46 protein-coding genes (2 of these 46 running past the window's edge) are annotated in these 57,671 nt (G+C 61.9%); 12 read left to right on the plus strand and 34 right to left on the minus strand.

What is annotated here, in order from left to right; translation table 11 throughout:
* Both ABD919_RS23470 and ABD919_RS23475 read right to left on the minus strand, forming a co-directional pair.
* On the minus strand, positions 1 to 336 hold the 5' portion of the coding sequence (locus ABD919_RS23470) for a DUF6069 family protein (RefSeq protein WP_345238535.1). Its footprint begins 96 nt before the window's first position; only the first 336 of its 432 coding nucleotides appear in the window; the start codon lies at positions 334 to 336; its stop codon lies off the left edge, out of view.
* Between the two features lie 76 nt (positions 337 to 412).
* Positions 413 to 862, minus strand: coding sequence for a MarR family winged helix-turn-helix transcriptional regulator (locus ABD919_RS23475; protein WP_345238536.1), 450 nt, complete (start codon positions 860 to 862; stop codon positions 413 to 415).
* A gap of 273 nt (positions 863 to 1,135) precedes the next feature.
* Between ABD919_RS23475 and ABD919_RS23480 the strand changes: the two genes are divergently transcribed.
* Complete coding sequence (locus tag ABD919_RS23480) at positions 1,136 to 2,815, plus strand: phytoene desaturase family protein (protein ID WP_345238537.1); 1,680 nt, start codon at positions 1,136 to 1,138, stop codon at positions 2,813 to 2,815.
* 187 nt (positions 2,816 to 3,002) lie between these two features.
* The gene (locus ABD919_RS23485; RefSeq protein WP_345238538.1) at positions 3,003 to 4,250 is read left to right on the plus strand and encodes an NAD(P)/FAD-dependent oxidoreductase; all 1,248 of its coding nucleotides are present in this window, start codon (positions 3,003 to 3,005) and stop codon (positions 4,248 to 4,250) included.
* Here the strand turns inward: ABD919_RS23485 and flxY are convergent.
* The 24 genes from flxY to ABD919_RS23605 form a co-directional block, all read right to left on the minus strand.
* Positions 4,216 to 5,544 (minus strand): flexirubin biosynthesis putative acyl-CoA ligase FlxY, encoded by a 1,329-nt coding sequence (gene flxY / locus ABD919_RS23490; RefSeq protein ID WP_345238539.1) that lies wholly within the window; start codon positions 5,542 to 5,544, stop codon positions 4,216 to 4,218. The genes ABD919_RS23485 and flxY overlap by 35 nt on opposite strands.
* Positions 5,519 to 5,893: a holo-ACP synthase gene (gene acpS, locus ABD919_RS23495; RefSeq protein ID WP_345238540.1), complete on the minus strand. Its 375-nt coding sequence runs from the start codon at positions 5,891 to 5,893 to the stop codon at positions 5,519 to 5,521. The genes flxY and acpS overlap by 26 nt, the downstream gene beginning before the upstream one ends.
* Positions 5,894 to 6,164: 271 nt before the next feature.
* Positions 6,165 to 7,820 (minus strand): C45 family autoproteolytic acyltransferase/hydrolase, encoded by a 1,656-nt coding sequence (locus tag ABD919_RS23500; RefSeq protein ID WP_345238541.1) that lies wholly within the window; start codon positions 7,818 to 7,820, stop codon positions 6,165 to 6,167.
* Positions 7,804 to 9,321 carry a phytoene desaturase family protein gene (locus tag ABD919_RS23505; RefSeq protein WP_345238542.1) on the minus strand — a complete coding sequence of 506 codons (1,518 nt, stop codon included), beginning with the start codon at positions 9,319 to 9,321 and terminating at the stop codon, positions 7,804 to 7,806. The genes ABD919_RS23500 and ABD919_RS23505 overlap by 17 nt, the downstream gene beginning before the upstream one ends.
* Before the next feature lie 3 nt (positions 9,322 to 9,324).
* The gene (locus ABD919_RS23510; RefSeq protein WP_345238543.1) at positions 9,325 to 13,167 is read right to left on the minus strand and encodes a 1-acyl-sn-glycerol-3-phosphate acyltransferase; all 3,843 of its coding nucleotides are present in this window, start codon (positions 13,165 to 13,167) and stop codon (positions 9,325 to 9,327) included.
* Positions 13,164 to 14,381, minus strand: a complete 1,218-nt coding sequence (locus tag ABD919_RS23515) for a DUF2062 domain-containing protein (RefSeq protein ID WP_345238544.1) — start codon at positions 14,379 to 14,381, stop codon at positions 13,164 to 13,166. Before ABD919_RS23515 ends, ABD919_RS23510 begins: the two co-directional genes overlap by 4 nt.
* The gene (locus ABD919_RS23520; protein WP_345238545.1) at positions 14,362 to 14,733 is read right to left on the minus strand and encodes an ApeI family dehydratase; all 372 of its coding nucleotides are present in this window, start codon (positions 14,731 to 14,733) and stop codon (positions 14,362 to 14,364) included. Before ABD919_RS23520 ends, ABD919_RS23515 begins: the two co-directional genes overlap by 20 nt.
* Positions 14,733 to 15,296, minus strand: coding sequence for a flexirubin biosynthesis protein LolB2 (gene lolB2, locus ABD919_RS23525; protein ID WP_345238546.1), 564 nt, complete (start codon positions 15,294 to 15,296; stop codon positions 14,733 to 14,735). The genes ABD919_RS23520 and lolB2 overlap by 1 nt, the downstream gene beginning before the upstream one ends.
* A gap of 31 nt (positions 15,297 to 15,327) precedes the next feature.
* The gene (lolA2, locus tag ABD919_RS23530) at positions 15,328 to 15,963 is read right to left on the minus strand and encodes a flexirubin biosynthesis/transport protein LolA2 (RefSeq protein ID WP_345238547.1); all 636 of its coding nucleotides are present in this window, start codon (positions 15,961 to 15,963) and stop codon (positions 15,328 to 15,330) included.
* Positions 15,956 to 16,726, minus strand: a complete 771-nt coding sequence (locus tag ABD919_RS23535) for a polysaccharide deacetylase family protein (RefSeq protein WP_345238548.1) — start codon at positions 16,724 to 16,726, stop codon at positions 15,956 to 15,958. The genes lolA2 and ABD919_RS23535 overlap by 8 nt, the downstream gene beginning before the upstream one ends.
* A complete protein-coding gene (locus tag ABD919_RS23540) occupies positions 16,720 to 17,748 on the minus strand; it encodes a beta-ketoacyl synthase N-terminal-like domain-containing protein (RefSeq protein ID WP_345238549.1) in 1,029 nt (342 codons plus the stop codon). The genes ABD919_RS23535 and ABD919_RS23540 overlap by 7 nt, the downstream gene beginning before the upstream one ends.
* 1 nt (position 17,749) lies before the next feature.
* Positions 17,750 to 18,943 (minus strand): beta-ketoacyl-[acyl-carrier-protein] synthase family protein, encoded by a 1,194-nt coding sequence (locus ABD919_RS23545; RefSeq protein ID WP_345238550.1) that lies wholly within the window; start codon positions 18,941 to 18,943, stop codon positions 17,750 to 17,752.
* A gap of 3 nt (positions 18,944 to 18,946) precedes the next feature.
* A complete protein-coding gene (locus ABD919_RS23550) occupies positions 18,947 to 19,201 on the minus strand; it encodes a phosphopantetheine-binding protein (protein ID WP_345238551.1) in 255 nt (84 codons plus the stop codon).
* A gap of 7 nt (positions 19,202 to 19,208) precedes the next feature.
* The gene (locus ABD919_RS23555; protein ID WP_345238552.1) at positions 19,209 to 19,829 is read right to left on the minus strand and encodes a hypothetical protein; all 621 of its coding nucleotides are present in this window, start codon (positions 19,827 to 19,829) and stop codon (positions 19,209 to 19,211) included.
* A 32-nt stretch (positions 19,830 to 19,861) separates the two neighbouring features.
* The gene (locus ABD919_RS23560; RefSeq protein ID WP_345238553.1) at positions 19,862 to 21,007 is read right to left on the minus strand and encodes a beta-ketoacyl-[acyl-carrier-protein] synthase family protein; all 1,146 of its coding nucleotides are present in this window, start codon (positions 21,005 to 21,007) and stop codon (positions 19,862 to 19,864) included.
* 1 nt (position 21,008) lies between these two features.
* Positions 21,009 to 21,416: an acyl-CoA thioesterase gene (locus tag ABD919_RS23565; protein ID WP_345238554.1), complete on the minus strand. Its 408-nt coding sequence runs from the start codon at positions 21,414 to 21,416 to the stop codon at positions 21,009 to 21,011.
* 31 nt (positions 21,417 to 21,447) lie between these two features.
* Positions 21,448 to 22,089, minus strand: coding sequence for a hypothetical protein (locus ABD919_RS23570; RefSeq protein ID WP_345238555.1), 642 nt, complete (start codon positions 22,087 to 22,089; stop codon positions 21,448 to 21,450).
* 14 nt (positions 22,090 to 22,103) lie between these two features.
* Positions 22,104 to 22,529, minus strand: coding sequence for a hotdog family protein (locus ABD919_RS23575; RefSeq protein WP_345238557.1), 426 nt, complete (start codon positions 22,527 to 22,529; stop codon positions 22,104 to 22,106).
* Positions 22,529 to 23,410, minus strand: a complete 882-nt coding sequence (locus ABD919_RS23580; RefSeq protein ID WP_345238558.1) for a lysophospholipid acyltransferase family protein — start codon at positions 23,408 to 23,410, stop codon at positions 22,529 to 22,531. Before ABD919_RS23580 ends, ABD919_RS23575 begins: the two co-directional genes overlap by 1 nt.
* Positions 23,403 to 23,672, minus strand: a complete 270-nt coding sequence (locus tag ABD919_RS23585) for a phosphopantetheine-binding protein (RefSeq protein ID WP_345238559.1) — start codon at positions 23,670 to 23,672, stop codon at positions 23,403 to 23,405. Before ABD919_RS23585 ends, ABD919_RS23580 begins: the two co-directional genes overlap by 8 nt.
* A complete protein-coding gene (locus tag ABD919_RS23590; RefSeq protein WP_345238560.1) occupies positions 23,657 to 24,883 on the minus strand; it encodes a beta-ketoacyl-[acyl-carrier-protein] synthase family protein in 1,227 nt (408 codons plus the stop codon). The genes ABD919_RS23585 and ABD919_RS23590 overlap by 16 nt, the downstream gene beginning before the upstream one ends.
* A 12-nt stretch (positions 24,884 to 24,895) precedes the next feature.
* Complete coding sequence (gene flxB / locus ABD919_RS23595) at positions 24,896 to 25,624, minus strand: flexirubin biosynthesis SDR family reductase FlxB (protein ID WP_345238561.1); 729 nt, start codon at positions 25,622 to 25,624, stop codon at positions 24,896 to 24,898.
* Between the two features lie 25 nt (positions 25,625 to 25,649).
* Positions 25,650 to 27,251 (minus strand): flexirubin biosynthesis tyrosine ammonia-lyase FlxA, encoded by a 1,602-nt coding sequence (gene flxA, locus ABD919_RS23600; RefSeq protein ID WP_345238562.1) that lies wholly within the window; start codon positions 27,249 to 27,251, stop codon positions 25,650 to 25,652.
* Between the two features lie 481 nt (positions 27,252 to 27,732).
* Positions 27,733 to 28,338: a hypothetical protein gene (locus ABD919_RS23605; RefSeq protein WP_345238563.1), complete on the minus strand. Its 606-nt coding sequence runs from the start codon at positions 28,336 to 28,338 to the stop codon at positions 27,733 to 27,735.
* A 240-nt stretch (positions 28,339 to 28,578) separates the two neighbouring features.
* Here ABD919_RS23605 and ABD919_RS23610 point away from each other — a divergent pair, with 240 nt between their 5' ends.
* Positions 28,579 to 29,484 carry a glycerophosphodiester phosphodiesterase gene (locus ABD919_RS23610; RefSeq protein WP_345238564.1) on the plus strand — a complete coding sequence of 302 codons (906 nt, stop codon included), beginning with the start codon at positions 28,579 to 28,581 and terminating at the stop codon, positions 29,482 to 29,484.
* 82 nt (positions 29,485 to 29,566) lie between these two features.
* Here ABD919_RS23610 and ABD919_RS23615 read toward each other — a convergent pair whose 3' ends face one another.
* Complete coding sequence (locus ABD919_RS23615) at positions 29,567 to 30,397, minus strand: phosphatase PAP2 family protein (protein WP_345238565.1); 831 nt, start codon at positions 30,395 to 30,397, stop codon at positions 29,567 to 29,569.
* Positions 30,398 to 30,650: 253 nt separating this feature from the next.
* Between ABD919_RS23615 and ABD919_RS23620 the strand changes: the two genes are divergently transcribed.
* Entirely contained in the window at positions 30,651 to 31,355 is a 705-nt protein-coding gene (locus tag ABD919_RS23620; protein ID WP_345238566.1) for a TIGR02117 family protein, read from the plus strand.
* Positions 31,356 to 31,426: 71 nt separating this feature from the next.
* Here the strand turns inward: ABD919_RS23620 and ABD919_RS23625 are convergent, their stop codons facing one another.
* Entirely contained in the window at positions 31,427 to 31,801 is a 375-nt protein-coding gene (locus ABD919_RS23625; RefSeq protein ID WP_345238567.1) for a four helix bundle protein, read from the minus strand.
* A 79-nt stretch (positions 31,802 to 31,880) separates the two neighbouring features.
* Positions 31,881 to 32,606, minus strand: coding sequence for an EcsC family protein (locus tag ABD919_RS23630; protein ID WP_345238568.1), 726 nt, complete (start codon positions 32,604 to 32,606; stop codon positions 31,881 to 31,883).
* A gap of 206 nt (positions 32,607 to 32,812) precedes the next feature.
* Between ABD919_RS23630 and ABD919_RS23635 the strand changes: the two genes are divergently transcribed.
* The 3 genes from ABD919_RS23635 to ABD919_RS23645 all read left to right on the plus strand — a co-directional run bounded on the left by ABD919_RS23635 (position 32,813) and on the right by ABD919_RS23645 (position 35,647).
* The gene (locus ABD919_RS23635; RefSeq protein ID WP_345238569.1) at positions 32,813 to 33,553 is read left to right on the plus strand and encodes a PD-(D/E)XK nuclease-like domain-containing protein; all 741 of its coding nucleotides are present in this window, start codon (positions 32,813 to 32,815) and stop codon (positions 33,551 to 33,553) included.
* A gap of 495 nt (positions 33,554 to 34,048) precedes the next feature.
* Positions 34,049 to 34,651, plus strand: coding sequence for a TetR/AcrR family transcriptional regulator (locus ABD919_RS23640; RefSeq protein ID WP_345238570.1), 603 nt, complete (start codon positions 34,049 to 34,051; stop codon positions 34,649 to 34,651).
* A gap of 66 nt (positions 34,652 to 34,717) precedes the next feature.
* A complete protein-coding gene (locus ABD919_RS23645) occupies positions 34,718 to 35,647 on the plus strand; it encodes an alpha/beta fold hydrolase (RefSeq protein ID WP_345238571.1) in 930 nt (309 codons plus the stop codon).
* Positions 35,648 to 36,049: 402 nt separating this feature from the next.
* Here the strand turns inward: ABD919_RS23645 and ABD919_RS23650 are convergent, their stop codons facing one another.
* Both ABD919_RS23650 and ABD919_RS23655 read right to left on the minus strand, forming a co-directional pair.
* A complete protein-coding gene (locus ABD919_RS23650) occupies positions 36,050 to 37,048 on the minus strand; it encodes a J domain-containing protein (protein ID WP_345238572.1) in 999 nt (332 codons plus the stop codon).
* Positions 37,049 to 37,069: 21 nt separating this feature from the next.
* Positions 37,070 to 37,969 carry a histone deacetylase family protein gene (locus ABD919_RS23655; RefSeq protein ID WP_345238573.1) on the minus strand — a complete coding sequence of 300 codons (900 nt, stop codon included), beginning with the start codon at positions 37,967 to 37,969 and terminating at the stop codon, positions 37,070 to 37,072.
* A 976-nt stretch (positions 37,970 to 38,945) separates the two neighbouring features.
* Between ABD919_RS23655 and ABD919_RS23660 the strand changes: the two genes are divergently transcribed.
* From ABD919_RS23660 to ABD919_RS23680, 5 genes are all read left to right on the plus strand, one after another.
* Complete coding sequence (locus ABD919_RS23660; RefSeq protein WP_345238574.1) at positions 38,946 to 40,232, plus strand: PcfJ domain-containing protein; 1,287 nt, start codon at positions 38,946 to 38,948, stop codon at positions 40,230 to 40,232.
* Positions 40,233 to 40,364: 132 nt separating this feature from the next.
* A complete protein-coding gene (locus ABD919_RS23665) occupies positions 40,365 to 41,891 on the plus strand; it encodes a TROVE domain-containing protein (RefSeq protein ID WP_345238575.1) in 1,527 nt (508 codons plus the stop codon).
* 1,060 nt (positions 41,892 to 42,951) lie between these two features.
* Entirely contained in the window at positions 42,952 to 44,352 is a 1,401-nt protein-coding gene (locus ABD919_RS23670; protein WP_345238576.1) for an RtcB family protein, read from the plus strand.
* 259 nt (positions 44,353 to 44,611) lie between these two features.
* A complete protein-coding gene (locus ABD919_RS23675; protein WP_345238577.1) occupies positions 44,612 to 46,042 on the plus strand; it encodes an RtcB family protein in 1,431 nt (476 codons plus the stop codon).
* Between the two features lie 69 nt (positions 46,043 to 46,111).
* Positions 46,112 to 47,527, plus strand: a complete 1,416-nt coding sequence (locus ABD919_RS23680) for a hypothetical protein (protein ID WP_345238578.1) — start codon at positions 46,112 to 46,114, stop codon at positions 47,525 to 47,527.
* A 70-nt stretch (positions 47,528 to 47,597) separates the two neighbouring features.
* Here the strand turns inward: ABD919_RS23680 and ABD919_RS23685 are convergent, their stop codons facing one another.
* The 3 genes from ABD919_RS23685 to ABD919_RS23695 form a co-directional block, all read right to left on the minus strand.
* Entirely contained in the window at positions 47,598 to 50,495 is a 2,898-nt protein-coding gene (locus tag ABD919_RS23685; RefSeq protein ID WP_345238579.1) for a DUF4394 domain-containing protein, read from the minus strand.
* Between the two features lie 322 nt (positions 50,496 to 50,817).
* Positions 50,818 to 55,353, minus strand: coding sequence for a DUF4394 domain-containing protein (locus tag ABD919_RS23690; RefSeq protein WP_345238580.1), 4,536 nt, complete (start codon positions 55,351 to 55,353; stop codon positions 50,818 to 50,820).
* A gap of 223 nt (positions 55,354 to 55,576) precedes the next feature.
* Positions 55,577 to 57,671, minus strand: the 3' portion of a protein-coding gene (locus ABD919_RS23695) for a T9SS type A sorting domain-containing protein (protein WP_345238581.1). It continues 17 nt past the right edge of the window; the window shows 2,095 of its 2,112 coding nt (coding positions 18–2,112); its start codon lies beyond the right edge, outside the window; its stop codon occupies positions 55,577 to 55,579.

A 57,671-nucleotide genomic window follows, 5' to 3' on the forward strand; every position in this document is an offset into this window, starting at 1 on the left:
CATGCTCAGCGGGATGTTGGGAATGGCCACAAAGGGGTTGGCAAAGCTGAGCACAAGCAGCACCAGGCAGAGCGTGGTGAAGATGGCCAGCGGGCGGCGTGTAAAGCGGTTGAGCAAGGCCAGCGCCCCGCCTGCCAGCAGCATGGGCATGATGGAGGCCATCACAACCGGCACCAGGCCAATCGGCTCGTTCTGGCCGGGTACGCGCACGCTGTCGCTCAGCAGGCCAAACTGGTAACCAATCAGGTAAAGCACACCGTTGAGGAGGGCAGCGGCGGCGGCAGCCATAGGGATGGCCCGCAGCATTTTAGCGTAGGAAAGTTGGGTTGTGTTCATGATGAGTAAAAGGAAAAAGGTTGGTGAAAGAGCTGGTTGGTGAAAGACTGGAGTAGGGAAGGGGCGGGCCGGTCGGCTAGCCCCGCATTTTGTCGAGCAGGTGGGAGAGCTGCAGCGCTTCCTCGTCGCTGAGGTGAGACCAGGCCTTGGCGGCTTCGCCGATTTTAGGCCCTACCTGGCGCAGCAGCTCCAGGCCGGCGGGCGTGAGGCGGGCCCGTACCTGCCGGCGGTTGGCCGCGTTGGTTTCCCGTTCGAGGTAGCCGCGCAGCTGCAGGCGGTCGCAAAGGCGGGTCAGGTCCGGGCTTTTGTCGAGCATCACCTCCTTCACGGCGCTCATGCTTACCCACTCCGGGTGGCGGCCCCGCAGAATGCGAAGCACGTTGAACTGCTGCATGGTCAGGTCAAAGTCGTGAAACACCTGCTTGGTGTGCTCTACATACCAGTGGTAGGTGTACAGAATGTTGAGCATCGCCTTTTGAGTGGGCGAATGAAAACGGGGCTGCTGGACGACATCTTCAAAATTCATGCGACAAATGTAGGTACATTATTCGTTTAAACAAGTGTTTGAAAAAAATTCTGCTCTCGCCTCCGTGCCACGGCGGGAAGCACAGCACAAGGGCGGGGCCGCCACTTGCAGACGGGGCTGTATGCGGCAGGTAGCTTAATTCTTGAGTTACTTAGCAGAAGTAAATCCGGCTACTCTACCTGGGTCGTATTCGCGCTATGCCCCTGAGCTACGGGCTCCTTTCCGGCCGGCCGGGGCATAGGCAGCTCCACCTCGTGACCATTATTAGGTACTATGGCCTCCATCGATACAATTATTATAGGCTCGGGCGCGGGCGGCTTGTCGGCTGCCGTGTGCCTGGCCCGCGCCGGCCAGAAAGTACTGGTGCTTGAGCAGCATTATGTGCCGGGCGGCTGGTGCCACAGCTTTTTCCTCAATGGCCACCGCTTTAGCCCGGGGGTGCATTACATCGGCATGCTCGATAAAGGCAGCGCCACCAGCAACCTCTACGAAAGCCTGGGCATTGCCAACGACCTGGTGTTTTTTCGCATGAACCCGGCCGCTTATGAGCACTGCTGGGTTGGGGGCGAGAAGTTTCATCTGCCCGCCGGCTTCGATGCGCTGTACCAGAGCCTGGCGGCCCGCTTTCCGCACGAGCAGAAAGGGCTGAAAAAGTACCTGGAGCTGGTGCGCACCGTGAACGAGCAGCTGCAGCTCATTCCCAAGATGAGCGGCTTCTGGGACAACCTCACCATTCCGTTTCGGACGGCGCAGCTGGGCAAGTACGGGCTGTTCAGCCTGAAGCGGGTGATTGACTGGCACATCCAGGACCCGCTGCTGAAAGCCGTGCTGAACGTGCAGTGCGGCGACCACGGCCTGCCGCCGGCCCAGGCCAGCTTTCCCTTTCACTGCGCCGTGATGGGCCACTACCTCGAGGGCGGGTTTTACCCCAGCGGGGGCGGAGCAGCCATTGTGAAGGCCATGACTTCGGCCATCAAGCGGCACGGGGGCGAGGTGCGCACCGGGGCCGAAGTGCGCCGCATTTTGGTGGAGGGCAGCGGCAAGGCCAAGCGCGCAGCCGGCGTGGAGCTGGCCAGCGGCGAAATCCTGCACGCCCGGCAGGTGCTTTCCAATGCCGACCCCGCCAAAACCTACCAGCTGGTCGGCACGGAGCACCTCAGCCCCAAGCTGCAAACCAAGCTGAGCAAAACCAGCTATTCGGTTACCTCGCTCATGCTGTTTCTGACCGTCGACATGGACCTGCGCGGGGCCGGCCTCGACTCGGGCAACATCTGGATGCTGCGGCACCCCGACCTGGACCAGGTTTTTGGGGAGATGAAAGCCAGCGACATCCTGAGCGAGGAGGAGTTTCCGGCGCTGTTCATCAGCTGCACTACCATTAAAGACCCCGTCAGCTTCAATGGGCGCCACCACTGCATCGAAGTGGTGACGTTTATCGACTACAAGGCCTTTGAGGAGTTTGAGGCCGGCGGCAGCTACCGCTCCCCCGCCTACGAGCGGTACAAGGCGCGCATCACCGAGAAGCTGCTCAACAGCCTGGAGAAGGTAGTGCCAGGGGTGCGGGCGCACATTGTGCAGCAGGAGCTGGGCACACCCCTCACCAACGAGTTCTACGTGCAGGCCACCCGCGGCAATGTGTACGGCACGGAAAAGAACTTCTGGCAAACGGGGCCTTTCGCCTACCGCAACAAGGCCGAAATAGCCGATTTGTACCTCTGCGGCGCCAGCATACTCTCGCACGGCGTGGCCGGCGCCAGCTACTCCGGGGTGCAAACGGCCGCCCGCATTCTCAACCGCAGCATGAAAGAGCTGCTGCAGCCGGAGCCGGGCCAGGCGGTGCGCATCTACGAAGCCGAGAACCCGGCGGAGTGGCCGGCCTGGGTTCACCAGAAAATGCAAGATAAGAAAAGGCTGTTCCGGCCCCTTCCTTTGCTTAGCTCAGCCGCGGGCTAGTGAGTACTGGCAGGAAAAAGCACGGCAGAATAGTGGCATCTGGGCGCGGGCAAGCCCTTAAAAAGGTGTGCGAGGGGGTTGTTTAATACTATTTTAAGGTAGTATCTTTGACTTTAGTACCCTGAGTAAACGGGGATTCTAAGCGCTGCTCCTACCTTTTTGCAAAAAACGATTCCATCCTTAAACTATGAATATTGAAATTGTCGATGTGCTGGTAATCGGGGCTGGCCCTTCCGGGTCGGTGGCCGCGTCCATAATTAACAAGGCCGGCTATAATGTTAAAATCGTAGAAAAAGTAAAGTTTCCGCGCTTTGTGATTGGCGAAAGCCTGCTCCCGCGCTGCATGGAAGCCCTGGACGAGGCCGGCTTTATTCCGGCCCTCGAGCGCAAAGGCTTCCAGCAGAAGTTCGGGGCCAAGTTTGTCAAGGGCGAGCAGATAACCGACTTCGACTTTTCCAACAAGTTCACCGAGGGCTGGAACTGGACCTGGCAGGTGCCGCGTGCCGATTTCGACCAGTTGCTGGCCGAGGAGGTGGCACGCATGGGCGTGCCGGTGGAGTTCGAAACCGAAGTTACCGGCATCACCTTTCACGGCACTGATTCGGTTACGACCGTGACGACCCCGGATGGCGGCAGCAAGGAAATCCACGCCCGCTTTATTGTCGACGCCAGCGGCTACGGCCGGGTTATTCCGCGCCTGTTCAACCTCGACCGGCCCTCCAACCTGCCCTCGCGCAAGACGGTGTTCGCGCACTTTGAAGACCCCAACCGCTTCCTGTTCGACGAGCCCAACCGCATTACCATCATTGCCCACCAACCCGACATCTGGGCCTGGGTGATTCCCTTCTCCAACGGCAACACTTCCGTCGGCTTCGTGGGCAACCCGGCCTTCTTCGACCAGTTCCCCGGCTCTACGGCCGACAAGCTCCGGGCTATTATCAACTCCAATGGCTACACGGCCCAGCGCTTCAGCGACAGCGCTTTCATCTTCGAGCCCCGCACGCTGGAAGGCTGGTCGGTAACCACCGACCGTTTTTATGGCGACGGCTTTGTGCTGACCGGCAACGTGACCGAGTTCCTGGACCCCATTTTCTCGTCGGGCGTGACGCTGGCGACGGCTTCGGGCCAGAAGGCGGCCCAGCTGGTGTGCCGGCAGCTGGCCGGCGAGGCCATCGACTGGCAGCAGCAGTACGTGGAGCCCACCATGCAGGGGGTGAACACCTTCCGCTCTTATGTTATGGCCTGGTACGACGGCTCGCTGCAGGATATTATTTTCTCGGCCAACCAGAGCTCGGAAATCAAGCGCCAGATTTGCTCGGTGCTGGCCGGCTACGTCTGGGATACCGCCAACCCCTTCGTGCGCCGGCACGACACGGTCCTGACTTCGCTGGCCAAGGTTATTAAGCTGGAGGCGGAATCCGTCGCTGGTCTATAAAGCTCGACGGCTTGCGCTTGTTTTCGCTGTTTTGCATGGCCAGCACCTGGGCCAGCGGCAGCACCTGCAGCGTGGGCAGCACCCGCAGACTGGCCTGTAAGGCTTGGCGGATGCTGCCCACTACTGCGTCCGACTGCTGGTGCAGGGCCAGGCTGATTTTCAGCTCGTCCGTGCCCATGTCGGAGGTGAAGGCTTCCACCACGTAGGCCGCCACGTCGGGCTGGGTATTCAGCGCATTGAAAATGGCCTGGGGGTACACCGTAGTGCCTTTGTATTTGATGAGCTGCTGCTTGCGGCCCACGATGGGGCTAAGCCGGCGCGTGGTACGCCCGCAGGCGCAGGGCTCGTCGTAGTACGCGCAGATGTCGCCGGTTTTGTAGCGCAGCAGGGGCATGCCTTCCACACCCAGGGTGGTGATGGTAAGCTCGCCAAACCGGCCGGCGGGCAGCACCTGGTCCTGCTCGTCGAGAATTTCAAACAGCAGCAGCTCGGGCTGGTGATGGCCGCCCCGGCCCTGCCCGCACTCGGTGAAAGCGGTTTGCTTTTCGGTAGAGGCGTAGGTTGAGTACAGCTGTACATTCCAGGCGCCGGTAATTTTTTCGGCCAGGGCATTAGGCTCAAAGCCTTCCCGGCGGATGCTTTCGCCAATGCAGATAATGCGCTGCACTGAGGTGCTGTTCAGGTCGATTCCCACCTCGCGGGCGTAGCCCACCAGGGTGCTGATAAAGGAGGGTACGCCCACCAGCACTGTAGGCCGGAGCTGCAGAATGGTATCGAGCTGGCTTTTGATGTTGCCGGGCCCCAGGCGGATGGCGCTGGCGCCCGACCTGAGGATGCCGCCGTAGTACGCTACCCCGGCCATAAACTGCCGGTCGAGGGTGAGCATGAGCTGGTAAACGTCGTCGGGGCGGCCGTCGGCGCAGGCAAACGAGAGAAACTCGTTGTAGTACAGCCGGTCGAGGTCGGCGCGGGTGAGGCAGATGGTGACGGGCAGGCCCAGGGTGCCGGAAGTGCTGCAGTACTCAGCCACCTGGCTGCGGGGCACGCACAGAAAGTCCCAGTTGCGGCGCTGTAGGTCGGTTTTGGTAGTAACCGGCAGCCGGGCCAGGTCGACAAGGGTGGTAATGCGGGCCACGTCGATGCCGTGCTGCTCGAACAGCGAGCGGTAGAAGGGCGAGTGAGCCGCCAGGTAGTCGAGCTGCCGCCGCAGGGCAGGCAGCTGGTAGTCGGCAATTTCTTCGGGGGAAGCAAACTCCAGCGACTTCGAATTAGGCTTCCAGGACAACGACGGCACAGGCGGCAAGCTGAATGTGAGAGATGGTAACGTGGACGCGGCCCACGCTCCGCTCCTGAATGATACGGCTCATCTCCCCGGCGAAGACGAAGTACGGCGCTCCCAGCTCGTTGTTGGCAATGGCGGCATCCTTCAGGTCGAGGTAGCCCGTGAGGCCAAAGCCCAGGGCTTTAATCAATGCCTCCTTGGCGGCAAAGCGGCCCGCAAAGTGCTGCATGGGCTCGGCCATGCGCTGGCAGTACTCGATTTCGGCGGGTGAAAATACCTTCTCCATCAGGCCGCGGCTGCGCTGCAGCTTCTCCGCGATACGGGCAGTTTCGATAATGTCTATCCCGATGCCGAGGACCATGGTTGGTTTTTGGTTTATTGTTTTTGTCGGCTTTTTATCCCGGTACGAATAGAATCGACGGTGGTCTACCCTGTGGTGCCACGACTTTTTGGTCGTGGTACCACTAAATGATAGAACAAGCTTAGATGTGTCGTTCTATCATTTAGTGGTACCACGAACCGCTGCGCGGAATTCGTGGCACCACCTCGCTCTTAACCGCTTCCTTATTCAATTCAAGTTTTAAAAAGCACAGGCGACGAAAAACAGTAGACCATAAACTAATAACCAACCCCTACCGAAGCTGCTTGTCGCAGGCCGCAATTTGTTTGCGCATGTACTGCTCTTCGCCTTTGGACGCAATTTCTTTGGTCAGGCCCTGGGCGTAGGCCTGCCGGGCTTCGGCGTAGTTTTTCTGCTTGTAGAAAGCATTGCCGGCCAGCACGTAGGCGTGGTAGTATTCGGGGTTGAGCTGAATAAACTGCTGCGGGCTTACTTCTTCGCCGGCCTGGGCCTTGGCCGCCAGCGTCCGGAAGGCAACGAAGTTGCGGTAGGCCGGCGCCTGCAGGAAGGTGTCGGCCGCAATGGTGCTATTCTCCACCAGCTCGTGGTCGGTACCCAGGCCCTTGAGCGCAAAAATCTTGTTCAGGTCGTAGGCCACGTACTTGCCCAGCTGCCAGGGCGCGGCAGCCAGCCACACCAGGCGCTTGTTGGGCTCGAAGATGATGGAGTGGTGGCAGATAAGCTGGTTCACGGCCTTCTCGTTGCCATAGCCGATAAACTTGTTGCCCAGCCCGCCCTGGTCGCGCAGAATAGCCGCGGCGCGCTGCGGGTTCAGCTTGCTGGTCTGGCCCAGCAGCTCGGCAATGCGCTGCTGCCGGTACACGGAGGCGCTTTCCTCCATGTGGTTTTTGTTGAGCTCGGTGTTGCCCAGCTTGGCGCTCTGGTAGTGGTTGGTGCAAATCAGCTGGTTGGAGTTGGGGTCGTACACCTGCACTTCGTCGGGTGTCTTCTCAATCACCACCGCCTTGTTGTCGTGGGCCGAGCCGATGAGCAGCGACTCCGACACGAAGGTGTGGCGCTTGCGGGCAATGGCCACGGCTTCCTCAATGCTGCCGGCGTACTGCAGAATCTCGCGGGCCAGCAGGGAAATGGGCGTAGCCGAGCCGCTGGGCAGGTCCGACTTGGCCGCGTTCAGCGACACGGTGAGGCCCTGCATGTTCATGCCCGACACCACGCCGGTCATGCCGCCCCAGGTTACCATCATAAAGCGGTGCCCGCTGTCGGGGGCGAAGAAGCCCACGATTTTGTTGTCGGCAAACCGGTCGCCCACGTAAAAGTCGAAGTTGCGGCCGATGAGCAGGCCGCCGTCTTCGCTGCGCTCGTTCCAGGTAGCAAAGGCCGAGCAGCCCACCAAGGCCAGGTTTTGCAGGGCGTGGCCGATGTCGTGGGCCGCGTGGTAGTTCATCAGCCGCTGGTAGGCTGGCCCAATCTCATCGAATTTGGGGTTGGCCGACAGCGAGACGCCGTATATCTCCAGCCGCTGCTCCGGGGTCAGGTTTTTCTCCAGGTCGCGGTTGTAAAACCCAATCAGGTACTTCAAAAACTGCCGGTAAAACGCCGACGGCACCAGCTTGCAGATTTGGTCGAAAAAGGCCTGCTCCTGGTAGGCAAACACCTCCTTGCTCAGCTTGCCGTTGATGACGCCGCGCTCGAAGGCGCCGCCTTCCACGTACATCTCCCACCAGCCGCTCTCGCTTTTGCGCAGCCAGTTGTTGCCCAGCACGTAGCTGTTGGCCCCCAGCTGCCGGGGCTGGGCTTTCAGGATGGCCGTGTCGGCCGGCACGGGCGGCTTGCTGATGGCCACCGAATAAATATAGATGCAGGCCGCCACCAGCAATACCAGAATAGTAGCAGCCAGATAACCCAGCCCCTTAAGTAGTTTGCGCATCATCTATTTTCTTGAGCAGATAGGGGAGGCCAATTAATTCCGAACAGGTTACCAGCGAGCTGATGGCGACGCCCAGCACCCCGTGCATGTTGATGTTCTGGCCGGTTAACAATAAGTTGCTGAGCTTGGTGCGATGCGAGATAAAGGTGCGCAGCGGGTCGTTATAATCTTTGGTAATGCCGTAGATAGCGCCGTCGGCCGTGCCCATATAATCGCGGAAAGTGAGGGGCGTAGCGGTGTAGTACGACTTAATGGCGTCCTTCAGCTCTGGGAATCTTTCGTACACCACTTCCAGCAGCTTCTCCGCTTTGCGCTGCTTGAACTCGTCGTAGCTCTCGCCGCGGTGCTGCGGCGCTTTTACGGTATTGTAAGTGTCTTTCCAGGGCTCCACATCTTCGTATTTCATGTAGGCCAGAATGGAAATTCCTTCGGCATATTCCCGGGTTTTGGAAGTGCCCGAAAAGAAGATGGAATAGGAGAGGGGCCAGCTTTCGTCGGTGTATTCCATGCTGGTCCACACGTCGTCGTTCAGGTAGCAGTAGTAGTTGCTGCGCTGGTACTTAAACGTGCCTGGCTTGAGCGTAATATTCATTACGAAGGCCGACAGCGAATTCTCCAGATTTAATATCCGGCGGCGGTAAGCGGGCCGAATTATATCGGTTTCCGTCATCTCAAAAGTTTGCGCCGGATGGATGTTGGAAATAAATAAATCCGCGTAATACTTCTCGCCGCTGGCATCCTCAACGTGGCTTACTTCCTTGCCTTCTGTCACGAAGCGCCGCACATCAATTCGGTTAAACAGCTTGCCGCCATGGGCGCGAATAATGCTGGCCAGGAACTTGGCAATCTGCCCGCCGCCATCCACAATGCGGTAGGAGCTCTGAATGTAGCTGTTGAGCACCAGCGCGTGCACGTACAGCGGCGTTTTATCCTTTATGCCAGCATAAAGCGGGTTATTGCCGCCGAGTACGTTCTGCAGCTTTGTATTAGAAGTAAGTGAAGCAATAAATGCCTGGGTATCTAGCGACAGCGACTCAGAATTCTGCAGGGGCTGCTGCTCTTTTAAATTATACAGCGGAAAGGCATCGCTGATGTTCTGAATGGTTTCGCAATACCTGCGAATGGCGGCTTCCTCTTCGGGAAATTCCTGGCTTAATACCCGAATAAAGTTCTCGTAGCCCTGGGCGTAATTATAAACTTTCTCGTCGTCGTGGAAAATAATCTTATCAAAGGAGTTCTCGTCAAGCTTTTCAATTTTCAGCTTGTCCATGATGCCAAGATATTTGAAAATCTTGTACATGTTCTGCCCCTTTTCCAGGCCGCCGATGTAGTGCACGCCGGAGTCGAACAGGTGCTTGTCGCGGGCAAAAGACTGCAGGTTGCCGCCGAACTGCTTGTTGCGCTCCAGCACCGTCACCTGGTAGCCTTCCATGCTCAGGATGGCACCGCAGATTAATCCGCCCAGGCCACTGCCCACAATAACGACTGTTTTTGAAGCCATTTACTATTTCTTTTTGCAGACGAACACCAGGTTCGACGTGTAGCGGGTAGTATCGAGCACTTCCACTTCCAGGTTGTTTTTCGCGGCGAAGCCCTCAATCAGCTCCGTCGACAGGAAGGAAAGCCCTTCGGCCGCGGTTTTGTTGAATTTGCAGAAGCGCGTAGAAAACCATTCGGTCAGGACCGTGCCCTTGTGCTTTTTGCCCAGCTCCTTAAAGCCGTCCCGGATGATAAGAATTCCCCCGGCGTTCAGGTTGTCGGCACATTTCTGCAGCAGGGCCGCCTGCTCCTCCGGCTGCAGGTAGTGCAGCACGTCGCTGAGCACGATGCCGTCCTGGGCCGGGAAGCGGGCTTCCAGGGCATTGGCGTAGGCAAAGCCCACGTTGCCGCGGCCCACAAAGCCGTTCTGAGCCACCATGATTTTCTCGTAGTCGTAGTCCAGGGCCTGCACCTGCCTTTCTTTCGAAGTCAGGGCCAGCATGTTGGCCATGAAGCCATAGCCGCAGCCGATGTCCAGGATGTGGCCGCGCCGGGGCAGCAGCTGGTCGAACAGGTGGTAGTTCTTTTCCAGCTTCAGCTTCACCTTCATGTACCACTCCAGCACCGGGCCCTTGTAGAGGTAGTTGGTCACCAGCAGGTTGCGGTAGTAGTCGGGGTTTTCAATCTGCTCGGCCAGCTTCTGGTACTCGGCCTTGAAGTAGCGGCTGATGAGCTTGGTGCGGGCCGTGTAGTTGTCGCCAAACGCCGGGTCCTGGGCGCCGATGCGGGGCAGGAACTTCAGGGTCAGCTGCCCGTCGTTGAGGTAGAAGTGGCCCTTGCGCATGGTGTCGCCGCTGCCGTGAATGAGCACGGGCTGAATGTCCAGCCCCAGGTTTTCGGCCAGGAAGAAGGCGCCCTTGTGAAAGCGCTGCATGGTGCCATCCACCGAGCGGGTGCCTTCCGGGAAAATCACGATGGAGTAGCCTTCGGCCACCTTCTTGCGCAGCGTTTCCAGGCCCTGCTCGGCGCCCTGGGCCGCCGGGAAGTAGTCGGCCATGCGCACCACGGCCCCGAATACCGGCGAGTTCCACACCCAGTCGCTGGTGAGCAGCACCACCTTGGGGTGCTGCATCACCAGCAGCAGAATGTCGAGGAAGGACTGGTGGTTGGCGATGATGACGGCGGGGCGGCTGTAGTCGGCATTTTCCCGGTTCAGGAACAGCTTGCGCACGTTGGACATGATGTTGATGAGCGAGCCCGTGAACTTGCTCAGCAGCCAGTGGTAGAAGTACTTCTTCTTCTCGCGGTTGGCCGGAATCAGCTTCAAGGCAAAGCCCACAATATTGAGCAGCAGGGCGCCGAACACGAAGTAGGCAAAGGCAAAGCAGGACTTGAGCAGGCCCCAGAGCGTGTAGGGCGACTGCCGCCGCGCCACCGGCCCACTGATGAACAGCCGGAAAAAGTAGGGCTGCAGCGTCTGCGACACCAGCCACACGCTCAGAATGCCGATGATGGACACGAAGGCCATGGAGCGCAGCGCCGGGTGCTCGGCAAAGAACAGGGTGCCCAGCCCAATGATGGTGGTGATGGCCGAGAGTAGAATGGAGATGCTGGTGGAACCCTCCTCTTTCTCGCCCGTGGCGTAGCGCCGCTGCAGGCCGTCCATGGTGAAGATGCAGTAGTCGTCGCCGAGCCCGAACACCAGCGTGGACAGGATGATGTTGATGATGTTGAACTTGATGTCGAGCAGCGCCATCAGCCCCAGAATCCATATCCAGGCAATAACCATGGGCAGGAAGGCAACCAGGGCCATTTCGATGCGGCCGTACGACAGCAGCAGGGCCACAAACACCAGGGTGGAGGTCCAGAACGCAATGAAGGTGAACTCCTGGTCGACCACCCGCACCAGGGTTTGGGTGATGTACTGGCGGTCGAAGATGTACACCCCGGCGTAGTCGCCCAGCCGGTCGTAAAGCGTTTTGGCTTCCTGGCGCGTGGTGGTAATCAGGCTCAGCACCGAGGTTTTGCCCTGGTTTTCCTCAATCAGGTTGCTGAGAAAGGTGCTGCGCAGGATGCGGGCATCGTCGGCCGGCAGCAGGCCATACTCCTTGTTGAGCAGGTTTTCGAAGGGCACGAAGGCTTGGGCCGAGAACTTGTACTGCTGGCCCGCCGTGCGCAGGCTGCTCAGCACGGCCTGCTTTTTGGCGGGCGTCCAGTAGGCATTCCAGCGGGCGATGCGGCGCCGCTGCTCGGCCTGGGAAGCCAGCAGCACCGACACGCCGGAGAAGTGCAGAATCTGCCGCTTGGCCTGCAGGTCGTTGATGACGGGCAGGGTCTTTTCGTGCCGGGCCAGGGCCTCGTCGAGGCTGGGGGCGTTGGCCACCATGAACACGGTTTTCTTCGACAGCGAAGAGATTTTGTTGAGCTGGGCTTCGGCCTGGGCCAGCTTGGGCGACATGTAGTTGACCTGGTTCATGTCTTTCTCGAAGCCCACCTGGGCCGAGAAGTACAGCAGCACCGGCGACAAGCCCAGGAACACGTAGCGCAGGGCCGGCTGCTGCTGAAAGCGGCTGAGCAGGTCTTTCAGCTTCAGCTGCGGTGCCAGTTTGGGCTGCTCGCCGGCCGGTGCCCGGTGGGGCAGGAAGTGCGGCAGAAAGATGAGCGTGGACAGGGCCGCGCCAATCAGGCTGAAGCCGGCGAAGGCGCCCAGGTCCTGCAGCACCGGTACGTTCACCAGCTGCAGGCACAGAAAGCCGGCCACCGTGGTCAGGCTGCCGATGGTGAGCGGAAAGGTCAGCTCGTCAATAACTTTCTCGGCATCGGGGTGGAAGCGGTAGTGCGTGAGGTAGTGCAGCGAGTAGTTGACGGCAATGCCCAGGATGATGGAGCCGGCCGCCACGGCAATCACCGAGACCGCGCCCTTGGTGAGGGCAATGAAGGCCAGCGCAAACAAGCCCCCGAACAGCACCGGCAGCAGCATGAGAATGGCGGGGCGCAGCTGCCGGAAAAACAGCAGAATCACCGTCACCAGCAGCGTCAGCGAAATCGACAGCGTCAGGATGGTGTCCTTGCGAATCTGCTTGGCGTTGGCCGCCGCCACGGCCGGGGCGCCGAAGTAGTGCACCTTGTACCGCGGGCTGGCCTGGGCCTGCAGCACCTGGTCGAGCTGGTCGAAAAAGACAATGTTCTTGTCCGTGTTGGCCGACGGGAAGGCCGGGTTGATGAACATGAACAGGTGCCGCCGGTCGCGCGAGAAGAAATGGTCCTCGAACAGCTCCACGTTCTCGTCGGGCTTGAAGTCCTTGAGCTTGTTCAGCACCACGTAGCTCAGGCCCAGGGGGTCGGCCACGATGAACTGCTTCACGGCCAGCCCGGCCGGGCTAATCAGGGTGTTGTAGTTGGCCTGCACCTTGGCCGCGATGCTGGCCGGCGAGGTGGTGGTGTCGAGCTGGGCGTAGTCCTTTTCCTGCAGAAACAGGGGCAGGTTGCCCTGAATGCTGCCCAGCGCCTCCAGCAGCAGGCTGTCGCTGGCCTTGTAGGTGAGGCTGCCTACGTAGGCGCGGGCATCACGGCCAATGGCGCCGGCCACCGCGTCGGCATAGGCTGCGTGCTGCTCCGGCTCGGCCGGCCGCAGCGTGTCGGTGTCGGAGATGAATACCACCACCCGGTCGGTAAACTTGCTGGTTTCCAGGAAGTGGCTGAACTCGTCCATGCGCTTCTCATGCGGCAGCATCTGCATCACGTTTTCCTCGAACCGCACGCGGGAGGCAAAGAAGCCCAGCACGGCCAGGGTAGCCAGAAAAACGGCGTAGAATACGGCCTTGTGGCCGTGGAAAAACCGATAAAGGCCCAGAAATACGTTGCTCATGAAGTCAGGGCCGGGCTTTTTTTGCGGAAGAAGAACAGCAGCACGTAGGTAGCCAGCCCGCTGGCAATGGCGGCCCCCGCTGCCAGCAGCAGGCTGCCCACTACATACTGCACGAAATTGTAGTGAATAGCGGCCAGGGTGAGCTGCTTGCCGTACTGCAGCGCCACCGGCTTTTCCACCAGCAGCCCGCCCGTGAGGTAGCTCAGGTAGAGAATCAGCGGAATCAGGGGCGGAATGCTGATGTGGGCGCTCAGCAGCACCAGAAACTTGTTGAGCTTCAGCAGCGTCGACAGAAACAGGCAGGCAATAATCTGAAAGCCCCAGATGGGAGCAATGCCAATGAATACGCCCAGCGCAATGGCCACCGACTTCTGCAGGTTAGACTCCTCGGCGTTCACAATCTGCCGCTTCAGCCGGCTGTAGGTTTCCCGCCGGCCCAGGCTTTTGATAAAGTCGCGGGGCTTGATGTAGAGGAAGGCAATGATTACCAGGATGGTATTCAGTACGCTGATGCGTGAGAAGTCGGTGAAGGGCCGGAAGTGGGTGATGCGCTCCTTGCCGGGCGCATAGTACACCGAGATGGGCACGAAGCTCACGGGCACGCCGCGCCAGGCGGCCCGCACTATTACCTCAATCTCAAACTCGTACTTGTAAGTGAAAAAGCGCATGCCCCGCAGCGGCTGCAGGGGGTAGAGGCGGTAGCCGCTCTGGGTATCGGGCACGCGCACCCCGGTTTCTACCCAGAACCAGAAGGTGGAAAACTTGTTGCCGAAGCTGCTTTTCGACGGAATGCCGGCCTGGTCCATGTTGCGGGCCCCGATAATCAGGCCGGGCCCGTCGGCTTCCAGCTTGTTGATAAAGGCGTGCAGGTCGGACGCAAAGTGCTGCCCGTCGGAGTCCAGGGTAATGGCGTAGCGGTAGCCGGCGGCGATGGCCGCCTGAAAGCCCTGGCGCAGGGCCCAGCCCTTGCCCTGGTTGGGCAGGTAGCTGATGAGCTGAATGCCCGGGGTGGCCGCCAGAATGGCCGGGGTGTCGTCGGTCGAGCCGTCGTTGACGACAATAATGTTGTTGGTGTAGGCCTGGACTTTGGTAATTACGTCGCGTACAGTTAAGCTATTGTTATAAGTAGGGATAAGAATACAGATGCCGTGCTGGTCGGTGCGATGCTGAAGTAATGGGGCAGGAGGCTCCGAACTAGTAGGAATACTTTGCATGCTGAAGCTTGATAAAGCTGGTGGCATCAAAGTGAATAACCGCTTCTGTTACCTGGATGCCAGCAGTAGATTCTTCAAAGTTAATTCGTGCCGCCACTATTGGGTGCTGCAGCGGGTCGAGCACCGACAAATATTTAATGTTGGCCGCCTGGGTCAGGGCCAGGGGCTTGCCTACCGCTTGCTGAACCAGCTCTTTGATAATCTGCAGCATGCACACGCCGGGCACCACGGGCAGGCCCGGGAAGTGGCCCCCCAGGATGGGGTGGGCGGCGTTAAGCTGAATGCGGGCCTGCAGCTGGCCGGGGGCGGGCTGCAGCAGCTGGTCGGTGGTGTAGAAGCTTCCCTCAAGCATTAGCGGATAATCTGTTTCAGGCTGATGGTAAAGTCAAATAGCTTGTGGTCGACGAAGACCGAGTCGGGCATGCCCTGCACCAGGCGCGTTACGGACACCACCACTTTCTTGCGCTTGGCGGTGGTGTTCTCGATGCGGTAAAGCTGGTTTACGCCCGTGTCGGTGATGTAGTAGGTGAACTCCTTGCCAGCCGCGAAGGCGAAGTAGCTGACCTCGCCCTTGCGCAGCTCCCGGCCCTTGCCGAAGTCCAGCTCTGTCATCAGCAGAAAGCCGATGTCTTTTCGGAGCTGGTTGATGACCGGCTTCTTGTTCAGCTGCTCGATGCAGTGAATCACCTTAAAGTCCCGCTCCGAAAACTCAAAGTCGAACAGGTTGAGGCCCATCTCGTTGGTGAACACCACCCGAAAGGTGTTATTGGGCAGGCTCTTGAAAAAGAGCAGCCCGCTCAGGTGCTTGCCCACCACTTCAATCTCGGTGCGGTAGAGCGTGGTGATGAAGGAGGGTTTCAGGCGCTGCAGCGCCGAGGCATCGGCCGTGGTCGGCGTCAGGTCTTGGTAAAGCACGCGTCCGCAGCCCAGGCAAGCCAGCAGCAGGCTACTTAACGCTAAAGACCTCATCGGCGACCGGCGTGTTAAGCTGCTTGTTGACGAACGTAATAATGGTGTTATCGCCAACGGCTTCTTTCAGCTCCAGCTGGTCAATGGAAAAGTCCCGCTTATTGATGGTAATCCGAATCGTGGTGAACAGCTGCTTCATCTCCTTCACCTGCGGTGCCAGGTCCAGGCAGTAAGTTTTCTCGTTCTCGAACACCTGCGACTGAAAGTCCTTGTTGTCGAGCGCCCGGCCCTGCACGCAGTCCACAATCACCTTGTTGACGGCCTTGAAAATCTTGTTGTCGCCCGACGAGTACACCTTCTTCTTGGTCTGGTCCTGAATCAGTATCTGGCTGTTGTTGATGATGAGCAGGTACTTGTAGGGCTGGGTGTATTCCATGCGCACGCGGTTGTTTTTCTTGAAAAAGAAAACCCCCGTGGAGTTAATCTTTTCCGACAGCATGCTCAGGTTTTTTTCCTGGCGAAACTCGCTTTTGATGGAGGTGGTCTGCTCGGCCGCTTTGGCGTAGCTCTGCCGGAACCCGGCCACGTCCTCAACGGGCTTGTAGCCCTTGGGCTGGGCGGCCAGCAGCAGCGGCGAAAGGCAGAAGGCGAGCAGCAGCAAGTGTTTAATCATATGCCGGTTGGCAGAGCAGGTGGGAAGGAGACACAATCTTGAATCCGCGGTTTTTCGCTTCCTGAATGAAGGTGTCCAGAATGCTAGCCGTAGCGGCCGATGAATCGTGCAGCAAAAATACGGCCCCTGGCTTTAAGGCTGCCAGCAAGCGGTGCAGCAGCTTTTGCTCGTCCTGGGCTACGGTATCCATCGAGCGCACATTCCAGCCGATGCAGGCCAGGCCCAGGGCCCGGATGGCAAAGGCCAGGTTGGGCGTGGTAACGCCGTAGGGCGGCCGAAACCAGCGCGGCTTTTTACCAATGGCCTGCTGCACGGCCTGGCCGGTCTCTTCCAGCTCGGCCAGCAGCTTTTTGCGCGAGAAGAAGTCCAGCAGGGCGTGGTGGCTGTAGGTGTGGTTGCCCACGATGTGGCCCTCGGCATCTATCTGCCGCAGGATGGCGGGGTTTTCCATTACCCGCCGGCCAATGCAGAAGAATGCTGCCGGGGCCTCGTGCTTGCGCAGCACCGCCAGAATGTGCCGGGTAGGCTCAATGGGCCCGTCGTCGAAGGTGAGGGCAATTTCCGGCGCCGCCGTGGCCACTCCACAGTCGGTTTCAATAAAAAACGAGGAGGAAATAACCGACGAGCCGTAGGCTACCGCGCCCAGGTACAGCGCCAGCGGCAGCAGCAGCCACCAATACGACAGCAGCCCGGCCCAGGCCAGGCTGCCGAGGGCCAGCACCGAGCCGGCCAGGGCCAGGCGGGCCGTGCGGTAGCTTAGCATGCCGAGAGCAGAAAAACCGATTGATGGTCCTGCTGGGCCCGGTTGTAAATCAGGACGGTCTGCGGGGCGTCGGAGTCGGCCGAGCTGCCTTTCAGTACAGACGCGGCTACTCCCAGCGCAAAGGCGCTGGCCGTCGGGTACTCGCCCGACTGGTGCTTAAACCGCCGCACGGGCCCGTCGTACCCGAGGGCGGCTTCAAACTTGCGGCACTGGGCATCGTTGGAGGCGTCGCCGTTGTAGCCCGCCAGCAGCAGGTCGGGCCGGGCCAGCCCGTGGGCGCGGAGCAAGGCCTGCGCAGCCGCCGCCGCTTCGGCCGCGCTGGCAAACGACACGGTGCGCACGCCCAGCAGCTGCGCGTAGCAGCCGGGGCCGGGCTGGTTGCCCACGGCAAAGAAGGTGGCGCCTTCGCCGGCCCAGGCCCCGCTGTCGTCGGCGGCGTACAAGTCGTGGGTGGGCGCCTTGAACCGGTTGATACGCGAGAGCAGAGCAAAGCTGGTGCTGGTGAGCTCGTCGATGCCGCCCACCAGCAGGGTGCTGCCTTGGGCCTGCTCGCTCAGCAGCAGCGTGGCATCGAGCAGGGCGCTTTCGAAGGAGATGTTGCGGTGGGCGTAGGTGCTGTTGTAGCCCCGGCACTTGAGGTGGTAGGCAATCTGCCCCGCAATGGTGTTGTGGGTCGAGTGAATAAAGGCCGTGGGGCTGAGCATGTCCTCCTGGTTGGTCACCAGCTTCTGCAGGAAGTCGGCCGTGTCTTCGAGGCAGCCCCAGCCGGTGCCGGCAATCACGCCGTTGATGCCGGCCGTCAGGTCGGTGCCGGCGTCCTGCAGGGCCTGCTTGCCGGCGGCAATGCCCATTTTCACGATGCGGCTCATGCGGCGGCTTTGGCGCGGGTCGATGTAGGCCCCGTAGTTGGGTTCGATGCAGCGCAGCTGCTGGCCATCGGGGGCCGGGGAGCCCGTGGCCTCATCGTCCTGCAGCGCTGCCACCGGCGCGATAAAGCCCAGGCCGTTCAGGTAGATTGCCATCTTAGGTGCGGGAAAAAATCAGCGACGAGCAGTTGCCCCCAAAGCCGAAGGAGTTGGACAGCACGTGCTGCAGGGAGGAGTCGATGTGAAATTCCGTTTCGGGGCGGAGGTCGGGGCCCGGCACCGGCTCGGAAAAGGAGAAGTTGGGGTACACGTAGCCCTGCTGCAGCGACAGCGCTGAGAGCACGGCTTCGATGGCGCCGCTGGCCGCCAGGGTGTGGCCCGTAAACGACTTGGTGGAGCTGAGCTTGGGGCAGGCCTCGCCAAACAGGCGGCGGATGGCCGTGCCTTCGGCCGCGTCGTTGTTCTGGGTGCCCGTGCCGTGCATGTTGATGTAGCCGATGTCGGTGGGCTGCAGGCCGCTGGCGGCCAGGGCCTGCGCCATGGCCAGGTAAGGCCCCTCGCCCTCGTCCGACAGCGCCGTCTGGTGGAAGGCGTCGTTGGTGTTGCTGTACCCGCTGAGCCGGCACATAGCCGGGGCCTGGCTGCTGGCGGCCAGCCGCTCGCTCATCAGCACCACGTAGGCCGCGCCTTCGCCCAGGTTGAGGCCTTCGCGGCTGGCGTTCAGGGGGCGGCACTGCTCGGGGTCCACAATCATCAGCGTGTTGAAGCCGTTGAGGGTGAAGCGGGTGAGGGGGTCGCTGCCGCCGGCCACCACCACATCCAGCAGGCCGCTCTTAATCATGCGCGCCCCCAGCATAATGGCGTTGGCCGACGACGAGCAGGCCGTGCTGATGGTAGTCACGAAGTCTTTGATGCCCAGCTGCCGCGCCACGTAGTCGGTCGACTTGCCGCAGTCGTGGTTCACCACCTGCCGCAGGTCGCCCGAGGCCGAGTCGGTGAGGTAGCTTTCGAAGAAGGACTCGGTTTTGTCCATGCCGCCCACGCTGGTGGCCGAGATAAAGCCCACCCGGCTCTGGGCCAGCGCGGCGGCGGGTATAGCCGAGTAAGCTTGCCGCGCGGCGTGGTAGCTCAGCAGGATGGTGCGGCTCAGGTGGGCGGGCAGGCCCAGCTGGGCGGCGAGCTCCTCGTTGCTGCAGTTTACTTCGCCAAACGTGTAGCTGGCCTGGTGCCGGGTGCGCAGGTGCCGGGCCCGGCCCATGCCGGAGCAGTGCTGCCGGAAGGCCGCAACCACTTCGTCCGGGCTGTTGCCCAGGGCGCAGATTATCCCCACTCCGGTTACCAGCACGTTCATGGCTTACTTGCGGTTGGCGGTGATGTAGTCGGCCATGGTGTTCACCGAGTGCAGCACCTGGGGGCCGTTCTCGGCTTTGGTGAGGCGCACGCCGTAGTGCTGCTGCAGCATCACAATAATCTCCAGCGCATCAATGGAGTCCAGGCCCAGGCCTTCGCCGAAGATGGGCTGGTCGTCGGCAATGTCGGCCGGGTTGATGTGCTGCAGGTTCAGGTGCTCCACGAGCAGCCTTTTCAAATCGGTTTTTAACTGGTCCATTGGAAGTTTATTGATTGAAAAGGCTACTGACCTTTTCGGTACTGTATAGAGGGAGGTGAGGCTCGGCGCTGTGGCCAATCAGGCACAGAAAGCCATGGTATTGCTGCTGTAAAAACTCCAGCCAGCCCACCAGGCAGTAGTCGAGCAGCTGGGCCTGAAAAAGGCCTGCTGTGTAGGCCGTTTGCACGTCAATGTTGTAGGAAGCGCTTACAAAGAAGTTGTTTTCGCCCTTAAAGCCGTGGCGAATGCACATTTCCCCGATAACAATGTTGGGCAGGGTGTACACAAACAAGGCCGGGCTGGCCAGCTGCTGCTGGGCCAGGGCAGCGTAGCGCAGGTCGGTGTCGGTGCTGGAGCTGGCATTGCTGACCACGGCGCCCACCCGGTAGGGGTCGGCGGCGCTCACCGGGGCGATGCCCGCCAGCAGGTACTCGGCCGCCAGCAGGCCCAGCTTCGCCAGGCCGTCCATCTTGTAAAACTTCGGGTACGCCGGGTTGATGGCGGCAAACGCCTTGGTAGCGAAAGCGTTGAAGTCGGCCTCCGCCAGGGCAAATACTTCCTGCCCGTCGACCCGGATGGCGTGGTCGCGGACAAGGCAGGAGCGCAGAATGCGGGGCTCAGACTTCATGCAGGGTGTTCGGGAAACGCTGTCGGTACCGTTTAAATTCGCTCAAAAAGCAGGGCGCCGTTGCAGCCGCCAAAGCCGCTGGCCGTTTTCAGGGCCCAGCGGGAACTGGCGGCCTCCGGCTGCGCCGACACATTCAGCGCGGCCGCGGTCATGGGCTGGGAGTAGCCCGCCGTGGGGATGCGCCGTCCTTGCGTCAGGGCCATAATGCTCAAGGCTGACTCGACCAGGCCGGCGGCGCCCAGGGTGTGGCCCAGGGCACCTTTCACGCTGTGCAGGGGCTTGCCCCGCAGGCCGGCCAGGGCAAAAGCCTTGGCTTCCATCTCGTCGTTGTAGATGGTGGCCGTGCCGTGCCCGGAAATAAAGTCGACCTGCGCGGGGCTTACCTGCGCGCTGCTCAGGGCGCTGCTGATGGCGTGGGCCAGCTCCGCGCCCGTGCGGGAAGGGCCGGAAATGTGGTTGGCGTCGTTGGTAACGGCGCCCCCGGCCACGCGCACCAGCCCCGTGCCCGCAGTCGATTCCGGGGCCGTGGCCATGAGAATAAGCGTGGCCGCCGCTTCGCCCAGGTTGATGCCCGTCCGGTCTTCCGAGTAGGGCTTGCAGGGCGCCGCGCACAGCGCCTGAAAGGCCTGAAAGCCCGATACCACGAAGCGGCTCACGGTGTCGGCCCCGGCCACGATGGCGGCGTCGTAGGCTCCGGAGCGCAGCAGGCGCTGGGCGTAAAGCAGGGCCGTAACCCCGGAGATGCAGGCGTTGGACAGCACCACCGGCGTTGCCGGGTTCTTAAAGTAGGCGCTCACCAGCTGGGCCGAGTAGGGCAGGCTGGCCCGCTGCACGCGGGCCGCACCGGGCTGCCCGCCCTCCAGCAGGCCGATGTTGCCCTTGGTGCTGGAGAAAACGAAGAGCGTGCGGGGCGAGGCGGCATCGACCGAGGTGTGGCGCAGGGCGTCGGTGATGGAAGCCAGCAGCATCTTCTCAAACTTGGTGTAGCGGCCGGGCTGCTCCAGGTGTTGGTCGTCGTGCCATTCCGGCGACAGGCGCGAGGCCCAGACCGGGGCCTGGTCGGGCAGCAGGTCCTGGCAGGCGGCCACACCCGAGCGCCCCGCCAGCACGGCCTCAAACGTGGCCGCCGACGTAGTGCCCAGGGGTGAAATAATGTTGTGCGCCGCAACGAAGGCCATGTCAGGAGGGAGAGTTAGCTGGCAGCACCCGCTTTTTCCAGTTTTCGAAAAACTCGGGCGAGTTCAGCAGCAGGGTGCGCGTTTCGGCATCGAGAAAAACCTGGGTGGTCGTTCCTTCGGCTACCAGCGTATGCTCGCGCTGCTCGTACACTTTGTAATCGAATTGAATCTTGGCCGCGGGGCTGTCGACGTAGGTGGTTTCGATGAGGATGGAGTCGCCGTATTGCAGGGGCTTGCGGTAGTTGCAGCTCAGGCTGACGATGGGAATAACCAGGCCGTTGCGGTACACGTCGAGGTAGCCCAGGCCGTGCTCCTGGCCGAAAGCCTCGCGGCCGTCTTCGAAGTACTTTACATAGTGGCCATGCCAGGCAATGCCCAGCGAGTCTACCTCATTGAAGCGGACCTTCACCAGGGTGCGCGTTACCAGCGTGGCTCCTTGCTCAGCCTTTCGCGAACCTCTTCTTCCACTCACCATATTTCTTTGCTCTAATGTGATTTAGTCCGTCGTAAATGCCGCCGGCCCAGTGGTTGCGGAAGCCGAACCCCATGGCCTGCCCGGCTATTTTCTCCGTGTACAACACCTTGCGGCTGCGCATGTCTACGAACGTTACCCAAAACACTGCCTTTTCCATCTGTTTGTTCAGGTCTTCCATCACAAAGGTCAGGCCCACACCGCTGGCATCGGCGGGGTAGTCGTACTGGCTTACCAGCTCCTGCACCTTGACCTCGCTCAGCCGGCCTTCCTGGCTGATGTCGGAGGTGATGAGCTTGGTGGCGTCAACTTTGCGGTTGACGCCTTCGGTGATGCTGGGGGTGTACAGGACTTTGTCGCGCTTGAAGGCTTTGGCCAGGTCGTACTTTTTGGCCTCATTCACCATCAGCTGGTTTATCTTTTCAAACAGCCCTTTCATCTCCTCCGGCGCCACCGTGCCGGGGTCGCCCAGGTACTTGGTGGCCGAGAAGTCCAGCCCCATCCAGGTGAGGGGAATCTCGGGTTTGGCCAGCAGCTCCGGCATGGTCTGGGCCGAAGCCAGCAGAGCGTTCAGGGAAAGGCAGGTTGCGAGCAGAGTAGTTTTCAGCATAGGGAAGCAGGAAATCAGGAGTCTTTTTTCAGGAAGATGCGCATTTCACACTCAGCAAAAACCGTGTCGCCGGCCCAGCTGCGGCCCCGGATAATGGAGAAGTCCATCACCTGGTTCTGCACCGTGATTTCGGTGGTTATTTCCACCCCATCGGCGGGCCGGGCATGAACGGTAAGCCCCTTGATGGCGGCGATAAAGCCCACCGGCGGGGTTTCGCCGCGCTGCTGGTAGCTAAAGCCCACGCCGGCAGCGGCCGTCTGGGCAATGTTCTCAACCAGGCCCGACTCGGACAACACGTCATTGTCGAAAAACACGCAGTCGCGCGTCACCCGAAACCGGCTGACGGTAGCTGCTTCCGAGCACGCCAGCAGCTGGTGCACCATCACCATGGGCGGCTTTTGCGGCAGCAGGGCTAACAGGTCCTGTTCTTCGGCTATCATCAGGCGGCTTTCCAAAAATCGTAGTAGTTAAACCATTGCTCGGGGTAGCGCTGCACCATGTGCTCGAGGTGGGCCACAAAGTCGGTGGCAATGTGCCGGGACGTGTCCTGGTTGGCCGGGCTGAAGTGCTTGACGGGCGTGGAGAACAGGTGGTAGTGCGTGGCCGTCTCCTTGAAGGCGTACACGTACACCATGGGCACCCGCAGCCGCAGCGACAGCAGGAAGGGCCCCTCCGGAAACAAGGCCGGCCCGCCCAGGAAGTCCAGGGGCAGGGTCTTGTTGCCGGGCAAAAACCGGTCGGCGTGCATGCAGATAAGCTCGTTGGCCGCCAGCGCTTCGTTTATCTTGAAGATGTGCGACAGGTCGTTGCCGATGAAAATAACTTTGAAGCGCTTGTCGGCCCGGGTTTCGAGGTACTGCTTGATGTTTTCGTCCTCGCCGTCGTACATCACCACGTTCACGGGGGTGTTGAGGTGGTGCAGCATCTGCCCGGCCACTTCCCAGTTGCCGGCGTGGGCGCTGAGCAGAATGCCGCCGCGGCCCAGGCTCACCATTTCCCGCAGGTGCTGCTCCCCGTCGAAGTGAAAGGTGAAGCCGTCCGAGGCACCCGCCAGAATGGCGAACTTATCGATGAGGGTCTGCCCGAAGCGGAAGTAGTTCACATACAGCAGCCCCAGGGCTTTGAGCAAGGAAAACTTCAGCCGCTCCTGGTAGAAGCGCAGCATGGGAGCCGAGCTTTTCCAGGAAAACAGGAAGTAGTAGCTGGCCACAAACAGCAAAAGGAAATAGGCCGCCCGGACGCCGAAGGTGTTGATGAAAAACCCGAAGATTTTATAGCCCGTGACGTTGGCCTTGGATTTCCCCTGCCATTCTTTACTCATCCTGCAAGCCTACTTTGGCGATGATGTAGTCGTAAAAATCCTGGAAGGTCTTGATGCCCGGGAAGTCCTCGGGCTTCACCTTGAAGCCGAAGTTGCTTTCGGTCATCACCACCAGGTCGATGTAGTCCAGGCTGTCGAGGCTCAGGGTTTCGGCCAGGCTGGCTTCGGGGGTGATGGTGTCGATATCTACCTCGAATTCGTCGGCCAGGAATTCGTTGATGTTGGATATAATCTCGGCTTTGGATTTCAGCTTGGCTTCCATTTCGTAACAATAAGGGATGAGTTGGTTCCTCCAAACCCAAACGAGTTGGACAGGAAGGTGTCGATTTTCTTTTCGGTGGTTTTGCTTACGATGTTCAGCTTGGCCGAGTCGTCGTCGGGGCTCTCAAAGTTGATGTTGGGGGCCACAAAACCTTCCTGCATCATGAGCATGGAGTACACAATCTCGCTGGCGCCGGCCATCCAGCACTCGTGCCCGGTCATGGACTTGGTGGAGCTCACGGGCGTGTTGTGGGCACCAAACAGCTCGTAGATGGCCTTGGCTTCGCTGGCATCGCCGGCCGGGGTGGAGGTGGCGTGGGCGTTGATGTAGTCCACGGCCGAGGCCGGAATGCCGGCGTCGGTCAAGGACTTGCTCAGGGCCCGCACGGGGCCTTCCACGGTGGGGTTGGAGATGTGCCCGCCGTTGGAGGAGAAGCCGTAGCCGATGATTTCGCCCAGGATGGTAGCCCCCCGGCGTTGGGCCGACTCCAGGCTTTCGATGATGACCGTGGCCGCGCCCCCGCTGGGCACCAGCCCGTCGCGGTTGCGGTCGAAGGGCCGCGAGGCCTTGGCCGGCTCGTCTTCGCGGATGGAGAAGGCCGACAGGGCGTCGAAGTTGCCCATGCAGTACTTGTTGATTTCCTGGGCCCCGCCGCAGATAACCATGTCCTGCAGGCCGCTCTTAATCATGAGGTAGCCCATGCCGATGGCGTGGGAGCCGCTGGCGCAGGCCGCACTCAGGGAAAGGTTGATGCCTTTGAGGGCGAAGATGGTGGCCAGGTTCATGGTCACCGTCGAGTTCATGGTCTGGAAAATCGAGCCCGAGCCCAGCAGGGTGGTGTCTTTCTTTTCCCGAATCAGGTCGATGGCCTCAATCACGGGCTGGGCCGAGCTGTCGTTGCCGAAGATGATGCCCACCTCGTTGTTCTTGAGGTAGTCCAAGTCCAGGCCCGCCAGCTTGAGGGCTTCAATGGTCGACATGTAGGCGTACTCGCCCTGCTCGGGCAGGTTGATGCGGGCGCGGCGGTCGAGCACGCCCTTGAGCGCGGGGCGGTCCACCATGCCCGTCAGCCCCGAGCGGTAGCCGAAGTCCTTGCGTTCCTGGTCGACGATGATGCCGGACTTGCCGGCGTACAGCGAGCTTCTGACCTCCTCGAGATTGTGCCCGATGCAGGAGTAGATGCCCATGCCGGTAATAACGACTCTGTTCATGGAGCGGCTATTTTAAGAGTATAAACCACCGTTAATAGAAAGTACCTCGCCCGTGATGTAGGAGCTGCCCGGCGAAGCCAGGAAGCCTACCGCTTCGGCTACTTCTTCGGGCTGGCCGAAGCGCCGCATGGGAATCATATTCACCAGCTCCTTCTCGTTGAGGTCGCCGGTCATGTCGGTTTTGATAAAGCCCGGCGCCACGGCATTCACCGTGATGCCGCGGCGGGCCACTTCCTGGGCCAGGGCCTTGGTGGCGCCAATCAGGCCGGCCTTGGCCGAGGAGTAGTTGGTTTGGCCGGGCAGGCCCTTCTGGCCCGACAGCGACACGATGTTGATGACGCGCCCGAAGCGGGCGGCCAGCATGTCGTTGATAACGTGCTTGGTAACGTAGAAGAAGGAGTCGAGGCTGGTGGAAATCACGCCCTTCCACTGCTCCTCCGTCATCCAGATAAAGAGGTTGTCTTCGCGGATGCCGGCGTTGTTGACCAGCACGGCAATGGACTTGCCCTTGTTGGCTTCCACCCAGCCGCCCAGCACCTCGTCGGTCTGGGCTTTGCTGGCCACGTCGAAGGGCAGGAGCTCGCACTCCACCCCGTGCTGCTGCACCAGCTCCCTGGCCACCTGGGCCTCGCTGTGGTTGGAGCGGTAGTTGAGCAGGATGTGGTAGCCCATAGCGGCCAGCTTGACTGCTACGGCGCGGCCAATGCCTCGGGAGCCTCCTGTAATTAAAGCGTATTTCACGGGTTGGGGCGGGGCGTAAGCGGGCCTAGAGCAGGCCCAGGTCTTCGGACTTAATCAGGGCAGTAACCTTGCGCAGGTTGAAGAAGTGCGGCTGGTCGGCCACAACTTGCGGAAATACGCTGCGCACTTTCTGGTAGAGGCCGTAGCAGCGGGGCGACAGGCGCTCGGCGTGGCCCAGGCAGTCGATGGCCTGCATCACGGCCACGGCGTGAATGGCCAGCACCTCGGCGGCATTGTGCAGCACCTTGCGGGCCATAACCGCCGCGTTGGTGCCCATGCTCACGATGTCCTGGTTGTCGTTGTTGTTGGGAATGCTGTGCACGTACACCGGCGTGCACAGCGACTGGCACTCGGCCACGGTGGAGGTAGCCGTGAACTGCATGCCCTGCAGGCCGAAGTTCAGGCCCAGCTTGCCGGCGTTGATGAAGGGCGGCAGCTTCTGGTTGAGCTTGTCGTTGAGCAGGTAGTTGAGCTGCCGCTCGCCCAGCATGGCCAGCTTGGTGAAGGCCACCTTCAGCTTGTCCATCTCCAGGGAAACGTAGTCGCCGTGGAAGTTGCCGCCGTGGTACACGTTCTCGTTTTCGAAGTCGATAACCGGGTTGTCGTTCACCGAAGCTACTTCGTTGAGCACCACCTTCTCGGCCTGTCGGAAGGTGTCGAGCACCGGGCCCAGAATCTGGGGTACGCAGCGCACCGAGTAGTACTCCTGCACTTTGTCCTTGAGGTAGTCGGCCCCCAGGTTTTCTTCCCGGTACAGCACCTGCTCGCGGCTGCGCACCAAGCTGGAGCCCTGGTTCAGCTCCCGCAGCAGGCCGGCAATGGCGGCCTGGCCTTCGTGGGGCTTCACGGAGTTGAGCTCGTGGGAGATGGAGTCGTCGTAGGCCTCCACCAGCTGATTGATGGTAGCCGACAGGGCCACGCTCCAGTTCAGCAGCTTGCGGGCTTCGAGCAGGTTGACCACGCCGATGCCCGACATGGCCGAGGTGCCGTTGAGCAGGGCCAGGCCCTCGCGGAAGTGAATGGTGAGCGGGCGCAGGCCTTCCTGCCGGAAAGCGTCGGCGGCCAGCTCAATCCGGCCCTTGTACAGCACTTCGCCTTCGCCGATGAGAGCCAGGGCCAGGTGAGCCAGCTGCACCAGGTCGCCGCTGGCGCCTACGCCGCCGTGCTCGTACACGCAGGGCAGCACGTCGCGGTTGATGAGCTCGCGCAGCAGGTACACTAGGTCGGTATGAATACCGGAGTAGCCCCGCATGAAGTTGCAGAGGCGGCTCAGCATCAGTGCCTTGGTTTCCTGGGGAGGCAGCAGGTTGCCCAGGCCCGTGCAGTGGCTGCGGATAAGGTTGTACTGCAGGTCGTTCAGGTCGGCATCGGCAATCTTGTACTGGGCCATCGGCCCGAAGCCCGTGTTGACGCCGTAGATGAGCTTGCCGGTGGCGAACTTCCGCAAAAACCGGTAGCTGCTTTCCACGCGCTGCAGGGCGCTGTCGGCCAGCTCAATGCGCGCATGGTCGGTCAGGATAGCCTGAAAGTCCTGCAGGGTAAGCGGTGTTTCGCCCAGCAGTACCGCTGGCCGTTCGCTTACCGAGGCAGGAACCGGAGCGCCGTTTGAGCTGTAGCCGTTGTACATATCTGTGGAAGAGGTTATTAACTGGTAATATGTTGTAATGTAGGGGCTCAGGTGAGGCATGAAAAGCTTTCGCAACAAGCCCCACTTGATTTCTTTAGTAAATCGACATAGCTGTAACCGTACAAAAGTACCATTATTCTATGAAAAGCCGAAGCCTTTTCTCGGCTCATTTCGCTGTTGCTGCCTGGAAAATGCGCGGGTATCTACAGGTTAGAGCAAATCGCGCAGGGTTTCGTTCCGGGGTAGTACAACCGATTGCACAAAAGTTGAAAGACACAGCCCCGGCTATACGGGCGAAGGGTGTCAGTGCAGTGAGCTGGAATAGGACTACTTGAGGAAACCGTGCGGCAGCTTTCCGGTTTGCCACTGCTTTATGAGCGGTACTGCCTGCAGCGGCTACCCCAGGGCCCTAAACAGACGAAGCCCGAAGCTGTTGCTTCGGGCTTCGCATAAGAGATTGCAGCCAATGCTGGCGACGGCCTTAGAAAGCCTTCTTTTTCACCAGGAAAGCTCCCAGCGACTTGCCGGCTTTGGCGTACGACTCGGAGATGCGCGAGCCGGCATCGAAATCGTAGCCCATGGCATCACGGCCCGGCGACTTGGTCATGGCGATAACAGCCTCAGGGTTGGTGGTACCGGTTTTTACGAATACGGCTTCCATGTTCGTGTAGGCGGGCATGCGCATCACGCCTACGTTGAAGCCTGGCTCGGTGAAGGTGGTTTTCAGGATGAGGGTGTAGGGTGCATCGGGGAACTTGCCGGCCTTCACGCCTGCATCCTCGAGACGCTTGTTCAACAGCTCCTCAAATTCGGGCTGGTAGCGCTGCTCGCGGGCGCCCAGCCAGTTTTTCTTCCAGGTATCGCCCTTGCCGGCTTCTTTCTGGTTGTGCTCGCTTACTTTCTTGTCAACGTAGTCCTGCTCCGTGCCTTTGCCCACCATCATGTTGTCGTAGGTATACACGATGTTGATGTTTTTCTGCCCTTTGAGGAAATCCAGCTTGCCGGATTTCATGTCCATGGATTGGGCGAAGCTGCTGTAGGACAGCAGGGATAGCAGGGCTACTGCGAGGGTTTTTGCAATTTTCATGCGTACTAAGGTTTAAAGGTGATGTATAAGTGGAAACTCTTTTTTTGCAGAAAGACCAGAGTAGTAGCCTAAGCTAACTAGCAGCATAGTTTGCGACTGTAAATCTAGAGAATATTCCTGCCGTCGCAAAAAAAGCTTGCCCTGCCGGTTGGCCGCCCCCGTCTAAGGGGATGAAATCGGCCGGGCCCAGAGCCTCAACCCTTGGGCTCCGTCTGCGTTGAGCAGGAAAATTCATAGCGCGTGACTTCCCCATTTTTTTTTCGGCTTATCGCTGCCGTGGCCCTGCTGCAGGCTGGTACGGCCTGTTTCCGCAACACGCCCCGGCAGGAGGCGGCCATGGCCGGTAGTAGCCGCGAGCCGCAGGTGCTGGGCCACGCCGGCTCCGGCTTTTTCACGCCCCTCAGCCCGTTCAATCCCTGGCCGCCGAGCAGCCTGGGTGGCATCCTGCACGCCCTGCAGCTGGGAGCCGACGGGGTGGAGGTAGACGTGCAGCTCAGCCAGGACAGCGTGCCTATGCTCTACCACGACGTGCGGCTCGACAACATCAGCACCGGTACCGGCTGCGTAAGCCAGTATCCGGCCGCGCAGCTGGTGCAGCTGCGCTACCGCGGCGGCAGGCCCTACGACTGGTTTCAGCAGGAGCGGCCGATTACGCTCGATACGCTGCTGGTGCGGCTGCGCCGCCGGCCTACACTGCCCGTGCTGCACATCGACCTGCACGAGCGCGACCACTGCGCCGCCCCCGGCCACGAGTACGACCGGGTGCCCGCCCTGGCCCGGCAGCTGGCCCGCCGCTTCCGCTCCTGGCCCCCCGAGCGCCTGCTGATTCTGTCCATGGAGGTGAACACCCTGCGCCAGCTGCGGGCGCTGCTGCCCCAGGCCACGCTGGGCCTGGAAATCACGGCCGACGACTTCGACAGCCACCTGCGCACGGCCATCACCGAAAAGGTGCAGGCCGTGGTGCTGGATGCCGACAAGGTGACGCCCGCGCAGGCGGCCCAGGCGCGGGCCGCGGGCCTGCAGGTGGTGGTGTTCGGCGGGCGCTCCACCGGCGACATCAAGCGCCTGCTCGAGTGCCGGCCCGATGCCATTGAGGTGGACAACGTGGGCCGGCTGCGGGCCATTCTGAAAAACCGGCGTAGCTAGTGCAGGTTTCAGGCTGGTGTACTGAGGTAAAAGTTGAGAGGCAATGAGGCGGTTCTGTTTTTTAACTTCTGTCTGCTAGCCGCTAGCGTGGCCGCCAGGCAAACGTGAAAACAGGCGCGCCGCTCAGGGTACCAGCCGGGCTGAGTACCGGCTGCCACGACGGGGCAAAGCTGATGTCTTTGGGCTTGCGGCCCCAGCGGTTGCGGTGGGTGAGGTAGCCCAGGTGAGCGGATAAGATGCCGAAGCCGGCGCCGGCAATGACGTCGCTCTGCCAGTGGGCATTGTTTATCATGCGCAGCAGCCCCACGCTGGTGGCAATGGTGTAGGCCCCGATGCCGTACCACTGGCTTTTATCCCGAAACTCGGTGTGCACGATGCTGGCGGCCAGAAAAGCCTGGGCCGTGTGGCCCGAGGGAAAGCTGAGGTTGTCGGACTTGTCGGGCCGCTCTTCGCCCACCAGATTCTTTACCGCGAACGTAGTGGCCAGCATTATCAGCTCGCTTTTCAGCACGATAAGGCCCACGTTGAGGCGGTCGTCGCGTGACTCTACCCCGGCCAGGGCCACGGCGCCCAGCTCCAGGTAGGGCGCAAAGATGAGGTAGTCGTCGAGGCGGGTTCGGTAGGTGGGGAAGAGCTGGTGAATGTCGTAGTGCGCGTCGGAGTTGGTGTAGAAGCCGCGGTTGTTGGCGTGCAATGCCCCGTAGGTAATGAGCACGGCCGGAATGGCTGTGGCGCGCACCAGCTTGCCCTTGTACCAGGGCTTTGGGGCTGACGGGGCGCCGGCCGTGTTTTCGTACTTATGGGCAGTATCGGCCGGGGCCGTTGCCGGTGGCATCACCTGGGCGAAGGTCTGCGCGGATGTGCCCGCCCAGAGAGCCAGCGCAAGCGCAAGGTGAGTAATGAGCCTGGTCATTTCAACTAGGAGAGAAGGAGGAGAGAAACAAGGGAACATCTATGCGCAGGCCCTGACCTTGGGCTGCCCTGATGAAGGCAAGGACAGATGGTTGTTGGCACGACCATGGTCTCCATTTTTGCGGCCAATACCAGCAAGCTCCCAACTGGCTCAAAGAAAGCGAAAGTGGAAAGGACTAACGCCGGGATTAGACAAACTTTTTTTCCACAGGACAGTAGTACCGTTTCTCCAAACTCTTATACCTGACTTTTCTTTGACTAACTCGAGTTTTCAGTCGGCTGCCGTAAAAACGGCCAAAGTCCTGGGCTATACTGCCGGCGCGGTAGCGGGCGCGCTTTCGCTGTATCTGGCTTCCTCTTATGTGTTGTCTCGCATTCCCGTACCGAAAACCAGCACCGACCCGGAGCAGGACGTCGACATCTACATCCTTTCGAATGGCGCGCATACCGACATCGTGACACCAATCACGAACGAGGTCATGGACTGGAGCCCGTTTATTAAGCTGGAAAACACCCGGGCCCAGGCGCCCGGCATGCAGTACCTGGCCTTTGGGTGGGGCGACAAAGGCTTTTACCTCGATACGCCTACCTGGGCCGAGCTGAAGGTGAGTACCGCCATCGAGGCCATGTTCTACCTGGGAACCTCGGCCATGCATACTACTTTCTACCGGGAGATGACGGAAGGGGAGCAGTGCATCCGTATTCGCATCAGCAAAGCCGACTATGGCAAGCTGGTGGCGTACATCAAAAACAGCTTCGACTACGATGCCGACGGCAACATCATCTGGATAGCTGGCCACAGCTACGGCGATGATGACTCCTTTTACGAGGCCAAACGGACCTACAGCTTTCTCTACACCTGCAACACCTGGGCAAACAATGCCCTGAAAGCCTGCGGGCAGAAAGCCAGCCTATGGACGGCCTTCGACACGGGCATCTTTTACCAGTACAATGGGTGAATGGGTGAAGGGCAGAATGAGTAAATGCAAATTGTTTATTCTCCCATTCTCCCATTCTCCCATTCACCCATTCACCCATTTCCTCTATGTGAGCTGCGGGCTTTTTCCAGCACCGATACGATTTCCAGGTATTCCTGGTGGAGTTCGGACAGTCGGGCTTGCGGAATAATTTCGGCCTCGCCTAGCATCTCCAGCCAGAGCTGGCTTTCATCGGCTTCTTCTACGCAGACGCATAGTTTGGCATACTGCTCTTTGCCCGACCTGGCACGGCACACCGCTCGGTAATTAGCCGCTACTGATGTGGCTGAACGCAGCAACTGTTTGCCTAATACCTGCGCCTCACCAGTGCCAGGTAAGCTTTGATACAATTTGATGACCCGCAGCGCAGCAGCTTTAGTCCGATGCCGGAAGGAATTGATAAAGTCAACCTTCGAAGAAGTATTCATGAGAAAAGGTAGAATAGGAAAGTAGCGTATGAGCTGAAGGTAGAGTATGTGCGAACACAATCACCATTCACCCATTCACTCATTCACCCATTGCTCTCCGCATCCGGTAGCAGTTCATAGCTGTGTCACCTAGTAGCTTAATAAGCTGGTAGTTGGCAATGGCACCCACCGGCGCGCCAATTACGGGCAGCAGCTGGGCCAGCTTGGCCAGGTCGATGTAGTCGCGGTACTCCTGCTGAAAGGTGCGCCAGTCGAAGTCGGCCGCTTCGGCCGGCAGGGTCTGGCGGTAGGCTTCCCAGTCGGCCAGGCGGCGGTACACCAGGTTGCGGTTGTGCTGGCTGGAAAAAGCCAGCTGCATGATGTAGAGAATGTAAAGCCGCTCGGTGTAGTCCTTCACGTCGTGCCCGTAGAGGGCTGCAATGTCGAACAGCAGCTTGAGCTTGATGGCCAGCAGCAGGGGGAAGTCGGCCAGTCCCACGAAGAAGCCGGCGGCGCCGGTGGCCGCGCCCTCGGCCGCCGCGGTGGTGCGGTAGTAGGCTATGCGGGTGCGCACGGCCGCTTCCCGCTCGCTGAAGCCTGCATCCTGCAAGGGCTTGCGGGTGATGTAGGTAGAGCCAAACAGCACGCCCCGCACCATCTGCTTGATGACCACGGTAATGGCCTGGTGGACTTTCTCAGGGATAAAGCCGTTGAGCTTAACCTGAGTAGCCCGGGTGAAGCGGTGCCAAAGCGTAGGCCGGCGCTGCATGCGCTGCTGCCACGCGCGCAGCTCCACGGCAGCCTGGTGTTCTTCGGGTGTTGTCATAGGAATGCGGCGTTCAGGTGACCTGCGAAGGGGCGGGCTTTTCCTTCGGCAAGGCCTGCCAGGTAGCAGGGTAGATAAAAGCAAGCAATGCTAAGCAGGAGGACGCGAAAGTAGGGCCCGCCGATGCCAGGCCCCCGTGCAAAACCTTGCTGCGTATGGATATGAAAATGGTGAAGCCTTTTTCCCTGGTTTTTTGTTATCCGAGCATGTCCGACTCTTCCTCTCCTTTCCGCCGCCCTGACCTGCTTCGCCTTGATTACGATACGTACCGGGCCCTGCCCGCCGTGGCCAACTCCGACCTCTCGCGGCTGCGCGACGCCCTCGAAGGGCGGGCGCCCCGGCCCAAGGGCGGTAGTAATGAAGGAGCTATGGAGTTCGGCACTGCTTTTCATACCGCGCTGCTGGAGCCCAGCAACTACGTAGCCGGGCAGCCCGGCCTGAATGACACCCTGGTGTGGTGGCTGGTGGAAGGCGTGAAGCTGAACTCCCAGCTGGCCGCCATGCTGGAAAAAGGCATTGCCGAGCCCAGCTGCCTCTTTACCGAGCCCCTTACCGACACGCTCTGTAAGCTGCGCGCCGACCTGGTGCTGGACGTGCCCGGCGAGCCGTTCACCATCGTCGACTTCAAAACCACCATTGCCCGCGATGCCGAGCACTTCCGCATGCAGTGCTCCAACTACGATTACGACCGGCAGGCGGCCTTCTACACCGATGCCCTGCGGGCCGAGCGGTTTCTGCTGGTGGGCGTGCAGAAGCTGGAGCCTTTCGGCGTGTTCGTGGTGGAGGTAACCGAGCAGATGCTCAACGAGGGGCGCGCCAAGTACCAGCGCCTGTTGCGCCTGTTGAAGGCGCCCGCTACCGCGCCCTACTACCGGGCCGATGCCGTGCGCGCCGCTGTGGATGCGCTGGGGCTGGGCGAACAGGAGGGAGAAGGCGGAGTTGCTTAAGCTGGCCCGGGTGCCAGCCATTATAAGCCGTAACGCGAAGTTGTATTTCGCGTGGCGCGAAGCGCCAATTGGTCCCCGCGCCGAACCCGTGACTCCCTGCTGACTAGTCGCGGCATGGCTGTGCACAGCTACACGCATGCCGGCGGTGGAAACCGGGCTACTACTCTTCGCCAAAAAATATTTATTGACTGGAATAAGCCATGCCCCGCGGGCATGCTCGTGGTGGATTGTGCCTACTGAGCTTGGCCAAGCATCTCTACCAAGAGAATGAAGCCGTTCGATTGGATGGCTCCCCCGGGCAAGTTGCACCGACTGCGCATGTAGCTCCGCGGACACCAGATGACTATAACGCTCTGTTTTTCAGATTTATGACTTTGTACTGGCTCAAAGTCTTGCTGAGCATTGTGAACAATGAATTCAAGGTGCCAAGACAAGTAGAAGGGAACTTACTTACTAGTTAGTAAGTAAAATAAATTCCCTTACCTTTGGCCCGTTATGGCAAGCATAAACGCTCCCAACGCCCCCGCTCTGGTACCCGACACCCGGACCCGCATTCTGGACCTGGCCGAAAGCCTGCTGCTGGCCCGCGGCTTCAATGCCTTTAGCTACCAGCACATTGCCCGCGAGCTCAACATCAAGCCGGCGGCCATTCACTACCATTACCCCAGCAAAGACGACCTGGGCACGGCCATTGTGAGCCGGCAGCTGCGCCGCCTGCGCAAGTGGCGCGACCTGCCCCGCGTAACCGACCTCCGGCCCAACCAGCAGCTGGAAGCCTTGTTCGCCGTGTACGATACCCATCTGAAGCAGAACATCCGGGTATGTCTGTTCGGGGCCCTGGCAGCCGACTTCCAGACCCTGCCCGCGCCCATGCAGCAGGAGCTGCGCACCTTCAACCGGGAGCTGACGGAGTGGGTAGCCGAGGTGCTGGCGGCCGGGCGCGCCACCCAGACCATCCGATTCGTCGGCAGCCCCGCGGCCAAGTCGGCCCAGCTGCTGACCACCCTGGCCGGGGCCCTGCAAGCCGCCCGCGTGCACGACGAGACGCCCTTTCAGCTTATCGTCGGCCAGCTGCGGCTGGAGCTTTTTCCTGCCTGATTAGCGCCTTTCGTTGCGTCCCAGCCTTGGCCTGCTGCCCTTGGTTCACCTTTCATCCCCTTTGCCATGACCAACACCTATTCGCCGGCCCATGAGCTGTTCAAGGCCACCGAGAAAAGTGCCGCCTCATCATCGGTGCGCTACCCTTCGCCGCCCCCGGCGCTGCGCTGGCTGCGGCTGCAGTTTAAGGTGCTGGGCCGCCTGGCGCCCGAGCTGGCCTTCCGGCTGCAGTGGAAGCTGTTCTGCACGCCCCGCCGCCTGCCGGTGAAGTCCTGGGAAGGGCCCGCCCTGGCCGGGGCCCGCCGCCGCACGGTATCCAACTCAACCGGCCCGGTACAAGTGTATGAGTGGGGGGCAGCGGATGCCCCCGCTGTGGTGCTGGTGCACGGCTGGGAGCACCGGGCGTCGTTCTGGCACGCCTGGGTGCCGCCGCTGCTGGCGGCCGGCTACCGCGCCGTGGCCCTGGATGGCCCCGCTCACGGCGCTTCGGCCGGCCGCATGGCCACGCTCACCACCTTTGGCAGCGCCGTGGAGGCCGTGCTGGGCACGGCAGGAGAGGTTCAGGCCATCGTAGCCCACTCCTTCGGGGCGGCCGTGGTGGCCGGCCTCCCGGTGCAGCTGCCCGGCAATGCCCCTTTGCCCCGTCTGGTGCTGCTGAGCGCGCCCGAAAGCCCCCGGGAGGTGGCCAGGCGCTTTGCCCAGCTGCTGCAGCTGCCGGTGCCGAAAACGGTGGCCCGCTTTGCCCGCCACATCCACGAATACACCGGCCGCGAAGCCGACTCCTTTGCCATTGCTGCCGGCGGCCCCACGCTAGGTGCCGAACAGATTATGCTGCTGCACGACGAGCACGACGCCATTGTGCCCTTCCACGAAAGCCTGCAGATTGCCGCCGCCTGGCCGCAGGCCGTGCTGTGCCCCACCCGCAGCCTGGGCCATAACCGCATTCTGCGCGACCCGGATGTGGTGCGTAAAGCGGTGGAGTTTATCAGGCACTGAGTTGTCAGTTGTCAGTTGTCAGTTGTCAGTTGTCAGTTGTCAGTTGTCAGTTGTCAGTTGTCAGTTGTCAGTTGAACGCAATAGGTATATAGAGCAGTATCGTCTTAGGAAGAAGGAAGAACGTCATGCTCATCTGGCCTCTGCTCTTCTAAGCATCGCTACCACGAGATTAAACTCTTTTGACTGGAATTACTGCTGTGGGCAAGATGCTTCGACTCCGCCTTCGGCTCCGCTCAGCATGACGTGCTAAAGACTTTCTCAAAAGTCTGACAACTAACAACTAACAACTTGAAACACGCCAAAGCCGGCACCCCTTCCGCAGTAGAGTACGGAGGGTGCCGGCTTTTTCACGAGTGATAAGTCGAATACGATGCGGACGGCTGTCAAACGGAGCCCGGGCGCTTAAATTGTTTCGTGGCCTTCGGCGGCCAGGGTGCGCAGCACCTCGCGGATGCCTTCGGGCTCGCGCATGAGCTGCGCTACGTGCTGCAGGTAGTCGGCCTCGGCGCGCAGGTGGCGCTTTAGCTGGCGCAGCTCGGCCTCCTGCTTTTTACCGGTGCTGCCGGCAAAGCCATTGGGGCCGTACTTGAGGGCCTGCAGCTGCAGCTTGAGCTCGGTTTGCTGCTGTTGCAGGGCTTTGGTGAAGCTCATCAGTACTTCCTCCGTGTCGGTATCGTTGGGGCCCGTCTCGGCCAGCAGCTGCAGCAGGGTGTACAGGTCGTTGGCCTCGTAGGCTTCGGTGATGCGCTGCATTCGCGCCGTCTTTTGCTGCTGCAGGGCGGGGTCGCGCTCCAGGTCGGGGTGGTTGGCACGGGCCAGCTGCCGGTACACCGATTTGGTGTTGGAAAGCAGGCGCTGCTGCTCCTGATAGGCAGCCTGCTCGGCCGCTTCCTGGGCTTTTTGGGCTTTGGACTTGCGACGGGCCCGGGCCTGGGCCGCGGCCTGCTCATGCGGGAGGAGGTGGGGGTCGACGGGTTCCGGCGCTGGGGTTTCCTGCCTGGTTTCCGGCTGGCCTGCGCTAGCCGAGCCATAACGCTGCAGCACCTCCGCCTCGTCTTCGCCAAACCGGTCCTGCAAGGCCCGGGCATTGCCCAGAATAAACTCCGTAAGCTGCCGGTGCTCGGCCCGGCTGAAGTAGGGCAGGAGCAGGGCATTTTCCAGCGGGGCATACAGGGCCCGCCGTGCCGCTACCACCGTGCCTGCCACCGGCCCCACCTGCTGCCAGTACCGCCGGCGCGCCTCGGCCTGCTCGGCCCGCAGGCTGTGCAGCTGCTCCCGCAGGCTTTCTACCGCCAGAATGGCCTGGCGGAAAGCCTGGGCGGCGGGGGTGCCCGGGGACTGCTGCCCGGTGGTAGCCGGCACCTGAATCGGGTCGGGGTGGGCGGAATCTTGCTTGCTCATACTCCTCAAAAGTACGGCGGCTTACCAGAGGGAAAAGGCCACGCGGAACGTGTTGCAGTGGGCATCCACGATGTCGGCCAGGCGCTCGGAGTAGCCCCCGCCCATGCTCACGGCCACCGGAACCTGCCGGTCTTTGCACAGGCCGAGCACGAATTCGTCGCGCTGCCGGCAGCCGACCGGGCTGAGGGCCAGCTTGCCCAGCTTGTCCGTCGCCAGCACATCCACGCCGGCCTGGTAGAAAATGAAATCGGGCTGCACCCGGGTTAGCAGCGCCGGCAGCGTGTCGGTCAGCAAGGCCAGGTAAGTGGCATCGTCCATGCCCAGGGCCAGCTCCAGGTCGAGGTCCGATTTTTCCTTGCGCAGCGGGTAGTTGGCGCCGGCGTGCATGGAGAAAGTAAACACCCGCGGCTCCTGCTGGAAGATGGCGGCCGTGCCATCGCCCTGGTGCACGTCTAAATCCACAATCAGAATTTGCCGGGCCAGGCCGTTGGCCAGCAGGTGGGCGGCGGCAATGGCCTGGTCGTTGAGCACGCAGAAGCCTTCGCCGCGGTCGGCAAAAGCGTGGTGGGTGCCACCGGCCAGGTTTAGCCCTATGCCATCCTGCAGGGCCCGGCGGGCCGACTGCAGCGTGCCTGCGCTGCTGCTCAGCGAGCGCAGCACCAGCTGGGGGCTTTGGGGCAGGCCCAGGCGCCGCACTTCGGCGGCCGACAGCTGCTGCTCGCGCACCTTGTACCAGTATTCCGGGGTATGCACCCGCAGAATATCAGCTTCGGCGCAAAGTCCGGGGTCGTAGAAATCGGTTTCACTGGCGATGCCCTGCCAGAGCAGCTGCTCTTTAATCAGCTGGTACTTGGCAATGGGAAAGCGGTGGCCGGCTGGCAGAGTGAGGGTGTAGCGGTCGGAAGTAGCAAGACAGGGCATAGACGGGGTATAGCAGAAACAAAGCGAGCCAATCAGTCTGCAAAGCTTCCTTACAAATAAAAGTTGCAACAACTAATTAGGAGACTAACGTAAAAGCCAGAAAAAAGCCTTGGTAACTACTTAGACGAGGTTTTGCCGCAGCTGCAATTGCTAATTGCCTGCCTGAAAAGGAATAGCAGAAAAAATTATCTTCAAAAAAATTAGAAAATAATTTGCTCGTTAAAAATTATTCTTCAACCTTTGTCGCATCAAAACCACATAACTATGTACCGCCACAACTTCAACCTGCAAAAATCGGAAAGCATGCTGCCGGATTGGCAGCGTTGGCTCGGTACAAGTCTATAGGTTCAGAACCACCTGAATCTGGATGCAGCCCGGGCCCGCAAGCTCGGGTTTTTTGTTTTAAGTCGTTGTTCTTAACTGCTTAAACTCAATCATCCCATGCCAATCAGCAGCTTCATCTTCCTGCCCAAGCAAAGCCAGCGCCGGCCGAATTATGGCCCCCAGGATTGGTATGCCCGGGATTTTCTTTTTTACTGGTAGACGCGGATAGTACCTGCGTTAATTAGCAAATAGGAAAAGCCCGGCCTGTAAAAAGCCGGGCTTTTTTATTTCTGTTTCGGATAAAAAATTAATTTTTATCTGCCTGGGAGAGGTGCGTCTAATTCATAGTAAATAATTAGCGCAGTTCGGATAAGATTTAGCATTTGTTAAGTCGTTTTTACCGGAAGTTAATTCAAATCTTACGCTCTTTTTTTCTTCGCGTCATGCTGTTCTCAATGAATTTACAACGGCTCAACTACAGGCGCCTCGATAGTGCGCTTCGGGCCGGTACTCCGCCCTGGGGGTCGGTGCTGGCAGGCTTTCACCTGCTGGGTAAGCTATTGAAATTGAACGCGTCGCCCTTGATTTTTCTGGTGACGCATCCTCCTCACGTATTTTCTCTCTTGCAGGCCACTGCGGGAATTAATAAATCATGTCTAACCGAAATAAATCCTTGTCTCCGGCTGCGCTGGAGCGGGAGCGGGCAATGGCCGCGCTGGCCGGACACGTAAGCCGCCACAAATGGTCGCAAGCCCGCCTGATTAGCTACCTCTTTTCCTTTGATACGCCCCGTGTACTTTATGATGAAGTAGGGCCGCGCTCCGGACTGGCCGAGCTGTACGTGCAGTGCGTGCTGGGCCGGCCTAAGGCCGAGCGGGAGTTCACCAAGAAAGTACTGCTGGAGCTGGCCGGCAAGCGCACCGAACTGCTGGCGCGCACCGAGCTAAACAAGCCGCTGGGGCAGGTAATTGCCAACTACAAGTACCGGCGCCGCGACCTTGCCGGCTGGAGGCCTGCCAGCAAAAACCCCTTCCGACAGCTCGAAAGCCTGGTGCGTCACCTCTTCGACGAGTACGGCGACGTGCCGGCCTGGGTGATAAACACCTGGACCGAAGCGCAGGCCGACGACGATGGCATAAACACCATCGACCTGACCCTGCACCTGGGCCAGGGGCGCTCCCTGCGCAGCTTCCCGGGCCTGCCGCTGCCCCTCAGCAAAAAGCTGGAGCACTACATGCGCCAAGCCCCCGGGGGCTGCACCTTCCGCGAAGCCCTGCGCTACGCCCAGCTGGCCAGCCGCGACGCGCTGGAATGGCTGGGGCCGGTGCTGGAGTCGCGCCTGGGCCGCGAGAAAATTCAGGACGACAGCTTCTGGATGAGCGTGGTGGACTTCTTCCGGGCCACGCCCCTGGTCGATGCTCAGCACTTCGGGCCGGTGTGCGACTGGATTTACTTCAAGCGCAGCGTGGGCACGGCCACCGAGCCGGCCCAGCCCAACTTCTCGCTGAAAGGACGCAGCATGGCCAGCGTGCTGGCTTACACGGCCGCCTGGCACCGCCAGCAGGCCCGCGAAAGCCGGTACGACCCCTACGGCTACGAGTCGGCTACCTGGCCCGGCCTGCCCGTGGCCGACTTTGTGGGCGGCGTGGGCGACCTGGTGCGCATCACGCAGCTGACCAGCTACCGGCAGCTGCAGGAGGAGGGCCGCCGCCTCGGCCACTGCGTGGCTTCCTACTGGTTTTCCTGCCAGCGGGGCCGCTGCGGCATCTTCTCCCTCACCATGGGCGGCACCCGCTGCCTGACACTGGAAGTAAGTAAAAACTACACCGTGGTGCAGGCCCGCGGCAAATACAACCGCTCCATGAACGAGCAGGAGCAAAAGTGGGTGCTGGACTGGCTTGAAGCTGCCCGCCTCAGCCTGTCCAAGCACGTGGCTTAAGATTCCGGGCTTCCGGCAACGCGGTTTCCAGTAGCTGGTTGGATGATACCTAATCAACGAATCAGAAACCAGCATCCAGAACCCATATCAACTAATTAACAGACTGCCTATCGGCTCAAAACGTTTATCCTTATGCGCTTCAACTTCTTCACCCGTAACAGCCTGCCCGATACGGTAAACCACGAGGGGGCTGCCGCTTACACCCTCACGCCCCAAATGGAGCTTTACGCCGCAGTGGCTACCGCGGCCCTGGGCGAGCAGTTCTACGAAACGGCCGACACCCGCTTGCAGCGCCTGCGCGCGCTGGTGGCGAAAAACGACCCCCGCTTCGTAGCTCAGCTGGCGGTGTATGCCCGCGAGCGGCTCTACCTGCGCTCGGTGCCCCTGGTGCTGGCCGTGGAGCTGGCCCGGGTGCACAACGGCGACAGCCTGGTGGCCCGCCTGGTAGCCCGGGTGGTGCAGCGTGCCGACGAAATCACGGAGCTGCTGGCCTGCTACGCCCAGGCCAATGCCCGCACCGGGCCCAAAGTGCTGGGCCGCCTTTCCAAGCAGCTGCAGCGCGGCCTGGCCGAAGCCTTCAACCGCTTCGATGGCTACCAGCTGGCCAAGTACGACCGGGAAGGCGCGGTACGCCTGCGCGACGCCCTGTTCCTGGTGCACCCCAGCGCCAAGAACGAGGCCCAGCAGGCCCTGTTCGACCAGCTGGTGCGCGGTGAGCTGCCCACGCCCTACACCTGGGAAACCGAGCTGTCGGCCCTGGGGCAGCTGAGCTACGCCACCCCCAAGGCCCGCGAAGCAGCCTTCCGCCACAAGTGGGAGGAGCTGATTGGCAGCGGCAAGCTGGGCTACATGGCCTTGCTGCGCAACCTGCGCAACATCCTGGAAGCCCAGGTGTCGGCCGATGCCATTGGCCAGGTCTGCGCTACGCTTACCGACCGGTTTGCGGTGGCCCGCAGCAAGCAGCTGCCCTTCCGCTTTCTGGCCGCCTACCGGGAGGTGAAAAGCCTGAGCGGCGGGCCGGTGGCGGCAGTGCTGGCGGCCCTGGAGCAAGCCATTGCCCACAGCGCCGCCAACCTGCAGGGCTTCGGCCACGACACCCGCGTGGTAGTAGCCTGCGACGTGTCGAGCTCCATGCAGCAGCCCATCTCGGCGCGCAGCAAAGTGCTGCTCTACGACGTGAGCCTGGTGCTGGGCATGCTGCTGCAGAGCCGCTGCCGCAACGTCGTCACCGGCATGTTCGGCGATACGTGGAAGCGCATCAGCCTGCCCCAGGGGCCGGTGCTGCGCAACGTGGAGGAGTTCTACCGCCGCGAAGGCGAGGTGGGCTACAGCACCAACGGCTACCTGGTGCTGCGCGACCTGCTGCTGCGCCGGGAGGTGGTCGACAAGGTAATGCTGTTTACCGACGTGCAGCTGTGGAACAGCAGCGGCGACGGTGGCACCCTGGCCCAGGAGTGGGCCCGGTACCGCCGCAAAGTGGCGCCGCAGGCCCGCCTCTACCTCTTCGACCTGGCCGGGCACGGCAGCACTCCGCTCGACGTTCGCGCCGAGGACGGCGTGGCCCTCATTGCCGGCTGGTCGGATAAAGTGTTCGACGTGCTGGCCGCCCTGGAAAATGGCGGCTCGGCCCTGACGGAAATCGAGAAAATAGAGCTCTAAGCTCTGCGGCGCGGCCGGGCAATAAAGCGGAACCCCCGGCCGCTAAACAACCAATCAAACCGGTGCCGTAGCTGAGGCATGCTTCGCTACCAAGGGTAGAAGTTTGAATACTTCGGGAGCCCGGCGCCTATTGCCCGGATTGTAAGGTTTACCTCACTTAAATAAAGCTGGCACTGCTTATGCAAATACCAGCCGAAACCTTTGGGAAGATGGCTGCCCAGCCTGGGTAGTCATCGGCCGGGACGGGACCACCACGGTGGCCCGTTCCATTCCGGCCGGCTCATTTCTACTCTACAGGTGCCGTAAGCGGGCGTTACTTCGCTTGGTGAAAGTTCAGCTTTTTTGGAAGCTGCTACTCGGGTTCGATTCCCCCTCCGCGGCCCCGGCTGCGGTTGACAACGCCGGCTGTCTGTTGCCCTGTAGTGGAATGAAAAGGCCAATAGTTAACTCTAGCGGGTGCCGTAAGGAAGCGTTACTTCGGATTCTGGGGGTCGAGGGTTCGAGTCCCTCCGGGCTTCTGCCCAGAAGCCCGCAGCTCAGGGGTAGAGCGCCAGAAAAAGTCGCTCCTGCTTGTTGCCCCGCTTTTTTTCTACTCCAGTCCGGGTGTCGTAGCCCGGCCATACTTCGCACTCTTAATGCCCAGGTCGCGGGTTCGAATCCCGCCGGCAGCTGCCCCCGGGCGGCGGCCGTAGCTCAGCCCGGTAGAGCAGGATATGGAGGCCGGGCGCCAGTTGCCCCGGGCTGGATTTTTACTGCTGCCGGATGCCGTAGGCCCGCGCTACTCCGACCTGTCTAGTCGGGCCCTGTGCCCGTATCGTGGGCCGGCTGTTGCTCCGGTATTTTTTTGAATAAGACGGCCGGTGCCGTAGCGCCGCCATACTTCGTTTGGGACGATGGGGCCGCAGGTTCGAGTCCTGCCCGTAGGTGAAAGCCGGCGGTAGCTCAGCTGGTTAGAGCACATATGTGGGCGGCGCGCCTCATTGCCCGGTCTGCTTATTCTTTTTTTTCAACAACGAGCAGGACATGCTTTAGCCGTTCTGACCGTGCATTCATCACCGTTATGGCCAACTTACTACGTGGCAACGACCTGCGCCAGCTGGGATTTCCCGAAGGCCGCGCCATTGGGCTTGCCCTGGCCCAGCTGCAGCGCAAGCATTTAAAGAAACTCTCCAAAACCGACCAGATTGCATTGCTGGGCCAGATTCTGGCTGCGCCCAAAGACTTCCTCACCCACCTCGACTGGAGCCATACCGCGGCGGCCCTGCTGCCCCCGCCCAGCCGCCACATTGGCCTGGCCGAACGCAAGGACTACGCCGTGTTCGGGGCCGAGCACATCGAGCCCGGCGCCATTCACCAGATGGAAACCGCTATGAAGCTGCCGGTGACGGTAGCCGGGGCCCTGATGCCCGACGCCCACCACGGCTACGGCCTGCCTATTGGCGGCGTGCTGGCGGCCGACAATGCCGTGATTCCCTACGCTGTGGGCGTGGACATCGGCTGCCGCATGGCTTTGTCGCTGTTCGACCTGCCGCCGGCGTATATGGAGCAGCGCACCCAGGAGCTCCGGAAAATCCTGCTCGACAACACCCGCTTCGGCAACCGCGACGGCTTCCAGCACGGGCGCAAGCTGGGCCACGAAGTGCTGGAGCGCGACGAGTTTGCCAGCATTCCCTTCCTGAAAAACAAGCAGGCCACGGCGGCGGCTCAGATTGGCACCTCCGGCTCGGGCAACCACTTTGTGGAGTTCGGAATAGTTGATGTTACCACCGAAGCCAACGAGCTGGGCGTGCCCGTGGGCCAGTACGTGGGCGTGCTCTCGCACTCCGGCTCGCGGGGCCTGGGGGCGAGCGTGGCCAACCACTACACCAAGCTGGCCATGGAGCAGTGCACCCTGCCGGCCGAAGCGCGCTACCTGGCCTGGTTGGGCCTCGACACCGAGCTGGGGCAGGAGTACTGGGCGGCCATGAACCTGGCCGGCGACTACGCCTCGGCCTGCCACGCCCAGATTCACCAGCGCCTGGCCAAGGCGCTGGGGCAGCGCCCGCTGGCGAAAGTGGAAAACCACCACAACTTCGCCTGGAAGGAAACCCTGGCCGATGGCCGCGAGGTCATCACCCACCGCAAGGGCGCCACCCCGGCCGGGGCGGGCGTGCTGGGCATCATCCCCGGCTCGATGACGGCCCCGGGCTTTATCGTGCGCGGCCGGGGCGTGGCGGCCTCCCTGGCCTCCGCCTCCCACGGCGCCGGCCGGCTTATGTCGCGCACCCGCGCCAAGGCCGAGCTGGGCGAAGCGGAAGTGCGCCGGCACCTAGCCGCCCACGGCGTGGAGCTGATTGGCGGCGGGCTGGATGAGGCACCCATGGCCTACAAGGACATCCACACCGTGATGGCCAGCCAGCAGGAGCTGGTAGACGTGCTGGGCTCGTTCACGCCGAAAATCGTGCGCATGGATGGGGCGTGATGCATTTTGAATCAGTAGAAGCAAAACTGAACGTCATGCTGAGCGGAGCCGAAGGCGAAGCATCTCTACCGCAGCAGTAATTCAATCGAAAGGATTTACTCTCGTGGTAAAGATGCTTCGACAAGCTCAGCATGACGTTCTGCTTTGTTGCTAGGATAATTTTCTAAATGCCCCAACCGTAATGGTTGGGGCTTTTTTGTGCGGATAACATCCCCCTGCGGGGGCGCGTACAGGTATTTCCCACCCTTTCCACCTCGTTATGTCTAATCAGCTGCGCGGCAACGACCTCCGCAAAATCGGCTTTCCCGAAGGGGCCGCCATAACCCGGGCCCTGGATATTCTCAGCCAGCGGGAGTTCCGCAAGCTGGACAAGGGCAGCGCCCTGGCCCTGCTCAAGCAAATCAAGGACGACCCGTTCAAGTACGTGCGCGACGAAAACTGGCGGCCCGTGGCCGAGGAGCTGGTGCCCCAGCCCTCGCGCGAAGTCGACCTCAACCCGGCCATTAAAGACTACCGCCGCTACGGCGAAGACTTTATCGAAGACGGCGCCCGCAAGCAGATGGACGTGGCCATGACCCTGCCCATCACCATCGACGGGGCCCTGATGCCCGATGCCCACCAGGGCTACGGCCTGCCCATCGGCGGCGTATTGGCCGCCGACAATGCCGTGATTCCCTACGGCGTGGGCATGGACATCGGCTGCCGCATGGCTTTGTCGGTGTACGAGCTGCCGCCGGCTTTCCTGGAGCAGCGGCGGCAGGAGCTGCGCAAGATGCTGCTCGAAAACACCAAGTTCGGCAACAAGGAAGTGCACAAGAAAACCAATGTGGACGACCCCATCTTCGACCGGCCCGAGTTCCGGCAGATTGGCGTGGCCCGCGCCAAGCTCGACTCGGCCGTGGCCCAGCTGGGCTCCTCGGGCTCGGGCAACCACTTCGTGGAGTTCGGGGTGGTCGACATTACCGACCCTAGTAACGACCTGAAGCTGCCCCTGGGGCAGTACCTGGGCGTGCTTTCGCATTCCGGCTCCCGAGGGCTGGGGGCGGCCATTGCCCAGCACTACACCAAGCTGGCTATCGACAAGTGCAGCCTGCCGCCCCAGGCCCGCTACCTGGCCTGGCTGGGCCTCGACACGGCCGAAGGCCAGGAGTACTGGGCGGCCATGAACCTGGCCGGCGACTACGCCTCGGCCTGCCACCACGACATTCACAAGCGTATGAGCAAGGCCCTGGGGGAGAAGCCCCTGGCCCAGGTCGAAAACCACCACAACTTCGCCTGGAAGGAAACCCTGGCCGACGGGCGCACGGCCATTGTGCACCGCAAGGGCGCCACGCCGGCCGGGCAGGGTGTGCTGGGCATCATCCCCGGCTCGATGACGGCCCCCGGCTTTATCGTGCGCGGCCGCGGCGAGCGGGACTCCCTGCAGTCGGCCTCCCACGGGGCGGGGCGCCGCCTTTCGCGCACCCAGGCCAAATCCCAGATAGGAGAAGGCGAGCTGCGCCGGCAGCTGCGCGACCACGGCGTGGAGCTGATTGGCGGCGGACTCGACGAAGCACCCGCGGCCTACAAAGACATTCACCAGGTAATGGCTCACCAGCGCGACCTGGTGGACGTGCTGGGCTCCTTCACCCCGAAAATCGTGCGCATGGACGCCGGCGGCAGCGGCAAGAGCCGGCACGGCGGGGAGTAGGCGAGGCCATCCGGCAGGTAAATTTCCGGGGAAAGATGGCCATATTTGCCGTTCATACTTTTCTACCGAATGAGAGGATTCCAGCTGATTGGGCTGCTGGCCTTGCTTTGCTTCGCGGCCAATGCGCAGGAGTACTACCTGAGCTTAGACCAGCAGACGCTCAGCGTCAAGAACCGGAATGTGGTTGTAGAGCGGGTGGTGGATGGCCGCAAGGGAAACCCTCCACTCGGAGTGGCTTTTATTGGCATGAACAATAAGGCCGCCGCCATAAAATTCCGTTATGGCCTTGAGCCGGCGCTGACTTCGTTTGTGCAGTCGCAGCTGCGGGCCCGCCCCACCGATAAGCCGGTGGTGCTTTGCCTGCGGGAGCTGCAAGTAAGGGAAACGCGCGACCTGATGCGGGGCACCGGGGAGGCCGAACTGGTGGCCGACGTCTACCTGCGTCTGCCTGACGGGTATCATTTCGTACAGCAGGTGGGCGCAGTTGCCGAGCCTTATCGGGGGTTGGACGTGACGGACTACCACGCCGTGCAACTGGCGGAGGTGCTGCGCCTATGCTTGGAGCAGCTGGGCAGAGCCGACTGGGAAGCCGCTGCCAGGCAGCCCGCCCGTACACTAGCAGAACTGCCGGCAGAGCTTCCTCGCGCGGAGGTGGGCAGCAGGAATCGGTTGGTTCCCGAAATTTTAAATACGGCCCCACGCAAGGGTATATTCTATACGTTCGAGCAGTTTCTGGCCAACCGTCCGGAGACGCTTGCTGGCCTGCGGCTAGACACGGTGTCGCGCTGGTTCAGCAGCCGCTTGGCAAAAGAGAAGTGGTACATGGTAGCCCGGGTACGCCCCATGCACCTATCCGGAGGGAAAGAGGTGCCGCTTGGAAACTCTGTCTGGGGTTTCTCGGATGGGCAGAGCCTGTACGTGCAGCACAATAAGCACTTTTATCCACTGGTGAGGCAGGGCAGCTTCTTCACCTTTGTTGGCGAAGCACCTATGGACCAGACCTACCGCGTGCTGAGGTCCGAAGCAGGGAACATGGGAGCTGCCGGGATGATAAATGTCGCGGGCGCGGTAGACCATACCGGGGAGCCGATGGCCTATGCTATTGACATGCGCACCAGTAAAATAGCACCTTATGCCAATCTGAAGGCTCCCTCCCGTATCGATACCGCTTACGTGTACGTGTACCTGCCCGTGCAGGCATCTGGCAGCAGGCCGGTGAAGGTGTACTTAAACGACCAGGAAGTAAGCGTGCTGCAGCCCGGCAGCTACCTGGAGCTGCCCTGGCCTTACCATTCTATGCCCATGCGCCTGTGCCTGGGCGGTCTGGCCATTCACAACCCCTGCCAGTACCTGGTGCCTAATACCGCCCAGCTCAATTATCTGAAAGTAAACCCGGGCCACCCGTCTGCTCCGTGGCAGTGGGTACCAGCCAGCCAAGGCGAAGCCGACCTGGACGAGCTCGACAAGCTCAAAAAGCAGCGCTAGGCTTATAATTTGAACAGTAAAAAAGCCCCGGCTATGGAGCCGGGGCTTTTCCGTACAAGTAGGAGTGGGTTTATTCCACTACCAGGCGCTTGCTGATGGTGCCGTTTGCCGTTTTGGCCAGCACGGAGTAGACGCCGGGGGCGAGCTGGTCCAGGGGCAGGGCCAGGGCCTCAGTCGCGCCGGCGGGCAGGGTACGGGTCAGCACCACGCGGCCCAGGTTGTCGAGCACCTGCACCGGGGTGGCCTGCTGCCCGCGCAGGGCCTGGGGCAGCAGCAGCGTAGCCGAGCCGTGGGCCGGGTTGGGGTACACGCTGGCCAGGGCGGCCAGCTCGGCCGGGGCAGTGGCCAGCACGCGCACCTGCGGCGAGAACACCAGGGCGTAGCGGCCGGCGGCCGGCGCGCTGGCGTCGAGGCGCAGGCTGAGCGCACTGCTGCTGCTCAGGTCGGTGTAGGCGCCGGTGAGAGCGTCGCGCAGGTAGGCGCGGTAGTTGGCGGGCAGGTTCCGCAGCGCATCTACGCGCAGGGTGTAGGTGCCGGTGCGGGCCACGGCCAGGCGCAGGGGCAGCACCATGTCGGCCCCCGTCAGGGCCGGCTGGCCGTTGATGGCCAGCAGCTCGCTGCCGGCTTCGGTGGCCAGGGTCAGGCCGTGGCTGCCGGGCAGATAGGCGGCATCGAAGGGTGCATCGAAGGCCGCCGTAGCACCTTGTTCAAAGTACACCACGGCCTGGGTGCTGGCCGTGGCGCTGCTCAGGGACAACGCCAGCTGGGGGCGCTGGTCGTTGCTGCGCTGGAAGGCCTGGTTGACGTAGGTGGTGGGCCGCTCGTCGTTGGAGAAGGTGATGCTGCCGGAGGCGCCTGGGGCGCTGGTGCGCACAAAGAAGCCCTGGCCCAGCGGCAGGATGTTGCTACCCCCGTTGGCGGCCATGCCGTTGATGTAGCTGGCGTAGGAGCCCGTGTACTGGCCGCTGCTCTTGAACACGTACAGCGCCGGCTCGATGTTGGTGAGGCGGCCGTTGCTAATCATCAGCTGCCAGTCGATAGGCGAGGGGTAGGGGTTGCCGCGCAGGTGCCAGCCGCTCTGGGGCAGGCTGCCCCGGCCCAGCCCGCTCGCGGTGCGCAGGCCATTGTTGAGGGTGCCCACAAAGTCGACGGTGGCGCTGGCGCCGATGTTGACGGTGTAGCCGCGGGTAACTTCCAGCGCGTCGGAAAGGGCGCTGGGGGAGAAGTAGCCCCGGTCGAAGTCGTTGGTCCCAACGCCCGTGGTAGTGCTCACGCGGGCCTGGTCGTAGCCGAACACGTTGGGGAAGGGCATCACGTTGTTGGGCGTGGGGGCGGCGTTAAAGGCCGGGTTCACCACGGGCGTGAAGCCGGTGGTGGCCAGGTCGGCCACCGTGCTGCCGCTCACTGGCGCAGAGTAGTGGCGGTAGCCCAGGCCCGCGTTGCGGCTGGGGTCGATGTAGCGCTGTACGGTGGTGGCGCCCACAACCTCCCCGGTGATGTTTACCACCTGGGCTGTGCCCGCGGCATCGGATAGCAAGGTGAAGGTCTGTCCGGTCACGGTCAGGTTGCCGTAGAGCACCAGCAGCTTACGCACGGCGGCCGGCGCCGCCAGGGTCACGGCCGGGGCCAGCTGGGCCGTGCCCGTGCCGATGTACAGGTTGGGGAATACGGTCATCGACGAGCCGCCAATGGTCTGGGCCGTGTTCAAATCCAGAATAACGGTGCCATTGCCGGCGCCGCTGCCTACCAGCGTGCCGCCGTTGTTGGTCCAGTTGCCGCCGGCAATCAGGGTGCCGCCATCGGCAAGGGTGAGCACGGCGCCAGCGGCAAGCGTTACGGCCCGCACCTGCTGGGGCATGGAAACCAGGGGCTGGTTGGGGGTGCCGCCGGGAACAACGATGTCGTTGGGCAGGGCCGGCACAATGGCGGGCGTCCAGTTGGCCGCGTTGCGCCAGTCGCTGCTTACGCTGCCATTCCAGGTAATGGTGGGAATGACGGCGAGGGCTACGGCCAGGTCGCGGATTTCAAAGTTGACGAGGGTGCTGGCCGGCACGGTGTTGCCGAGCTGCGTGGCCAGGCCCGTGCTCAGGTCGAGGCGGTAGGTGTTGCTGGCCCGGCTGCCGTTGGACCGTACGGCCGTCACCTCCGTCAGGTAGCCCACGTTGGTGTTGGTGCTGGGGTTGTAGTAGATGTCCAGGCCCAGGTCGGTGGGCTGGCCCACGCTGTAAGTGCCCGGCGAGCTGCCCCCGGTAACCACAAACTGCATGGTGCTTTGAATGGTGAGGGTACCGGCGTTGGGCGGGCTCTGAATCGAGAGCAGGCCGTTGTTGAGGTAGTCGATGTCGTAGAGCGTGGTGCTGGGGCTGCCCACGAAGGAGTTGGTATAGGCCACGGTGCTGATGCCGGGGTCGGCGGGGCTGCCGCCGCTGTAGCTGAGCGCGCCATCGGTGGCGGCAATGCTGCCATCGTTGGGATTGAGGCGGTAATTGGCGTCGTTGCTGCTCGTTACGCGGATACGGTCTACGGTGGGGTTAAAGTCGAAGCCAATTCGTTCGGCGGCCCCCCCCAGCTGCAGGCGGACGGCCGAGCCAACGGGCGTGACGGTGTTCAGGCCCGGGTCCAGAATATACAGCTGGGCATTGGGCGTGGGGTTAGGCAGGCTCGCATCGTAGCCCAGGGCGTAGAGCAGGTTGTTGGCGGGACGGTAGTCGATGCCCACCAGGGTCTGCCCGGCCGTGACGCCGCTGATACGAACCGGGGCCAGGGTATTGGATGCGCCGGTATTCGGGTCGATGCGAATCAGGCCCTGCGAGCCCACCGGCTCCCCCCGGAAGTTGGGTCCGGTGATGGTGCCGAGGCCAAAAATAGTCTGGGCGGAGGCCGAGAGCGAAAGCAGGCCCAGCAGGAGCAGGCAGCTCCAGATACGGCGGGCCCAGGCTAATGGGATGGTCAGTAGAGTAGTTTTCATATGATTGGGTAGGGTAAAAATGCGTCTTGAGCCCGCTCCCGTCGGGCGGCAGGCCTGTGTACGTGTTCAAGTTACAAAAAGTGGGGCAGTTACGGCGTCGAACACCTACCGTAAAGCAGTGGCCTTGTTGCAACCCAGGTAAAAAGAGTGGCGGTACTGACAAGACGGGGCCTTCACTATGGCCATGGCGGGACTTACACCCTCTTACTTGTACTGGAAGACGCCATTAAATCTTTCTCCCGTATCAATAGCAGCAAAAAAGGCCCGCCGTCCGACCAAAGTCGAACAGCGGGCCTTTTTTCGGTCGGTACTGGCTAGTCGCCTATTCCACTACCAGGCGCTTGCTGACGGTGCCGTTTGCCGTTTTGGCCAGCACGGAGTAGACGCCGGGCGCCAGCTGGTCCAGGGGCAGGGCCAGGGCCTCAGTCGCGCCGGCGGGCAGGGTGCGGGTCAGCACCACGCGGCCCAGGTTGTCGAGCACCTGCACGGGCGTGGCAGCTGCACCGCGCAGGGCCTGGGGCAGCAGCAGCGTAGCCGAGCCGTGGGCCGGGTTGGGGTACACGCTGGCCAGCTGCGCCAGCTCGGCCGGGGCCGTGGCCAGCACGCGCACCTGCGTCGTGAAGAGCAAGGCGTAGCGGCCGGCGGCACCAAGCTGTACCGACACCACGGGCGTGGCGCTCAGGTCGGTGTAGGCGCCGGTGAGGGCGTCGCGCAGGTAGGCGCGGTAGCCGGCGGGCAGGTGACGCAGCGCATCCACTTGCAGGGTGTAGCTGCCGGCCGAGGCTGCGCTCAGGCGCAGCGGCACCAGCACGTCGGCCCCGCTCAGTGCCGGCTGCCCATTGATGGCTACCGCTTCACTGCCTACTTCCGAAGCCAGCATCAGGCCGCTGGGAGCGGGCAGGGCGGCGGCGTCAAAGGCCGCGTCGAAGGCGGGCGTAGCCCCACGCTCGAAATACACCACGGCCTGCGTACGGGCCGTGGCTGTACCCAGGCTTAGCGTCAGCTGCGGACGGGTATCGGCGGCGGTGCGCTGGAAGGCCGTGTTGTCGGCCGTGGTGATGCGCTCCTGGTTGGTGAAGGTGATGCTGCCGGTGGTGCCGGGGGCGCTGGTGCGCACGAAGAAGCCCTGGCCCAGCGGCAGCACGTTGCTGCCGCCGTTGCTGCCCATGCCGTTGATGTAGCTGGCGTAGGAGCCGCTGTACTGGCCGCTGCTCTTGAACACGTACAGGGCGCTTTCCATGTTGCTCAGGCGGCCGTTGCTAATCATCAGGTTCCAGTCGAGCGGCGAGGGGAAGGGGTTGCCGCGCAGGTGCCAGCCGCTCTGGGGCAGGCCGCCCCGGCCCAGCCCGCTGGCCGTGATGGGCGTGGCGCCGTTGTTCAGCGTGCCGGTGAAGTCGACCAGCGCGCTGGCGTTGATGTTGACGGTGTAGCCGCGGGTTACTTCCAGCAAGTCAGAGAGGGCGCTGGGCGAGAAGTAGCCGCGGTCGAAGTCATCCGTGCCCATGCCGGTGGTGGTGGTCACGCGGGTCTGGTCGTAGGCAAACACGTTGGGGAAGGGCATCACGTTGTTGGGCGTGGGCGCGCTGTTGAAGGCGGGGTTCACCACGGGCGTGAAGCCGGCGGTAGCCAAGTCAGCTACGTTGCTGCCGCTTACCGGCGAGGAGTAATGGCGGTAGCCTGGCCCGGCATTGCGGCTGGGGTCGATGGCGCGCTGTACGGTGGCCGTGCCCATGAGCATGGCGCTGGCGCCGTTATTCACCACGTAGGCCGTGCTGGCCGGCGTCGAGAGCAGGGTAAACGACTGGCCCGTCCCCACGGTCAGGGTGCCGTTCAGGGTCAGGGCGCGCTGAATGGCGACCGGGCCGCCGGTGCTGGCCGCGGCCGTGCCGGTGGTCAGGTTGGGGAAGGTGGAGAGGCTGCTGCCGCCGATAACGGCGTTGGTGCCGGTCAGGGCCAGGGTGCCCGTGCCGCTGCCCATTACGCTGCCGCCGTTGTTGGTGAAGTTGCCGCCCACGCTCAGCGTGCCGCCGTTGGCCAGGGTCAGCATGGCGCCCGTGGTCAGGGTGACGAAGCGGGCCTGCTGGGCGTTGCTTACCGTGGGCTGGTTGGGCGTACCGCCGGGAATGGTGACGTCGCTGTTGGCCATGGGCACCATGTTGGGCGTCCAGTTGGCGGCCGTGCCCCAGTCGCTGCTCACGCTGCCGTTCCAGGTCAGGGCGTTGCCGGCCATGATGAAGGCCGCCAGGCCGGTTACATTCGAGCCCTGGCCGATAAGGCCGTTGTTGCTCACCGTAGCCGAGCCGCCCCCAATGCCGTTGATGGTGTACAGGTTGTCGTTGGCGCTGGCTGCCGAAGCCGCCGTGGCAACGAAGCCGGTGTTGGTGGTCGTGTTGGGCGTGTTGTAGATGTCAAAGTCGGCGCCGGTCGTCACGCCGCCCGCGGTTACGGGCGTGCCCGCCGAGCCTACCACGCCCCCGTTGGGGTTGGTCACCTGGAAGTACTGCCCGCTGTTCGAATCGAACACGAACTGCATCGTGGTGTTGGCCGAGCTCTGGTTGTTGGTGTAGGCCGCGGCCGAGTAGGTACCGGCCTGGCCGTTGAGGTTGGGGTCGGTGCTGGCAATGGCGCCGTTGTTGGGGTTGAGGCGGTAGTTGGCGTTGTTGGACGCCACCACCCGGATGCGGTCCACGGTGGGGTTGAAGTCGAAGCCTACCTGCGTGGTGCTGCTGCCTAGCTCCAGACGAATGGCCGCGCCCACGGCTGTCAGGTTGCCCGTCGTCAGGTTCACGCTGTACAGCTGGGCGTTGGCGGCAGGGCCGGCCAGGGTGGGGTTGTAGCCCAGGGCATAAAGGTTGCCATCGGCGGGGCGGAAGTCCACGCCAACTACGGTCTGGCCGGCCGTGATGCCGCCGCCGAAGTTTACGGCCGAGCGAATCACGCTGGGCGTGCTGGAGTCAAACGAAATCAGGCTGCCGCCGGCTACGGCGTACAGCAGCTGCCCGGTTACCGGGCCGGGGTTCATGGCCACCATGGAGGCCGTGGAGAGCATCACCGAAATGTCGCGCACGCTGATGCCCATGCCAATCATGCCCAGGTCGGTGGCTACCTGCGGGGTGTTGTTGGTGGGGCTCACCGCGTTCAGCATGTAGAAGCGGCTGGTGTTGGGCATGGCCGCCGAAGCTGCGGCCAGGTAGGGAATATTAGCGCTGCCGTCGAAGTAGATGTCGAAGTCGTTGATGGCGCCAATGGCCCCGCCCGCTCCGGCCCCGTTCACGCCGGTCAGGCTGCGGGAGTTGGTCAGCACCCCATCATTTGGCGGGTTCTGGAAGGAAATCAGTCCCAGGGCATGGTCCAGGGTGTAGAGGCCCGTAGCCGTAGCGCCCACAAAGGAGTTGGTGTAGGCCACGCTGCCCACCGTGGGGCTCTGGCCCGCGCCAGCATCGCCGGCGGCGTAGCTCAGCATGCCGTCGGTGGCCGCAATACCGCCGGTATTGGGGTTGAGGCGGTAGTTCATGTCGTTGGTACCTTCCACCCGGATGCGGTCCACGGTGGGGTTGAAGTCGAAGGCAATGTGCTCGGTGGCGCCGCCCAGCTCCAGGCGAATGGCCGAGCCCACGGCGGTGGCGGCCCCGGTGCTGGGGTTGATGGTATAGAGCTGGGCGTTACTGCCCCCCGTCGCGGCATCGTAGCCCAGGCCAAAGAGCTGGCCGGTGTTGGGGCGGAAGTCGGTGCCTACCAGGGTCTGCCCCGTGGTAATGCCGCTGATGGCCACCACGGTGCGCACCACGCTGGGGTTAGACGAGTCGAAGGAAATCAGGTTGTTCGACGCCGTTACCCCATACACCAGCTGCCCGGTGATGGCCGTCAGCGGGGCCGGGGCCGGAATCGACACGGCAATGTCTTCCACGTTGAAGGGCGAGGTGGCAAAGGCGGGCACGATGTTGCCGCGCAGCGTAGCCTGCCCGGTGCTCAGGTTCAGCGTGTAGAGGTTGCTCGACGAGAGGCCGGCGCCGTTGGCGGCGGTTACTTCCACCAGGAAAGCTTCATCCGTGCCGGGCGTGGTAAAGGCCGAGATGTCCATGTCGATGGCCAGGGGCGAGCCCACGGGGAAAGCCCCGAACATCACCATCAACTCGTTTACCAGCCCACCGGCGTTCGGCGGGTTTTGAATCGACAGAATGCCGCCGTTCAGCTCGTCGAAGTCGTAGAGCGTGGTGTTGCTGCTGGCCCGGTAGGAGTTGGTGTAGGCCACGGCGCCCACGCCGGGGTCGGCGGGCGTACCGTCGAGGTAGTTCAGGTCGCCATCGGTGGCGGCAATGGCGCCGTTGTTGGGGTTGAGGCGGTAGTTTTTGTCGTTGGTGCTCACCACCCGGATGCGGTCCACGGTGGGGTTGAAGTCGAACCCGATGCGGTCGGAAGCCCCACCCAGCTCCAGGCGGATGGCTGCGCCTACGGCCGTGGCAACCCCGGTGCTGGGGTCGAGCGTGTAGAGCTGGGTGTTGGTGGCCGGTGCAGCAGCAGAGCCATTATAGCCCAGGGCAAACAGCTGGCCGGTATTGGGGCGGTAGTCCATGCCCACCAGCTTCTGCCCGGCAGTTACCCCGCTGATGGGAGTGGCCAGACTGGTCGGGCTGCCGTTGGCAGCGTCGATGCTCAGAATCCCTTGCGTGCCAGCCGGTGCCCCCGCCGGGAAGAAAGGATTGCCCGCCGAAACGTTTTGGCTGAGAATGCCCAGGCCATATACCGTCTGGGCCTGCGCATCGGCGGCTCCCAGCAGCAGGGCCAGGCTCGCGGCGGTGCCCAGCAAACGACGGATGCCCCGACGTGCGGTCAGGTGCGAAAGTAAGGGTGTGTGCATGTGGAAAAGGATGTTAGGTAAGAAAAGAAAGTCTGCTTATAGCCGTAGCAGCGGCCGACCATCTACCTACGGAGCGCCCATATCATGTAGATTGCATTAATGCATTTTTAATCGGCGCGGGCGAATGCATTGCCGCTGGGCTTATAGCTGTAGCCAGAAAAACGCGAAAAGCGTCCCCGGCTTTGGTAGCCAGGGACGCTTTTCTTTAGCACGGCCAATAAGCTTATTCCACTACCAGGCGCTTGCTGACGGTGCCGTTCGCCGTTTTGGCCAGCACGGAGTAGACGCCGGGGGCGAGCTGGTCCAGGGGCAGGGCCAGGGCCTCAGTCGCGCCGGCGGGCAGGGTGCGGGTCAGCACCACGCGGCCCAGGTTGTCGAGCACCTGCACCGGGGTGGCTTGCTGCCCGCGCAGGGCCTGGGGCAGCAGCAGCGTAGCCGAGCCGTGGGCCGGGTTGGGGTACACGCTGGCCAGCTGCGCCAGCTCGGCCGGGGCAGTGGCCAGCACGCGCACCTGCGTCGTGAAGAGCAAGGCGTAGCGGCCGGCAGCGCTGCCGGGCGTCAGGTTCAGGGTTGCGGCGGCTGCGGTGCTCAGGTCGGTGTAGGCGCCGGTGAGGGCGTCGCGCAGGTAGGCGCGGTAGCCGGCGGGCAGGTTCTGCAGCGCATCCACTTGCAGGGCGTAGGTGCCGGGGCGGGCCACGGTCAGGCGCAGCGGAACCAGCACTTCGGCCCCCGTCAGTACCGGCAGGCCGTTGATGGACAGCGCCTGCGTACCGGCCAGCGTATTCAGTCCCAGGGCCTGGCCCGGAGCCAGTAGCTCTACGGCATCATACTGGGCGTCGAAGCCAGCGGTGGCAGCGTTTTCAAAGTAAACCGTGGTTTGCACCTGGCTGCTGCCGGAGCCGGCGGGGCTCAGCCCCAGGGTAAGCCGGGGGCGGGTGTCGCCGCCGCGCAGCAACAGCGGCTGGCTGCGGGGCAGTACCCGGGCCGAGTCGGTAAAGGTGAGCGTGCCGGTGGTGTTGGCTGCGCTCACGCGGGCAAAGAAGCCCTGGCCCAGGGCCAGCGTGTCGGAGCCGCCATTGTTGGCGATGCCGTTCACATAGCTGGCGTAGGTGCCGCTGTATTGCCCGCTGCTGCGAAACACATACAGGGCATTGTCGAGCCCCGAGCGTCCGAGCTCGGCCCAGCTGATAGCGGCCGCGTAGGGGTTGCCGGCAAAAAGCCAGCCGCCCTGGGCACTGGTGCTGCGCTGGCTGCTCACCATCACCGGCCCCTGGGTGGGCGTGCCGTTGAAGTCTTCCATCTGCCCGCCGGCAATGTTGACGGTGTAGCCGCGGCCGGGCGCCATGATGTCGCTGGTGGAGTTGGGGGAAAACCAGCCCCGGTCGAAATCAGCGGGCGAGTTACCGGCGGGTACCCGGCTCTGGTCGTAGCCGAACACATTGGGGAAAGGAGTTACGCTCGGGCCCGTGCTGTTGTACTGCGGGTTCACCACCGGCGTAAACGAAGCCGTGGCCAGGTCGCTGATGGGCGCGTCCTGCATGGGCGAGCTGAAGTGGCGGTAGCCCACGCCGGCGTTGGTGCTGGCGCTCACGGGGCGCTGCACCGTCACGGTGCTGCCGCTTAGGCTGCCGCGGATGGGGAGTATGCTGGCCGTGCTTTGGCCCGTAGCCAGCAGCGTCAGGCGCTGCCCGCCCAGGGTGAACACGCCGTTTTGCAGGCGCAGCGTGCCGCGCATGCTCACCGGAGCCGCCAGCGTAACGGTGGTGGGGTTGTTAATGGTCAGGCTGCCTACCTGCCCCGGCAGCGGCTGCAGGGGCGAGCCCGGCAGGGCGCTGGCCGTGCGCTGGGGCGTGCTGCCGTTAAACACGTAGTTGGCTGCCGGGTCGATGCTGTACGCCAGGAACTGCTGAAAGGGCAGCCCCTGGGGGATGGCTATTTCCACAATGGCGCCGGCCCGCAGGTTGTAGGACGTTGGCAGCGGGTCTTCAATGCCGTCGCCATTGGTATCCTGAAACACGGCCCCGTTCACCATGCCGTTCAGGGTTACCTGCAGAATGCCCCCCGATTGGACCTCCAGCCGCTGAATAAACACTTCGTCGTTGACAATAGCCCGTCCGCGGTTCTGAATGACCACCTGCGGGTAGTAGCGGTTCGGGCCCGTTTGCAGGGTTTGGGTGGTGTTGGGTGCCACCGTCACGTTGGCCATTGGCGTCATGGCCCAGGCCGGGCTGGCAAGCAGAAGCAGGAGCAGGAGCAGGGCCGAGAGAAGCTGCAGCCCTACGGGCCGAATGTTTTCTGGGCAGCCCGGGCTGCGCAAC

This window comes from Hymenobacter saemangeumensis, assembly GCF_039541835.1.
Lineage (GTDB): Bacteria > Bacteroidota > Bacteroidia > Cytophagales > Hymenobacteraceae > Hymenobacter > Hymenobacter saemangeumensis.

Coding starts and splice junctions, on each gene's coding strand:
- ABD919_RS23475 (WP_345238536.1), bottom strand. CDS start 862: ATGAATTTTGAAGATGTCGTCCAGCAGCCCCGTTTTCATTCGCCCACT.
- ABD919_RS23480 (WP_345238537.1), top strand. CDS start 1,136: ATGGCCTCCATCGATACAATTATTATAGGCTCGGGCGCGGGCGGCTTG.
- ABD919_RS23485 (WP_345238538.1), top strand. CDS start 3,003: ATGAATATTGAAATTGTCGATGTGCTGGTAATCGGGGCTGGCCCTTCC.
- acpS (WP_345238540.1), bottom strand. CDS start 5,893: ATGGTCCTCGGCATCGGGATAGACATTATCGAAACTGCCCGTATCGCG.
- ABD919_RS23500 (WP_345238541.1), bottom strand. CDS start 7,820: ATGCGCAAACTACTTAAGGGGCTGGGTTATCTGGCTGCTACTATTCTG.
- ABD919_RS23505 (WP_345238542.1), bottom strand. CDS start 9,321: ATGGCTTCAAAAACAGTCGTTATTGTGGGCAGTGGCCTGGGCGGATTA.
- ABD919_RS23510 (WP_345238543.1), bottom strand. CDS start 13,167: ATGAGCAACGTATTTCTGGGCCTTTATCGGTTTTTCCACGGCCACAAG.
- ABD919_RS23515 (WP_345238544.1), bottom strand. CDS start 14,381: ATGCAAAGTATTCCTACTAGTTCGGAGCCTCCTGCCCCATTACTTCAG.
- ABD919_RS23520 (WP_345238545.1), bottom strand. CDS start 14,733: ATGCTTGAGGGAAGCTTCTACACCACCGACCAGCTGCTGCAGCCCGCC.
- lolA2 (WP_345238547.1), bottom strand. CDS start 15,963: ATGATTAAACACTTGCTGCTGCTCGCCTTCTGCCTTTCGCCGCTGCTG.
- ABD919_RS23535 (WP_345238548.1), bottom strand. CDS start 16,726: ATGCTAAGCTACCGCACGGCCCGCCTGGCCCTGGCCGGCTCGGTGCTG.
- ABD919_RS23540 (WP_345238549.1), bottom strand. CDS start 17,748: ATGGCAATCTACCTGAACGGCCTGGGCTTTATCGCGCCGGTGGCAGCG.
- ABD919_RS23545 (WP_345238550.1), bottom strand. CDS start 18,943: ATGAACGTGCTGGTAACCGGAGTGGGGATAATCTGCGCCCTGGGCAAC.
- ABD919_RS23550 (WP_345238551.1), bottom strand. CDS start 19,201: ATGGACCAGTTAAAAACCGATTTGAAAAGGCTGCTCGTGGAGCACCTG.
- ABD919_RS23555 (WP_345238552.1), bottom strand. CDS start 19,829: ATGAAGTCTGAGCCCCGCATTCTGCGCTCCTGCCTTGTCCGCGACCAC.
- ABD919_RS23560 (WP_345238553.1), bottom strand. CDS start 21,007: ATGGCCTTCGTTGCGGCGCACAACATTATTTCACCCCTGGGCACTACG.
- ABD919_RS23570 (WP_345238555.1), bottom strand. CDS start 22,089: ATGCTGAAAACTACTCTGCTCGCAACCTGCCTTTCCCTGAACGCTCTG.
- ABD919_RS23575 (WP_345238557.1), bottom strand. CDS start 22,529: ATGATAGCCGAAGAACAGGACCTGTTAGCCCTGCTGCCGCAAAAGCCG.
- ABD919_RS23580 (WP_345238558.1), bottom strand. CDS start 23,410: ATGAGTAAAGAATGGCAGGGGAAATCCAAGGCCAACGTCACGGGCTAT.
- ABD919_RS23585 (WP_345238559.1), bottom strand. CDS start 23,672: ATGGAAGCCAAGCTGAAATCCAAAGCCGAGATTATATCCAACATCAAC.
- ABD919_RS23590 (WP_345238560.1), bottom strand. CDS start 24,883: ATGAACAGAGTCGTTATTACCGGCATGGGCATCTACTCCTGCATCGGG.
- flxA (WP_345238562.1), bottom strand. CDS start 27,251: ATGTACAACGGCTACAGCTCAAACGGCGCTCCGGTTCCTGCCTCGGTA.
- ABD919_RS23605 (WP_345238563.1), bottom strand. CDS start 28,338: ATGAAAATTGCAAAAACCCTCGCAGTAGCCCTGCTATCCCTGCTGTCC.
- ABD919_RS23615 (WP_345238565.1), bottom strand. CDS start 30,397: ATGACCAGGCTCATTACTCACCTTGCGCTTGCGCTGGCTCTCTGGGCG.
- ABD919_RS23625 (WP_345238567.1), bottom strand. CDS start 31,801: ATGAATACTTCTTCGAAGGTTGACTTTATCAATTCCTTCCGGCATCGG.
- ABD919_RS23630 (WP_345238568.1), bottom strand. CDS start 32,606: ATGACAACACCCGAAGAACACCAGGCTGCCGTGGAGCTGCGCGCGTGG.
- ABD919_RS23635 (WP_345238569.1), top strand. CDS start 32,813: ATGTCCGACTCTTCCTCTCCTTTCCGCCGCCCTGACCTGCTTCGCCTT.
- ABD919_RS23640 (WP_345238570.1), top strand. CDS start 34,049: ATGGCAAGCATAAACGCTCCCAACGCCCCCGCTCTGGTACCCGACACC.
- ABD919_RS23645 (WP_345238571.1), top strand. CDS start 34,718: ATGACCAACACCTATTCGCCGGCCCATGAGCTGTTCAAGGCCACCGAG.
- ABD919_RS23650 (WP_345238572.1), bottom strand. CDS start 37,048: ATGAGCAAGCAAGATTCCGCCCACCCCGACCCGATTCAGGTGCCGGCT.
- ABD919_RS23655 (WP_345238573.1), bottom strand. CDS start 37,969: ATGCCCTGTCTTGCTACTTCCGACCGCTACACCCTCACTCTGCCAGCC.
- ABD919_RS23660 (WP_345238574.1), top strand. CDS start 38,946: ATGTCTAACCGAAATAAATCCTTGTCTCCGGCTGCGCTGGAGCGGGAG.
- ABD919_RS23665 (WP_345238575.1), top strand. CDS start 40,365: ATGCGCTTCAACTTCTTCACCCGTAACAGCCTGCCCGATACGGTAAAC.
- ABD919_RS23670 (WP_345238576.1), top strand. CDS start 42,952: ATGGCCAACTTACTACGTGGCAACGACCTGCGCCAGCTGGGATTTCCC.
- ABD919_RS23675 (WP_345238577.1), top strand. CDS start 44,612: ATGTCTAATCAGCTGCGCGGCAACGACCTCCGCAAAATCGGCTTTCCC.
- ABD919_RS23680 (WP_345238578.1), top strand. CDS start 46,112: ATGAGAGGATTCCAGCTGATTGGGCTGCTGGCCTTGCTTTGCTTCGCG.
- ABD919_RS23685 (WP_345238579.1), bottom strand. CDS start 50,495: ATGAAAACTACTCTACTGACCATCCCATTAGCCTGGGCCCGCCGTATC.
- ABD919_RS23690 (WP_345238580.1), bottom strand. CDS start 55,353: ATGCACACACCCTTACTTTCGCACCTGACCGCACGTCGGGGCATCCGT.